This window comes from Pseudomonas sp. MWU12-3103b, from assembly GCF_023100615.1.
GTDB lineage: Bacteria > Pseudomonadota > Gammaproteobacteria > Pseudomonadales > Pseudomonadaceae > Aquipseudomonas > Aquipseudomonas putida_A.
Window position 1 is genome coordinate 226,512 of the sequence record NZ_JALMEY010000001.1, and the last position, 57,671, is coordinate 284,182.

Below are 57,671 nucleotides of genomic sequence, written 5' to 3' on the forward strand. Positions count from 1 at the left end.
TGACGGCGTCCGGCAACTCGGTATTGTAGAAGCGCAGGTAGGCCTGCCACAGCGGCAACCAGGCGGCGTGATCACCGGCGGTCACCGGGCGGATCTGGATCTGACTCATGCTGATTTCCTTAACGCATCAGGTGGGCGAGGGTTCGGTCGGCGATGTCGGGGCTGGCAGCCAGGCCTTCGCGCACGCCGGCAATGTCTTCGGCGCTGCGGTTCTGGCTGAGCTTGCGCTTGCCTTCGAGGCGGTCGATGGGAATGGCGAAACCGACGATGGCCTTGAGCATGCCGTCGATGTATTCGGCCGGCGCATCGTCGACCTTCCACGGTTGCGCGCGACCGGCTTCATGGCGATCGGTCAGGGTGCTGACGATGTCGAGCAGGCGCCCGCCGTCGCTGAAGGTTTCGGCGTGGCCGTAGGCGTGCACGGCGACGTAGTTCCAGGTCGGCACGACTTTGCCGTGCTCGGCCTTGCTCGGGTAAAACCCCGGGCTGACGTAGGCGTCGGGGCCGGCAAATATCAGCATCGCTTCAGCGCCGTCGCGCAGGTCTTTCCACTGCGGATTGGCTTTGGCCAGGTGCCCGTACAGCGTGCCGTTCGGGCCTTGTTCGCGGTGCAGCAGCACCGGTACATGGCTGGCTTGCAGGCCGTTTTCACCGTGGCTCACCAGAATCGCGAGACGGCTGGCGAGGATCAGTTCGTGCAGTTGCGACAGTTCGTCGATGGCAAAGGCGCGGGGCGTATACATGGAGAGATTTTCCTTGGCGAATGCCTGCATCCTAGGCAGGCTAATGGTCTGTTGTAAGAGCCATTGATGAGCAATTTCATAGGTCCATTGCCATGCCCCAGTCGCCCACGCTGTCCATGCCGTTCAATCCGGCCGGTATCGAGCTCGACCGCCGTCAGGGTTTGAGCCGCCAGCTCTATCAGGCGCTACGTCTGCGCGTGCTGGACGGGCGTCTGGCCAGTGGCACGCGGCTGCCGGCCAGCCGTGATCTGGCGACGGCGTTGGCGATTTCCCGCAACAGCGTGGTGCGCGCCTACGATCAGTTGTACGCCGAAGGCTTCATCGAAGGCCGGGTCGGAGACGGCACGTATGTCGCGCAATTGCTGCAAAGCGCATTGCCCACAAAAAAACTATCCACAAAAGTATCCACAGGGTTTTCAACAAGCTTACCCACAGCCTTATCCACAAATTGGCTGGATTTACCTGTGGTTCCATCCAGTAAAGTTATCCACAGCGACGCAATTCAGCGGGTTGAAAACAATCATCTGGCCCTGCCACCCAGTGGTCCGCCGCGTGCTTTTCGGGTCGGCGTTCCAGCCTTCGATCTGTTCCCGTTTGACGTCTGGGCCAAGCTGAACGCGGCTTTCTGGCGCAAGCCGGATTTGCAGCAGTTGTGTTATGGCGACCCGGCGGGCGATGCGCGGTTGCGCGGGATGATCGCGGCCTATTTGCGCAGCTCACGGGGCATGCAGTGCACGGCTGAGCAAATTGTGATCACCAGTGGCGCACAGCAGGGCATAAGCCTTTGTGCACAGTTGCTGGTAGCGCCGGGCGACGGCATAGCGATTGAAAATCCCGGGTATCGAGCGGCCGGTCATGCCTTCGCCGTGGCCGGTGCCCGGCTGCATGGGGTGGCGGTGGACAGCGAGGGAATCGACTGCCAGCAACTGGCAGGACTGACCGATTGTCGCCTGACCTATGTCACGCCATCCCACCAGTACCCCACGGGGGTGGTAATGAGTCTGGCCCGTCGCCTCGAATTGCTGGCGTGGGCCGAGCGCACGCAGGGCTGGATCGTCGAGGATGATTACGATGGCGAGTATCGTTACAGCGGCGCGCCGCTGGCGCCATTGGCCGCCCTCGATCGACAGGGGCGAGTGCTGTATGTCGGCACGTTCGGCAAGGTCGCGTTCCCGGCGTTGCGCCTGGGGTATCTGGTGTTGCCGCCGGGGTTGGTGGAGGCATTTGCGCAAAGGCGTGCGGTGGATGTGCGTCACTCCGAAGTCAGTACCCAGGCGGTGATGGCCGAGTTCATGGCCGCCGGGCATTTCCAGCGGCACATCCGACGCATGCGCCGCGCGGCGCTGAGCCGACGCAATGTCCTGCTCGGTGGCTGGCCGCAGAATATTCCGGGCGTCGGCCAGTTGCCCGGCGTTGCCGCCGGGTTGCACCTGAGCGTACCGGTCGCCAGTGTGGCGCGTGAAAGCCAACTGATCGAACTGGCGCGTAGCGTTGAAGTCGAGATCAATGCTCTGAGCAGTTATTGGCTGCCTGATTCCACGACCCCGGTCGACCAGCGCGCCGGACTGGTGCTGGGCTTTGCGGCGGTGCCTGAGCGCGCAATCGAAGCGGCGCTCGAGCGTTTGCGAACCGTGTGGCACACCCTCTGAAGCGGACGCAGATCAATGCGCCCGGCGGCGGTATCACGGTTGTGCTTCGAGTTGCAGGAACAGGCTCGGATCGCCAATCCGGCGCAGCACGTAGTCGATTGGTGTCAGAGCAGTCAGGGCCTGTCGACGTTCTGCGCTGAGGGTCTTCAAATGCGCATCGGCGATTTTCAGGTGCGCCGCGGTGAATTGTTCCGGCGCGGCTTCGGGCGAGTCGTAGTGAAAATGCGCGAGCCATAACGGCTGATCATGCTGGGTGCTGTCGAGTATCTGATACTCCTGAAAATAATCCTGGCGCTTTTTGGTCTTGATCCGGCCCTGGACGTTCCTGACGATCCGTACCTGTTGATTGTCCAGCAACCATTGCAAATAGGCTTGTCGAGGCTGGCGATCCTTGAGCAGACTGGCGCGCACGGCGATGCCTTGAGCACGTAACCGGATTGCGGCGCTGTTGAGTTCCGCACTCAAGTTGCCCACCGGCAACCGCGTGCCACCGGCGGCGACAATGCGGGCCTGCGCCTGTTCGACGCTGACAGCAATCTGTTCCAGTCGCCGCGCCTGCTGATCGAACAGATCCTGCATGTCTGCCGGTATACGGTTGGGCTTCAGAGCGTCACGACGGGTCCGGTCAATGAACGCCTGCACTCGCTCATTCTGGGTCAGGGCATCGGCAATGAACTCGATGTCGCCCACGTGCGTCGTCGGGGAGGCGGTAGGTCTGACGGGAAGCATTTCTTCCAGAGGCGATTCGCTGGCGGCTGCGGGTCTGGCGGGCGCAGGGTCACGAGGCCGGCTCTTGGTGACCTTGCCAACCGGTCGGGACGGTCCTGCGACAGAGGGGCCCTGTGTGGCCGGCGTGCTGCGGGCTCCGGTTTCCGGCAGCAGTTCGCTCAGTTGCTCCTGCGCCAGTTGTCTGAATTCGCCGAGCAAGCTCCTCATCCGTGTCAGTTCCGCCGCAACCACCATGCCCGGGTATTCGCCTGGCAAGTCCCCCAGACGCTGATCGGCATCGACATAGACATCGATCAGTCGGCTCAGACGATCAATGCGCAGCGTCGCGTTGTCGCCGTTGTCGGTTTTCCTGATCAGGGCGGCGTGGCGATGTGTAGCGGTGGCGGCTTCGATTATCAGCCAACCGGTGGCTTCCCGCGCCGCTTCGGTGGCTGTTTCCTGCATGCACAACTCGTGAGACATGCCGATGGCATTGGATTTCAGGTCCCACTGGTTAAACGCCGGGAGCAGTTGGCGCAAGCGTTGCGCGGTGGTCATGCCTGCACTGCCGATGGTGTCGAGAGTTTCCAAGGAGGTACGGGACAGCTGCAGGCGGGCGATCATGTCCTGGCTCAACGCCAGGGCCTGGCGCAGTTCCTCGTTGTAACTTTGCAGCGCTTGCGGTGTATCGATGACCGTGTGTTGAGCCAATTTACGGGTCAATACCGCGTATGCGTTGCGTTTGAGAACGAACCAGAGGCTGAGGTTTTTTTGCAGCAAAGTGGTCATGCGCTGCAATTCGACGAAATAGCCGTCGCTCCCCCCTTTGAGGCGCCATTGGCCGAGCATTTTCAAGGCCTCGTCGTAATCCCCGATCAGCTTTTCGACCTGGTCAAGGTAACGCCGGGTCGCCTCTTCGTGGGCTTGTCCGGAGGCGCCAAGCATGGCTGACTGGGCTTGCTCCAGAGCAGCGTTGCCGACGGCTTCCTGATTTCTGAATGCTTGCAGAGCCGTACCGAGCTGGTTCCTCTGGATTTCCTTTTCCTTGCGCTGGGCCTTGAGCTGACTTTGCAGGCTGGTGCCCCCGGCGCCACCGCGCAGACGCAGTCGGGTATCCACGAACCATTGGCCTTGCTGGTTGTGAATCAGCAGCGGACCGGTTTTTGACGGTGTTTGCGGATCAACGATTTGCACCTGCTGGTCATCGTTTTCAATCACGCGGAACCAGCGGTCGCCCGCCTGCGCATAGGTGCTGTTAGCGAGGCGATATAAGGTCGCCTTGCCGCGCAGCAGGGTTTCCACCGCGGCTGCCGTGAGGTCGGGAGCCGGCACGGCCAGAGTATTCAGAAACGTTGCCAAGGCACCGGGCGAACGCCGGGGCACCGAGCCGTAGGCTTCAAGCGAGGAGTAATGGCTGGCCGGGAGTTGGTCCTTCAGCAGCGTGGTGACGTGTGTAACCGTGGGCGGGACAGGCGCTTGTGCAGGGGCGGTCTGGATCCGGGGCAGTCCTTCGCTTTCGATATCGCTTGCGCCTTCGCTGCGTAACGCTGTGCGGGGGCCGGTTGTGCGTTGGGTGGCCGCATGATGGGCCAGGATCATGCCTAGGTTCAGCAACATATCGGCAACGGCGCTCCACTGGGCGTGGGTATCGCCACGATTGTGGGCGTCCACGACCTGATCGATTTCGCTGATGCTTTGCCAGACCCAGATCGCCGCGCCTGCCGGGCCGCAGAGAAAGTTCGCGGCAACGTTGAACAACGCCCACCCACTGTCTCGCAGCAAGGCCCAGCGGCGTTGCGCATTGGACAACGACTGTCGGTCGGCGAGTTCGGCCATCGCCAGTGCATGGGTCTTGAACAGCACCGGGAACACGTCGCCAGTCAGCGCCGTGGAGGCAAGCCCGACCGGCCCGGCCCACTTGACGCTGGTCCAGGGCTCGGCGAGCAATTGCGCGCCCAGCCACGGACTGGGCAGACCGATGGGGAAGGTGTATTGGGCATATTTGAAGCTGGTTTGCGAATCCGCCAGCCACGCCAGCACCGAATCTCTCAGTTCGCCTGGCTGATGGACGGCGTACAGCAGGTTTTGCGTTGAGGGGAATTGCAGCAATGGCTGCTCAAGCAACGGACGATACAGCAGGCATGGCCCGGCTCCAGGCAGACGCGGAGCAATGATGAACATGTTGGTGACAACATCGCCAACAGTCTCCCCGGCATGGATAAACGTCAGCGGGCGAATGACCACAGTGTGTGGATGACCGGGTATCGGTTTGAGCCACTCCTGGACACAGCGATAACCCTGCTCATCCACGCCGCCGAGGCGACGCAGCTTGGATTCCAGTGCAATCAGCGGCAGCAGTGCGTGCAACTGGCGGAGGTAAAAACGCTGCTGCAGGGGGGCCTGCAGCGGATCGTTGATCAGCCTGTCCCTGATCAAGCCGGGATAGACCTCACCCATGTCGATCTTGTTTGCCATCTTCGTCAGGTAGGCGACAGTCAGCCACTGCGGCAGCGCTTGTGGCGGGTCGAATTGCAGAGTCGCCAGATACGGCGTGCGGTTTTGCAAGGCGTACTCGCCCAGGGTTTCGATATGGGTGTCATGCGGATCGGGCAGTGTCACGCCTCCCGATTCGAAGCTGTTGGTGATGCGGATTTGCAATTTGTCCAAAGGCAGCCCGGCCGCCGATGGCTGATCGGCAATGATCGCCTCACGCATGCAATTGCGTGCATAGGTATCGATCGGCGGGATTGGCAACAGCGCCTTGTCTGCCTGCCGGTACAACTGGCCCAGCGCATTGATCGATTGGCTGTATTGATCGAGCTCGGAAGCCGAAGCGTCGAGCAACCAGTCGGGTATCGAATCATCGAGGTCGATGAGGGTGTTTTTCTGCGGTTCGCTGGCTTGCTCGATCAGGGGCAGAAGGGAGGAGCCGTCCTCGCTTTCCTCGTCGAGACTTTGTCGGGTGATTGCCCGGATGGCATCGAGCTGGTTGGCAATCAGGACCCACGCCATGTGGTCGAAAAAATTGCCCTCGGGTTCGAACAACTGCCACTGCAGATTCTGTCCGGCCGGCAACAGTTCGATACGCTGCGGCAGTGATTCACCCAGTTGCTGCAGAGAGTCGAATGTCTCGTAACCATCTTCCACGGTGTACATCATGACCAGATCGCGCAGGCCATAGCGTCCGAAAATCACCACGGCGCCGCCCAGAATCAGGTGCCGGGCAGCGCCTTGAGCATCGACCGAGTCGATGTCGATCAGGCACACGCGGATGTCCGACAGTGTTATGTCGTGACGCTGGCGCTCCTGTTTGTCCGGGCGCCGCGAAATCGCCCGGGCGACCCGGCACTGTTCATCGTCCCAGCCCTCGGCGTTATGGACGTTCAGGGCTTCGCGCAGGGCATCGGAGAGTTCTTGCCAGCGCGGCAATTGGCGTCGGGTGCTGTTCCAGTAATCCAGCTGTCGCTCGGCGAAGGCAACAAACAACAGGGGCGCATAATCGTTGAGCAGATCGGCAATGGCCTCGATATCGACATCCATATGCACCACTGGCGTGGCCTGGTGGTTCAAGGTCAGAAAGTGTTCACCCTCGAGATAGTTGGCGCTGGAGCCGTTGAAAAATTGCCGGACGAGTGCCTCTGTCAGTGATTCAAATCGGGTTGGCAGGGCCACCCGCTCAGCGTCGAGCCATTGCCATTGTGGCGTGCCGATCATGGCCTGCTCGGGATCGATCTTGCGTTGTGGATACAGCGCTTCGAGCGCCTGACGCAGCACTGCGCTGGCGACTTCATCGACTGTGGGTCCGCGACTGGTCTGATGGACGATCTGGCTCTTTTGCAGCAATGCATGGGTTTCGGTGTTCGCTGAATGCTCAGTCATTGTCATTGTCCTTTTTGACGTTTGGGGCTTATGAGAAAAACAGCGAACGCGCCAGCTGCGGGCCGATCGCGCTGCGATAGATAGCGATGATTTGCGGGCTGCTGGTGGTTGAGTCCAGGTCGAAGGCGCCGGCCATCCGCCGTTGCTCCTGCAGTTTCAAATGGGCGGCGGTGAAGGCGTCGGCCGGTGCATCGGGGCTGTTGTAATGGAAGTGCGCGTACCACAACGTCTTGCCGGTGCGCCGCTCGCGAATTTCGTACTCCTGCAGATAATCCCTGCGCGGGCCTTTGAGGCGACGCCGGGCACCGCCAGACACAATGTCGATCTCATCCTTGTGCAATAACCATTCGACTCGGGCGGCGGTTGGCGGTTGTTGCTTGGTCATCTCGACCCGTATCCGGTAGCCCTCGGCGTACAGGCGTTCACACGCCTGGTTCAATTGGGCGATCAGGGCTGGCGGCTCCTCGGTGCTGTTCGCCCGCAGCCGGGCCTGTTCAAGGCTTTTCGCGCTTTCGTCGAGCTGTTCGGCCTTGCGCTGGAACTGCTCTTCGATCTCGACCGGAATCCGACCGGGTTTTTTGGCATGGGCTTCGGTTTGCCGAATGAAGCTTTCCACGCCATCGAGCAGCGCCTGGCCCTGGCTGATCTGGGTGGCGAGGTCCGGCGCCGGAGCTGGCGGGCGGCGCCGCCCGGGCTGAATGCGTTCGACCCAGACACCGGGCGTTTTCTCGTGAAAGGTGGCGATGACGTTCCCGGTCATGGGCGCTTTCACGTCCAGCAGGACCGGCTGTCCTGGCGCCGAAGGACGCAATTCGCCGACCACTGTGCCCTTGAAGCGGGTTTTGATAATCCGTTTACGTGAGGCTGGCGCGGGCCTTGAAGGACCGGGCCGAGGTTCCACCGGCCGGTGTTCGAGGAGCAATTGCGCCAGGTGCTCTTCGGTCTGGCGCTGAAACTCGTTGATTCGTTTACGCGTATGGCTGAAGGGCTCGTCGAGCAGCACATCCTTGTGGTTGAGGGCGAAATCCTCGAACGACTGATCGATGGCGGCAAACTGTTCGAGCATGCCGTTGAGGCCTTCGATCCGCTCGTTGGCCCCCAGGCTGGTCTGGTCGAGCAGCAGTTCCTGGGAGGTCTGAATCACCAGGTTGGTTGTGTCGAGCAGGCGTACCAGATCGCCTTGTGCCTGAATCAGCGCTGGCGAAGCCAGATCTTTCAGACAGATGTCGCGAGCCAGCGACACCTGAAGTGCCTTGAGATCATTGAGACTGAACACAGGCAGCTTTGCGCGATAGGTATTGGCGACTTCAGCGGCACGTTTGCCCAGTCGGCTCAACTCCTGAAAACGTGACTGGGCAAACTCGATCTTGCTGATCATGTCCTCGGTCAAATCGTACATTCTGCGGTAGGTGACGGGGTCACCGGTGCCTGCAGCCGTTTCCTCGGCCTCGAGCAGCACCAGGGTTTCCTTGAGGGTTCTGGCGAAGAGGGGGTCACGTTGAGTGAGCCATGTCTGGTTGAAGAACAACTGGGTACCGAGCATCTCGGTCATGGCGGTGCGGAAATGGGGTACGGTCTCAAGCAGGTTCAGCGATTTCAGCTGGTCGATGGGAGCCGCGTATTCCCTGGTGCGGCGTTCAAGTGCTGCAAGAAACGTGGTCTGCTGCGCCACCAGAGTGTCATCGCTGGCCGCGGTCATGGCGGTGTGAGCGGCTGTCAGCTCTGCGCGGGCCTGCTCGCGCGTGTTATCGAACTCGGTCAGTTGTTTCTTGAGTTCGGCGATGCGTTCATTGTTTTCCCGTCGTTTGGCCTTGCGCCGACTCGACAGACCACCACCGCGCAGACGCAGGCGAGTGTCGACGAACCACTCGCCCCGTCGATTGCGGATCAACCCCGGACCCGCACGTCCGGGCTGTCGCTGCGAATTGATGATCGATACCTCACCGGTGTCGGTGACCGCTACTTCGAACCAGCGCTCACCCACGGGTGCGTAGTACCCGCTGGCATGTCGATAAAGGTGACGATAAAGGCCGGCGTCGCTGGCGGGCGGGGTGAGCGCTTCGGGGCGCGTAACGGCAAAGCGATCCAGGGTTTGGGTCAGGCTCAGCGCGGTGTCGGTCATCAGCGAAGTCTGATGTTGCGCCGGATATTCCCCGATCACATCAGGGCGTTGCACGATGCTTACCGGCGTTGGTGGCACCGGCTCCATGGGCTCGGTTTCGACGGTCACCGGCTTCTTTTCAGTGATGTCCCGAGGCGTCGCGTTACGGGTGCTGGCGTGATGGGCGAGCACCATGGCCAGGGTCAGCAACAGATCGGTCATCGCGGTTTTCTGCTGCCCGGTGTCGCCTGTGGCGGCGGCGTCGAAGGTTTGTTGCAGATCGTCCAGCACCTGCCAGATCCAGGCGGCGGTACCGACGGTTCGACCGAAAAACGGCAGCGCGGCGCTGAGGATCATCCAGCTCGCATGCTTGAAGCTCTCCCAGCGACTTTCGCTATTGGACACCGATTGCCGATTCGCCAGTTCGACCATTGCACTGACGTTGGCCTTGAACAGAACAGCCAGGTAATCGGTAGCGATGACTGCTGTTCCCAAGGTCAGCGTGCCGCTCATCTGCAAGGAAGTCAGTGGATCGGCGAGCAGTTGTGAGAGCGACCATACCGAGGGTCGATCATCGCTGAATACGTAATTGGCATAGTTGGCGCGCGCACTGTCCGGCAACCAGGCGAGGACCGCCTGACGCAATGTCGGTGAATGCTTGATGGCGTACACCAGGTTGGCCGGCGACGGGTACTGGAGCAAGGCATGATCGGACAGCGGCCGGTACAGCAGGCAGGGTCCCTTGTCCATCTGTCGCGGGCCGATCACGAACATGTTGGCCACTTCATCGGTGGTCGTCCCCGGGCGCCACGCGGGATTGAAGGCCAGCGGTCGAATGACGATCTCCTGACCGTCCACCCGGCGATTGGCGTCCAGCACCTGAACCACGGCCGCGACATAGCGATAGCCCGCCTCGTCGACCCCGCCCTGCGCGCGAATCTTCTGCTGCAACGCCAGTAACGGCAATTCGACACGCAGCCGGCTGGTGAACAGGTTCTGCCGTCGCAGGCTTTCCAGCGGGTCATCGCGCAGTTTTTGCCTGATCAGCGCAGGATAGGTCTGGCCGATATCGACACTGACGATCAACCTCTCCAGATAATCAGCCGTCATCCATGCCGGCACCGCAGTGCTGCCGATACTGCTCACGGTCTTGTTGCCGAGCGGCAAGGCAATCAGGTTCTGCAACGCCAGATCGACCAGGCTGAAGGTGCTGCGTTCGGGCTCCAGCAACGGTGTGAAACTGCCCCACACCACCACGCTGTCGACCACGATGCGAATCTCGGCCAGATTCAGTTCAGTGGCTTCGGGATGCTCCTTGAGCAGGGCCGCCTGCAGTTGCTCCAGCGCGAACTCGCGAATCGGTTTGATGCCGTCGTCAAAGGACTGCTCGGCGTTCTGACTTTGCACCTGCGCCAGATCCATCAGATGACGGCTGTAGGCAGTCAGGTCGCTGGGCGAGGCGTCGACCATCCACTCTGGCAACGCTTGCTCGACCAGGTTGAAGCGTGAAGACGACTGCTTGTCCGTGGGATCGAGTTCATTGGTCGTGCGGCTGACGTGGGGCGTCAGGTTGGTTGTCGCCGGTTCGTTTGCCAGCTCGCCAATCGCGTCGGCCTGCAGGGCGATCAGATTGCACGCCAGATGATCGAAGTAGTTGCCGTCAGGTTCGATCAGCCGCCATTGCAAGGTTGCAGGCGGCGGTCCCTCCGTCTGGGTCTGCAGTGAGGCACCCAGTTCCTGCAGGGTATCGAAGGCCTGGAAACCACGAGTGATGGTGTGGGTGAGAATCAGCGTGCGGCTGCCGAGCGTGCCGATCAGTACGGCCATATCGAGGACGTGCAGGTGAGTGGAAGTACCATCGCGCGTGGTGTCCAGATCGATCAGGCAGGCGCGGGACTGATAGCGATCATCGGTACTGCGGGCAGTTTTTTGCGGATGGTCGAAAAGACTCTGAGCCATGGCGCGCTGGTCGTCGTCCCACGCCGGGTTCGTCCCGACGTTCCACAGTTCGCGCAGGGATCTGGACAATCCCTGCCAGCGCGGGGCGGAGGCGCGGGTGAACTGGTTCCAGTAATCGACCTGTTGTTCCTCGAAGGCAACAAACAGCAGCGGCGCCAGTTCATTGAGCAGCCTGGCGATAGCCTCGATGTTGACGGGCAGTTGTACCGGCGTCTCGTGCGCAGGATGCAAGGTGAGGTAGTGCTCGCCATCCAGGTAGGTCACCGGTTTATTGGCGACGCCATGACGCACCAGCGCATCGGTCAGCGATTCGAAGTGTCGCGGCCCGGGGACGACACGCTGGTCACGCAAGGTCCAGCCAGGTGTCACCACCATCGCCAGTCGCGGGTCGATCTGTAACTTGGGGTATAGCGTCTTCAGTGCCGGTTGCAGGGCGCGGGTGGCGACTTCCCTGATTGAGGGGCCGGCGATCAGTTGGGTGAGCAGGGCGTCTTGATCATCCGGAAGCTTGTGGTCGGCGGGAGAGTTGAGGGTTTCTGGCATGGTCACATCCTTGGTCAGAACAGCAGGCACCGCGAAAGTGGCGGCGGGCGATGCGTTGCAAGGTAGTGACGGGCCGAGCACCGAAGGTGGTAGATAAATATCGCAGGCAAAAAAAGACCCGCACGGCGGCGGGTCTTGTCGTCAGCGTCGGCTCAGGTACCGGACTTGATCTTGGTCCAGGCCCGGGTGCGTGCACGCTCGGCATCCCGCGGCAGCGGTTGCAGGGTGTAAAGCGTGCCCATCGCCGCATCGGTCGGGTACAGGTTGGGGTTGTTGCGGATCGCCGGATCGACCAGTTGGGTGGCGTCCTTGTTCGGGTTCGGATACCCGACGAAGTCGCTGACCGGCGCGATCACCGTCGGTTGCAGCAGGTAGTTGATGAAGGTGTAGGCGTCCTCCGGGTTCTTCGCGCCCTTGGGAATGGCGAGCATGTCGAACCAGATCGGTGCGCCTTCCTTGGGCAGGCGCATGTCGACCACCACACCGTTCTTCGCTTCCTTGGCGCGGTTGGCCGCTTGCGAGAAGCTGCCGGAATAACCGACCGCGACGCAGATGTCACCGTTGGCGATGTCGGCCATGTACTTGGACGAATGGAAGTAGGTCACGTACGGCCGGATCTTCATCAGCAGCGCTTCGGCCTTGGCGTAATCCGTCGGGTTCTTGCTGTTGGGATCCAGACCCAGGTGTTGCAGCGCCAGCGGCAGGATCTCCGACGGCGAGTCGAGCAGGGCGACGCCGCACTGCTTGAGCTTGCTGAGATTCTCTTCCTTGAAGATCAGGTCCCAGCTGTCCACCGGCGCGTTATCGCCCAGCGCGGCTTTGACCTTGGCCGGGTTGAAGCCGATCAGGATGGTGCCGTACATGTACGGCACGGCGAATTTGTTGCCCGGGTCGTTGGCTTCGATCAGCTTCATCAGTTTCGGATCGAGGTGATTCCAGTTCGGCAGCTTGCTGCGATCCAGCGGCTGGAACACCCCGGCCTCAATCTGCTTGGCGAGGAACACGTTGGACGGCACCACCACGTCATAGCCGGAGTTACCGGTCAGCAGCTTGGCTTCCAGTGCTTCGTTGGTGTCGAAGATGTCGTAGACCAGTCTGGTCTGGGTGTTCTGTGCCTTGAAGTCTTCCAGCGCCTTGGGCGTGATGTAGTCGAACCAGTTATAGACGCGCAGGGTGCGTTCTTCGGCGTGGGCGCCGACGCTGAGTAGCGCGGCGCACACGGCTGGCGCAATGCAGTGCTTGAGTCGGTTCATTGTTCGAACCCTTCGAGCACGTTCACTGCGTTGATGCCGATTTCCTCCACCGCGTAGCCACCTTCCATGACGAACAGCGTCGGTTTGCCGAGGGCGGCGATGCGTTTGCCCATGGCCAGGTAATCCGGGCTGTCGAGCTTGAACTGCGAGATCGGATCGTCCTTGAAGGTGTCGACGCCCAGCGACACGACGATGATGTCGGCACCGTAGCTGTCGATCTTGTTGCAGGCCTGTTCCAGCGCCGCACTCCACACATCCCAGCCGGAACCGGCCGGCAGCGGATAGTTGAAGTTGAAACCTTCACCGGCGCCTTCACCGCGTTCATCTTCGTAGCCGAGGAAGAACGGAAACTCGGCTTCCGGATGGCCGTGGATCGAGGTGAACAGCACGTCGCTGCGCTCGTAGAATATCGACTGGGTGCCGTTGCCGTGGTGGTAGTCGACGTCGAGGATCGCGACCTTCTTGTGGCCGGCATCGAGGAATGCCTGAGCGGCGATGGCGGCGTTGTTCAGGTAGCAATAACCGCCCATCAAGTCGCTGGCAGCGTGGTGTCCCGGTGGTCGGCACAGGGCGAAGGCGCTGTGTGCGCCGCGCTGGATTTCGGCCTGGGCGGTGAGGGCGACCTGCGCTGCGCTGTACGCCGCTTGCCAGGTGCCGGCGGTGATCGGCGCGCCGCCGTCGAAGCTGTAGTAGCCGAGCTGGCCGTGCAGGCTGGTCGGTTTGATCTGCCGCAGAGTGCGTGCGGGCCAGGTGTAGGGCAGCAAGTCGCCGTCGGTGTTGAATTCGGTCCAGCGTGCCCACGCACCTTTGAAGAAGTCGAGGTAATCGCGGCTGTGGATGCGCGCGATCGGTTCGAGGCCAAAATCCTTTGGCGCTTCTACCGGGCCGAGGTTCTGGTGCTGTACCCGTTGCAGCACGTGGTCGGCGCGCGACGGCATTTCGAAACACGGCTTGAGCTGGCCGTCGATGAGTTCGCAGCGGCCGTGGTGCAGGTGGTGATCGTCCGAGTAGATCGTCAGCATTTGTTGTTCTCCGCAGGGGGGCTGATTCGGTTGCCCCCAGTGTTGCGGCGCGCGACGAAACGGAGAACGGCAGGAAAGGCCAAAAGGGGATCGATATGGCCAAAAACTCTGACCGCAATTCGCCCCTCTTTTCAGTACAGCCTTGCTTCGATTCAGGCATGAAATGCGTCCGGGTGGGAGCGGGCTTGCTCGCGAATACGGTAGGTCAGATAAATTGATCGCGACTGACACTGCGCATTCGCGAGCAAGCCCGCTCCCACACTTAACGCTCAGGAAATTATGCGCGGCTAATCATGATTGATAAGTTGGAGATGATCTTGAAATTTAAGTTTAAACAGTGGTTAAGAAAATTTTTAAGTTGATCTGCTTTTGGTTTTTATTGTTGTTTTTAATTGGCTCAAGGCATGGTGCATGCCAATTTTAAAGTTGGAAACAGGCGCGGTCTACTGTCAGAAATTACAGGTTTTTCTCGAATTTAATACCGTTTGTCGCATGTTTTTATTTATATATTTGTTTTTTGACAGCCCGATAAGTTGGGTCTAGGTTGCCAAATGCTTGCCTCTGGCTGTTTGAAGGAGGAGGTTGGCCATCCCTATGAGCGTTGACTTGATAATTTGCAAAAGGAGATTTGTATGAGCACTTCAAAGATTGAAAAATATTCACCGGAGTTCTTTCGGGGCATCAAAAAGGCGACCGAAGGTCAATTCAACGTTAAAGTTGACGGTAAAAACTATACCTTTCCGGTCAGTCGCGCCGAAGTCCGTGAAAAGGACATTGTTCTGGAATTCGATATGAGTGGAGGGAATCCTGGCGTTAACCACTTTATTGCAATAATTATTGAGAAAAAGTATTTGAATGAAAAAGTGGAGTTTACCGGGAGGGGTGAGCCCGTTTATTTCCTGTTTCAGAATGCCAAGCAAGAGTGGTTGGCGGAAAAAGGCTGGATTCATGTGTACTGGCAAGAGAACAGCAAGAAAATCAGCGGGTTGGTGGGCAATGTGGAAAGCGACCAGCCTGGTGACTCCAAACTGGAGGGCGGTAAATTTGAAGTCACCTTAGCTTGATTGTTAAACCTTCCTGCGTCAGTTCTGCAGGAAGGTTTATTTATGCTCCGAATCGCATTGTCCAGTTTTTATCAGTTCAGTTCGCCACACAGGCCAAGTTTGGTCAGTCGGCGCACGTCAGCCGACTTAAGGCTGGGAGCTGCCCAAGGGTGCGATCTTTTGATCTTCAGGGTCTGAACTGGCTCGGCGCGACACCGCTCCAGCGCACGAACGCATGGCGGAAACTCGCGGTCTCGCTGAAACCCAGGGTCTCGGCGATGCGGTAGATCGGCAGTTGATCCTCACACAGCATCTGCTTGGCCCGTTCGAAGCGCAGTTCGTCGAGCAGTTCCTGATAACTGCTGCCCATGTCCTTCAAATGGCGGCGCAAGGTGCGCGGCGAGCACTTCATTTGCTGGGCCAGCCCCTCCAGCCCCGGTGCTGCATTGAGCTGGGCACTGAGCAACTGGCGAATCCGCCCCAGCCACGCCTGCCGCCCGGTGAACTCGATGTTCTGTTTGCGGCAGCGGTCGGCCATGGCCTGGTGGGTGATGCTGTCGGCCAATGGCAACGGCTGATCGAGCCAACGCTGGTCGAAGGCGAAGGCGTTGTCCTTGGCGGCGAAGTGCAGCGGGCTGGCGAAGTGTTCGGCGTAGCTGTCGCGGTAATCCGGCGCGGCATGTTCAAAGCGTGTCGCCAGCAACGGCAGCGGATGCCCGAGCAGGTCGTCGCAGATGACCTTCAACGACACCAGGCAGAATTCCGCGTTGAACACCGCCATCGACGGACTCTCGCGGTAATCGGCGGCGACGAACCAGACCCGCTCGCCATCGTCTTCCAGGCTCAGTTCGAAAAGTGTTCCCAGCAGCGCCGGATAGCGAATCGCCAGGCGCAAAGCGTCACCTAAGGTGGCACTGGTGAGCAGGGCGTAACCGAGGATGCCGTAGCAGGAAACGTGCATCCGCCGGCCCAGTTCCAGGCCAATGTCATGCTTGAGCGCGACTGCGTTGGCGCAAACCTGCATTTCCTGATTGGTGGTGATGCGTGTGTCGGCACGGGCCAGATCCGCCGTACTGATGCCGCTGCCGGCCAGCAGCGCTTCGCTCGACAGGCCTTCGGTCTTGAAGGTGTTGAGCACCAGTGAGACGGCGTTGAGTGTGGTGAGGTGGGAGTGGAGCATAAGATCTTCCAGCCTTGGGGGTGCTGGAAACGGCAGCAAGTTATATGCCGGGTGAAGATCAAACGGTATGAGGGCTGTTGTGGCGAGGGAGCTTGCTCCCGCTGGGGCGCGCAGCGGCCCCAAAACACTGCGACTGCTGCGCAGTCGAGTGGGAGCAAGCTCCCTCGCCACAGGGGCTCACTCCTGCAGGGTATTGCGTTGCGTCAGATCAGTTCGCCACACAGGTCGAGTTCGATCAGGCGCCGCACTTCGGCCGATTCCAGGCCTGCACCCAGCAGTGCCTGCAATTTGCCGAACGCCGCTTCGCGGGTCATGCCGCCACCGGACAACACGCCAACGCCGCGCAAACGGCTGCCGGCTTCATACACATCCAGCTCGACCCCGCCTTCATGGCACTGCGTGACCGCAACCACCACCACACCGTTGTCCCGTGCGCGGCCGAGGCTGGCAAGGAACTCGGGATTGTCGCTCGGTCCGGTGCCGCTGCCGTAGCACTCCAACACCAGACCTTTGATACCGCTGACCAGCAGGCCATCAACCACCTCGGCGTCGATGCCGGGGAACAGTGGCAGCACAGCAACCTTGGCCAGTTGTTTCGGCTGGTTGTAGTTCAGTGCGGCCGGAATCGACGGCGCTTTCACCCCGCCGCCCTGACGCTCCAGGCGCTTGAACGGATGCTGGCCGAAGCTGCGCACTTTCGCGCAACGGGTCGGCGCCAGCAGCTCGCCGTGGAAGTACAGATGCACGCCCGGCGCCAGACCCTGGCCCAAAGCAACCAGCGCGCCACCGAGGTTTTCCCAGGCATCGCTGTCGGCCACGCCGGCCGGCAGCATCGAGCCGGTGAAACACACCCGGGCATGCAGGCCGAGCAACTGGAAACTCATCGCCGCAGCGCTGTAGGCCAGGGTGTCGGTGCCATGCAGGATCAGTACGCTGTCGCAGCCTTGCACGTCCACCGCATCGACCACCGCTTCGCGCAGTTGCTGCCAGTAGGCCGGGGTCATGTTGGCGCTGTCGATCAGCGGCGACATTTCCCGGAAGCGCCATTGCGGCACCACCAGTTCGGGCTGGCTGTGCAGGTACTCGCGCATCCGCGCTTCGAAACCGGACGCCGGGGCCAGACCGTTGGCACTGGCCTGCATGCCGATGGTGCCACCGGTGTAGAGCACCATGACGTGTTGGGCGGCGGGGAAGGTGTTGGCAATCATCTGAGGGTCTCCACAAGAGATGACATTGTAGGAGTGAGCCTGCTCGCGATAGCGGTTCATCATTCAACATTAATGTTGGCTGAAAGACAGCTATCGCGAGCAGGCTCACTCCTACAGGTATTGCATCACAATAACTGACGGGCGCAGGGGATGCGCCCGTCATTCACCTGTCAGCGTTGCGCTGCAGGAACGCCTTGCGGCTCGACTGCGGTCTTGTCGGCGGCTGGCGCCTCGGTCGGCCAGGCCTTCAGGTCCAGATCCAGATCGGCAAATTTGCTGGAGTCGAACACCGGCTGCTTGATGCCGGCGCGGCGCTGCTCGTCGTAGTCGCGCATCACGCGCATGCCGACCTTGAACAGCATGGCCAGGGCCATCAGGTTGACGAAGGCCAGGCACGTCATGGTGATGTCGGCGAAGGCGAACACGGTCGACAGATCCTGCATCGAACCCCATACCACCAGCGCCAGGACCAGACCGCGGAACACCATCAGCAAGGCGCGGTTGCGGCTGAGGAACTGCAGGCTGTTTTCGCCCAGATAGTAGTTGTAGAGGATGCAGGTGAAGACGAACAGCGACAGCGCAACGCTGACGAAGATGCGACCCCAGTCACCGACCACGGCGGCCAGCGAGTTCTGGGTCAGAACGATGCCGTCACCTTCGAAGCCCGGGGTGTAGAAGCCCGACAACAGGATCAGCAGCGCGGTGCAGGTGCAGATCACGAAGGTGTCGAGGAACACGCTGAAGGCCTGAACCACGCCCTGAGCGCCCGGGTGTTTCACCGAGGCCACAGCGGCGACGTTCGGCGCACTGCCCAGGCCCGCTTCGTTGGCGAACACGCCACGCTTCACGCCCATGACGATGGCGCTGCCGAGCAGGCCACCGAAGGCCGGGTCGAGACCGAAGGCGCTCTTGAAGATGGTTTCCAGCATCGCTGGCACGTGTTCGATCTGGGTGCCGATCACGTACAGGGTCACGCCGATATAGGCCAGGGTCTTGACCGGTACCAGCAGGTCGGACACTGCAGCGATGCGCTTGATGCCGCCGATGAAGGTGATGGCCAGCAGCACCGCCAGGACGATCCCGGTGTGGCTTGGGTCGAAGGCAAAGGCGTTTTGCAGCGAGTGGGTCACGGTGTAGGACTGCAGGCCGATGAAGGCGAAGCCGTAGGTGACCAGCAGCAGGACCGAGAACACCACTGCCATGCCTTTCAACTTCAGGCCGTGCTGGATGTAGTAGGCCGGGCCGCCACGGTACAGGCCGTCGCCTTCGGCGCGCTTGTAGACCTGCGCCAGGGTGCACTCGAAGAAGCTGCTGGACATGCCAACCAGTGCGGTTACCCACATCCAGAACACCGCACCCGGACCACCGAGGGTCACGGCGATGCCGACACCGGCGATGTTGCCTGCACCGACGCGGCCGGCAAGGCTGAGCATCAGGGCCTGGAACGAGCTGAGTTGGCCGCCGCTGCTTTTCAGACTGTCGCGGAACACCGCGAACATGTGGAAGAAGTGGCGCAATTGAACGAAACGCGAGCGAATCGTGAAGTAGCTACCGAGCCCGACAATGAGCACGATCAGTACTTTCCCTGAGAGGAAGTCGTTGATGACTTCGAGCATGGATTTTTCCTCGCTGTTTTTTGTGTAAGCAAATGCTGGATGTTCAGAAACATCGCGTTACACCGGTTTGCGCGCGGCACGACAGGTGAGGCGAAGGTTTCGTCCCGGATCCATTTCGCGGGTTTGTTATTAGTTCGGGTTTCGCATGGGTTATGGCCTCGTTACCGACGACCGCTCACGCGAAGAGGGGCGGCACTATACCGATCAGTGCGGCGCCCGTCTGCACGCTCGTGGTGCAAGCGACGAAACGAAGCGTTGAAACACCCGGCGTTACCGGCGCCGGGCTTGTGCGGGAACTGCGTTTCTGTAGATGCAAACCCTGTGGTGAGGGGATTCATCCCCGATCGACTGCGGAGCAGTCGCAAATCATTGCATGCGGTGTACTTGTTACATCGCGATTGCAGGTTTTGGGGCCGCTTCGCGACCCATCGGGGATGAATCCCCTCACCACAAGGGCTCACCTCTACATTGTTCAGTCCCCAGACATACGGGTCTCAGGGTCGGAAAGTTAAAAAAAAGGGCTTGGGGACTGATCCCCAAGCCCTCAAAAGGTGAGAGGTGTCTAGTCCCTCGACCTGGTGAGCGGTGCTACAAATAACGCGTCGGCTCAGGCTTTGAGCGGAACCAGACGCGGGGCAATCATGTTTTCCGGGCGCAGGATGTCGGCGAGCATGGCTTCGTCGAGCAGACCTTCTTCGCGCACCAGTTCCAGCACGCCGCGGCCGCTTTCAAGGGCGATACGGGCAATGCGGGTGGCGTTTTTGTAGCCGATGTACGGGTTCAGCGCGGTGACCAGACCGATCGAGTGCTCGACCAGTTCGCGGCAGCGGGCTTCGTTGGCGGTAATGCCGACGATGCAGTGCTCGCGCAGCATGTCCATGGCGCGTTGCAGCAGACGGATCGAGTCGAGGATCTTGAACGCGATCAGCGGCTCCATCACGTTCAGCTGCAGTTGGCCGCCTTCGGCTGCCATGGTCAGCGCCAGGTCGTTACCGATGACCTGGAAGGCCACCTGGTTAACGGCTTCCGGGATTACCGGGTTGACCTTGCCGGGCATGATCGAGCTGCCTGGCTGACGCGCCGGCAGGTTGATCTCGTTGATGCCGGTGCGTGGGCCGCTGGACAGCAGGCGCAGGTCGTTGCAGATCTTCGACAGCTTGACCGCGGTGCGCTTGAGCATGCCGGAGAACAGCACGAAGGCGCCCATGTCGGAGGTGGCTTCGATCAGGTCGGCGGCGGGCACCAGCGGCTGACCGCTGATCAGTGCCAGGCGTTGTACGGCCAGCGCTTGATAGCGCGGGTCGGCGTTGATGCCGGTGCCGATCGCGGTGCCGCCCAGGTTCACTTCGGTCAGCAGTTCCGGGGCCAGCGTCTTCAGACGGGCCAGGTCTTCGCCCATGGTGGTGGCGAAAGCACGGAATTCTTGACCCAAAGTCATCGGTACGGCGTCTTGCAGCTGGGTACGGCCCATTTTCAGGACGTGATCGAATTCTTTGCCCTTGGCCGCGAAGGCCTGAATCAGGCTGTCGAGGCTGGCCAGCAGCGCGTCGTGACCCAGCAGCAGACCCAGGCGGATCGCGGTCGGGTAGGCGTCGTTGGTCGACTGCGCCATGTTGACGTCGTCGTTCGGGTGCAGGTACTGGTACTCGCCTTTCTGGTGACCCATTGCTTCGAGCGCAATGTTGGCGATCACTTCGTTGGCGTTCATGTTGGTGGACGTACCGGCGCCACCTTGAATCATGTCGACCACGAATTCTTCGTGGAAATCACCGCGGATCAATCGGGCACAGGCTTCGCTGATGGCAGCGTGCTTGGCTTCGCTCAGATGACCCAACTCACGGTTGGCGTCAGCGGCGGCCTGTTTGACCATCGCCAGACCGACAACCAGCTTCGGGTAATGCGAAATCGGAACGCCGGAGAGACGGAAGTTGTTCACCGCTCGCAGGGTCTGGATGCCGTAATACGCTTGAGCCGGTACTTCGAGGGCGCCAAGCAGGTCGTTTTCTGTGCGGAAAGATGCAGCGGAGGACATGATAGAAATCATCTCGATATGGACCCGGTCTGTGCCGGAACGCTGCGAATGCTAGGCTTGTGGGATTTTTTGGGCCAATGCTGTTAAACACTGGCCTATGCACATTCGGCATAATGCCCGTGTGACGCCGCGTGCGCGGCAGACGTGTGACCTGTTTTGGTGCGTTCCCGGGAGGGCGTGATGAATCTGGAAAGCAAATGGCTTGAGGACTTCAGTGCTCTGGCCGCCACCCGCAGCTTCTCGCAGGCAGCCGAACGGCGCTTCGTGACCCAGCCGGCGTTCAGTCGGCGGATCCGCAGCCTCGAAGCTGCGCTTGGGCTGACGCTGGTCAATCGCTCGCGCACGCCGATCGAGCTGACGGCGGCCGGGCAACTGTTTCTGGTGACCGCGCGTACCGTGGTCGAACAGCTCGGTGAAGTGCTGCGTCATCTGCATCACCTCGAAGGCGGGCAGGGCGAAGTGATCCAGGTCGCGGCGGCGCACTCGCTGGCACTGGGCTTCTTTCCGCGCTGGATTGCGCAACTGCGCAACGAAGGGCTGAACATAGCGACGCGATTGGTGGCGACCAACGTCGGCGACGCGGTGCACGCGCTGCGCGAGGGTGGCTGCGACCTGATGCTGGCGTTCTACGACCCGGACGCGGCGATGCAGATGGACCCGGAAATTTTCCCGTCGTTGCACTTGGGCCAGACTGAAATGCTCCCGGTGTGCGCAGCCGATGCCGATGGCAAACCGCTGTTCGATCTGGAAGGCGAGGCCAGTGTGCCGCTGTTGGCGTACAGCGCCGGGGCGTTTCTCGGGCGTTCGGTGAATGGATTATTGCGCCAGCGTCAGCTGCGTTTCACCACCATCTATGAAACCGCCATGGCCGACAGCCTCAAGAGCATGGCCCTGGAGGGGCTCGGCATCGCCTGGGTGCCGCAGTTGAGTGTGCGGGCAGAGCTGGCCCGTGGCGAACTTGTTGTCTGCGGCGGCCCGCAATGGCACGTGCCGCTGGAGATTCGCCTGTATCGCTGCGCACTGGTGCGCAAGGCCAACGTGCGGTTGCTGTGGCGCAAGCTTGAAGGCGGCGCTGCACAGGCTTCCTGAACCATCGCAGATCCAATTGTGGGAGCGGGCTTGCTCGCGAATACGGTGTGTCAGTCGAGATTCATGTATCTGACCTGACGCCTTCGCGAGCAAGCCCGCTCCCACAGGGCGGATTTGCGGTGTTCTGTCGCTGACCTTCAAGTCAATAAAACCGGGCCTTTGGCTGATTTGACAGATGGTCGTTTCGGGGGCTGTTTATTGCTTTCTTTGCGGTATACTGCGCGGCCTTCGGCCGGTACGTCCGGCCATTTTTCGTACAATCAAGCCACGCAATCCTGCGTGGCTTGTTGTTTTTGACGCGCCTGCGGGCGCCCAGAGAGAAGAGGCGCGACGATGAGTGCACTGGTTGGCGTGATCATGGGCTCCAAGTCCGATTGGTCCACCCTTAGCCACACCGCCGATATGCTGGAAAAGCTCGGCATCCCGTACGAGGTCAAGGTGGTTTCCGCCCACCGCACCCCGGATCTGCTGTTCCAGTACGCCGAAGAGGCTGAGGGCCGCGGCATCGAGGTGATCATCGCCGGTGCCGGTGGCGCAGCCCACCTGCCAGGGATGTGTGCGGCCAAGACCCACCTGCCGGTACTGGGCGTTCCGGTGCAGTCGTCGATGCTCTCGGGTGTCGATTCGCTGCTGTCGATCGTGCAGATGCCGGCGGGCATTCCGGTTGCCACCCTGGCCATCGGCAAGGCCGGCGCTATCAACGCCGCGCTGCTCTCGGCGAGCATCCTTGGTGCCAAGCATCCACAGTTCCACGCGGTACTGAAAACCTTCCGTGCCGAGCAGACAGACAGCGTCCTGGACAATCCAGACCCACGTATTGCCTGAGGTTGTTGAGATGAAGATCGGTGTAATCGGTGGCGGCCAGTTGGGCCGCATGTTGGCGCTGGCGGGCACTCCGCTGGGCATGAACTTCGCTTTCCTCGACCCGGCGCCGGACGCTTGCGCCGCAGCACTGGGCGAACACCTGCGGGCCGATTACGGCGATCAGGATCACCTGCGCCAACTGGCGGATGAAGTCGATCTGGTGACGTTCGAGTTTGAAAGCGTCCCGGCCGAAACCGTGGCGTTCCTCTCGCAATTCGTCCCGGTCTATCCGAGCGCCGAAGCCCTGCGCATCGCTCGCGACCGCTGGTTCGAGAAGAGCATGTTCAAGGAGCTGGGCATCCCGACCCCGGCCTTCGCCGACATTCAATCGCAAGCCGACCTGGACGCCGCCGTGGCTGCCATCGGTCTGCCGGCCGTGCTGAAAACCCGCACCCTGGGTTACGACGGCAAGGGTCAGAAAGTCCTGCGCAAGCCGCAAGACGTGGTGGGTACGTTCGCCGAGCTGGGCAGCGTTGCCTGCCTGCTGGAAGGCTTCGTGCCGTTCACCGGCGAAGTTTCGCTGATCGCCGTGCGTGCCCGTGATGGTGAAACCAAGTTCTATCCGCTGGTACACAACACCCACGACAGCGGCATCCTCAAGCTGTCGGTGGCCAGCACCGATCACCCGCTGCAGGCGTTGGCCGAAGACTACTCCAGCCGTGTGCTCAAGCAGCTGGATTACGTCGGCGTGATGGCGTTCGAGTTCTTTGAAGTCGACGGTGGCCTCAAGGCCAACGAGATCGCCCCGCGTGTGCACAACTCCGGACACTGGACCACCGAAGGCGCCGAGTGCAGCCAGTTCGAAAACCACCTGCGCGCCGTTGCCGGCCTGCCGCTGGGTTCGACCGCCAAGGTCGGCGAGAGCGCGATGCTCAACTTCATCGGCGTGGTTCCGCCGGTAGAGAAAGTGATCGCCATCGAAGATTGCCATCTGCACCACTACGGCAAAGCCTTCAAGGCCGGGCGCAAGGTCGGTCACGCCAACCTGCGCTGCGCCGACATGGCCACGCTGCAAGCACAGATCGTCAAGGTCGAAGCGCTTATCGCCGAGTAAACAGTTTCATGTGGCAACGGCGGAACCTTCGGGAGCCGCCGTTCTCTCATGGCAGGATGCCAAAGTCTGACTAGGCTTTGGCATATCTACCAAATCAGAGGGAAATGCCATGGGAATTATCGGAACCATCTTTATCGGCTTGATCGTCGGCCTGCTGGCACGCTTCCTCAAACCGGGCGATGACAGCATGGGCTGGATCATGACCATCCTGCTCGGTATCGGCGGTTCGCTGGCGGCCACTTACGGCGGCCAGGCCCTGGGTATCTATCAGGCAGGTCAGGGCGCAGGCTTCATCGGTGCACTGGTCGGCGCGATCGTGCTGCTGGTGATCTACGGCCTGATCAAAAAGAACTGATCCAAGCGACCAAGTCCTCTCTGCCAACGCGGCAGGGAGGGCTAGAATGCTCGGCGATTCAACGTCCTTCCTCTATCCGAGCATTTTTAACCGAGCACCTCCATGCGCCGTCTTCTGTTGACTCTTCTTTTGCTGGGCAGCGGTCTGGCCCACGCCGGCGAACTGCCGGAAACCGACTGGCTGGAACTGATGCCCAAGTCGGACCAGAAAGCCCTCGAGGCCATGCCCGAAATCGACCACAACTCCCCGGAAGCTACTGGCACCTTCACCGAGAAGGGCGGGATGAAACAGGCTAAAGGCCTGCCGGCGGTGATGTATTCGACCAAGACCGTGGCGTCGATGAACGACAAGCACATCCGCATCGGCGGCTACCCGGTGCCGCTGGAATCCGACGCCAAGGGCCGCAGCACGCTGTTCTTCCTGGTGCCGTACCCTGGCGCCTGCATCCACGTGCCACCGCCACCACCGAATCAACTGGTGCTGGTGCGTTATCCCAAAGGTTTGAAGCTGGACGATATCTACACGCCGCTGTGGGTAACCGGCACGCTGAAGATCGAGAAAGTCAGCAATGACCTGGCCGATGCGGCGTATGCGCTGGAAGCTGACAAAGTGCGGGTGGTGCAGGAGTCCGATCTCTAACATCTGAACAATTGTAGCGAGGGGATTTATCCCCGATGGGTTGCGAAGCGACCCCCGCTTTGAATCAGGGGCAGGGGCCTGCTCCGCAGGCCATCGGGGATAAATCCCCTCACCACAAAGGCTTTCACCCACATTGATATTGCGGTGTTGGTCAGAGCGGTTTACTGCCGATGCTGACACCCATCGTATGGCTCGCACCCGAGACCAGATTCACCACATCATCCATCACATTCGCCGTCTCGATGCACAGCATGCGCTGCCAGCCATCGTTGTCCATGTCGGTCAGCGCTGCCGCGCGGTCGATCCACGGGTTCCAGATCACGGCGGTGCGTGAGCCGCTGGCGGTCAGTACGATGCGTCGTTCCCAGGTCGGGTCGACAATGCTCAGTTGCGGCGGAGCGTCGAGGTAGATGCGATCGGTTTCGCCAGCGAAATGCAGGTCACCTTGCTGGCTGTGGGTTTTCCACTCATCCAGCGTCTCGATGTAATCCAGACCGGCCACACCCTCGACGTGCACGTTGCGCACATCACTGACCGCGAAATAAGTGTGCAGCGCCTGGCTGATGCTGACGGTTTCGCCACCCCGATTGTGGCTGGTCAGGCTGATGTGCAACTGATCTCTCAGATGCAGGGTCAGGGTCAGATCGACCTGATGCGGCCAGCCCGGCAGGCCACCTTCGGGGTAGGGCAGCCTGAACTCAACCTTGACGCCGTCAGCCTCTGATTCGATGCCGCCCAGCTCCCAATCCATCGCCCGCACCAGACCGTGCGCGGGTGCCGGTTGCTCACCGGTGTACATGGCTTGCACGCTCTGCGGGTTGCGTTCGAACTTGCCGAACCACGGCCAGCACACCGGCACACCGGCACGGATGCTCTTGCCGGTCTTGAACACAGCCTTGTCGTTGAGCCAGATGATCGGCGGCTGGCCGTCGATTTGATAACTGAGGATGTGCGCGCCTTGCTGGGCCACCAGCACTTCGGCCTGACCGTGGCGGATGCGCCAGCAGTTCAGTTCATCCAGTTTCACCGCTTCAACGTTGGGCGTGTTCATGGGGCAACTCTCGATCAGACACTTGGGACGACTATCGACCGCAAAACCGCGGCGATGTTTAACGCGCGCGTGGTGGCACCGAGCGGGTGCGACCGCTGCCGTCGATGGCGACGAAGACGAATACCGCCTCGGTCACTTTACGCCACTCGCTGGACAGCGGATCGTCGCTCCACACTTCGACCATCATCTGGATCGAGCTGCGGCCGATTTCCAGGGTCTGGGTATAAAAGGACAATTGCGCGCCCACCGCGACCGGCACCAGAAAGGCCATGCGGTCGATGGCGACAGTGGCTACGCGACCACCGGCCACGCGGCTGGCCATTGCGGTACCCGCCAGATCCATCTGCGCCACCAGCCAGCCGCCGAAAATATCGCCAAAGCCGTTGGTTTCGCGCGGGAGTGCGGTAATTTGCAAGGCCAGGTCGCCTTGCGGGATCGGATCTTCTTGTTCGAGCTCTATCATGCCGGGGGTGCCTCTGACCCGTGACTCTTCGTTGGTATTGCTGGTGGTAGCCGTCTTCAGGAAAAACGATTCAGCACCGAACATACTGCGTTCGTCACGTTTTCCATAGGCGCCTAAAGGGGAAACTCTGCGAAACCGGCTGATCCCGTTCAAAGGCCGGGCCAACGACGTTTTCGCACAGCAACCCCCTACAAACCGGAGCAAGGTTGCGAGTATATCGGTCGGTAGACTCCGCGACGACCATCGGGTTCTGATTTTGACCGGCAAATACGCGCCTCTATGTGCTTTTTCGAACAATTTGCTATGGTGCCGAACCTGCCCAAGCCACAGCCAGCGTTGTTGTGGCGGTAGATCCGCCTATAAGAGAAGCCCTTGCCATGACCACAGCGCCTTCGAGCCTCGCGCAGCCCGAGCAACCTGCACGCCCCCTGACCCGCAATGATTACAAGACTCTGTCGCTATCGGCCCTGGGCGGTGCGCTGGAGTTTTACGACTTCATCATCTTCGTGTTCTTCGCCACCGTGGTCGGCAAGTTGTTCTTCCCGGCCGACATGCCCGAGTGGCTGCGCCTGATGCAGACCTTCGGCATTTTCGCCGCCGGTTACCTTGCGCGGCCACTGGGCGGCATCGTTATGGCGCACTTCGGCGACCTGCTGGGGCGCAAGAAGATGTTCACCCTGAGCATTTTCATGATGGCCGTGCCGACCCTGATCATGGGCCTGCTGCCGACCTACGCGCAGATCGGTATGTGGGCGCCGATCCTGCTGTTGTTGATGCGAGTTATCCAGGGCGCGGCGATTGGCGGGGAAGTGCCGGGGGCGTGGGTCTTCGTTTCCGAACACGTGCCGCAAAAGCACATCGGCTACGCCTGCGGCACCCTGACCAGCGGCCTGACGGCGGGTATCCTGCTCGGCTCGCTGGTCGCTACGGCAATCAACAGCATCTATACGCCGGTGGAAGTCGCGGATTACGCCTGGCGCATCCCGTTCCTGCTCGGTGGTATGTTCGGTCTGTTCTCGGTGTATCTGCGTCGCTGGCTGCACGAGACCCCGGTGTTCGCCGAGCTGCAACTGCGCAAGGCCTTGGCCGAAGAAGTGCCGCTGCGTGCGGTGCTGCGTGACCATCGCGGGGCGATTGCGGTCTCGATGCTGCTGACCTGGCTGCTGTCCGCCGGGATTGTCGTGGTGATCCTGATGACCCCGACCGTGCTGCAGACGGTCTATCACTTCTCGCCAACGGTGGCGCTGCAATCGAACAGCCTGGCGATCGTGTTCCTCAGCGTCGGTTGCATCGTCTCCGGTGCCCTGGCGGATCGGTTTGGCGCCGGCCGGGTGTTTGTCTTCGGTTCGCTGGGCTTACTGATCAGCTCCTGGACCTTCTATCACAGCCTCGCCGATCACCCGAACTGGCTGTTCCCGCTGTACGCGTTGACCGGCTTGCTGGTCGGCACCATCGGCGCGGTGCCATACGTGATGGTCAAGGCGTTCCCGCCGGTGGTGCGCTTCAGCGGATTGTCGTTCTCGTACAACGTGGCGTACGCGATCTTCGGTGGCCTGACGCCGATGGTGGTCAGCCTGCTGCTTAAAGAGAGTGCGATGGGCCCGGCTTACTATGTGGCGGTGCTGTGCGCGATGGGGATTCTGGTGGGGGCGTGGCTCTGGAAAAAGGGGCGCTGAAAATCTTCACCTGTGGGAGCGGGCTTGCTCGCGAATGCGTTGTGTCAGTCTGCATATGAATAGGCTGACACGGCCTCTTCGCGAGCAAGCCCGCTCCCACATTAGTTCTGTGTTGTTCTCTGAGATCTTCGAATCATCCTGCAAAACCCCGATACTGGCCTTTCATCCAATTGTCATATTTCAGCCATAGAGTGTTCACACGGCCTGCTGATACTTGGCCCCGACTTAACACACCCTATCTGCTAGGAGTAAGGCATGAAACTGAAGCGTTTGATGGCGGCAATGACTTTTGTCGCTGCTGGCGTTGCGACTGCCCACGCGGTAGCCGCTGGCGTTGACCCGGCAATTCCGGCTTACACCAAGGTCACCGGTGTATCGGGCAACTTGTCCAGCGTTGGTTCCGACACTCTGGCCAACCTCATGACCCTGTGGGCTGAGAACTACAAGAAAGAATACCCGAACGTAAACATCCAGATTCAGGCCGCTGGCTCCGCCACCGCGCCACCTGCGCTGACTGAAGGCACCTCCAACCTCGGCCCGATGAGCCGCAAGATGAAGGACACCGAACTGGCGGCCTTCGAACAGAAATACGGCTACAAGCCAACCGCTATCCCGGTGGCCGTGGACGCCCTGGCGGTGTTCGTGCACAAGGACAACCCGATCCAGCACCTGACCATGGAACAGGTTGACGCGATCTTCTCGTCCACCCGTCTGTGCGGCGCCAAAGCCGACGTGAAAACCTGGGGCGACCTGGGTGTGACCGGCGACCTGGCCAACAAGCCAGTGCAACTGTTCGGTCGTAACTCGGTATCCGGCACCTACGGCTACTTCAAAGAAGAAGCCTTGTGCAAAGGCGACTACAAACCTAACGTCAACGAACAACCAGGCTCGGCGTCGGTCGTGCAGTCGATCAGCTCCTCGCTGAACGGCATCGGTTACTCGGGCATCGGCTACAAGACTGCCAGCGTGAAGACCGTTGCTCTGTCGAAGAAAGGCAGTACTGACTTCATCGAAGACACCGAAGAAAACGCCTTGAACGGCAAGTACCCGCTGTCGCGCTTCCTCTACGTTTACGTGAACAAGGCCCCGAACAAGCCTCTGGCCCCGCTGGAAGCCGAGTTCGTGAAACTGGTTCTGTCCAAACAGGGCCAGGAAGTTGTGGTGAAAGACGGCTACATCCCACTGCCGGCCAAGGTTGCTGCAAAAGCACTGGCTGACCTGGGTCTGCAGGAAGGCGGCGCTGAAGTCGCAAAAAAGTAACAAACTGAGTCCGTAGTAAATACCCTTCGGACTCCACTGTGGGAGCGGGCTTGCTCGCGAAGAGGCCTTCAGATTCGGCATCTTCGTTGACTGAATAAGCGCTTTCGCGAGCAAGCCCGCTCCCACAGATTCTTCGAATTCTCTGATCCTCCTCCAGTACCCGCTGGCGGTGGATTTGCTGCGTCACTGCACTGTCATCTTTCTGTCATACAGGATCGCTAGGGTGAGCGCATGAATGATCTGGCCAATTCCCCAATGACTACGACTTCCCCTCCCAAGCGCATTGATTTCAATACGCCTGAGCTGCAACGCAAGCGCCGCATTCGCGCGCTCAAGGATCGCTTCACCCGTTGGTACGTCCTCGTTGGCGGTCTGGCGGTGCTGGCAGCCATCACCCTGATCTTCTTCTTCCTCGCCTACGTCGTTGCACCGTTGTTCCAGGGTGCCAGTCTGACCGCGAAAGATGCCATTACCCCAGCCTGGATGCAGGACGCCGGCAAGCCGCTGATGATTTCGCTCGAAGAGCAGAATCAGGTGGCGATGCGCGTTTCCGACAAGGGCCAGGCGCTGTTCTTCGACATCGACAGTGGCGCTGAATTGAAGCGCGTCGATCTGCCGGTGCCAGCCGGCGCCAGCGTAACTTCCATTGGCGAAGACCAGCCAGGTCATCCGCTGGTGGCGGTGGGCCTGTCCAACGGCCAGGCGCTGGTGTTCCGTCACACCTATAAAGTCAGCTACCCCGATGGCAAGAAAACCATCACCCCGGCCATCGAATACCCGTACGGCGAAGCGCCGATCGCGGTGAATGAGGGCGGCGGGGCGCTGGAGCACGTCAGCCTCAACGCGACCGATTCGACCCTGATGCTGGTGGGTTCGACCGGTTCGCAGCTCAATGTGCTGGCGCTGACCAGCGAAGAAAACATGATGACCGGCGAAGTCACCAACGAGCAGAAGCGTATCGAGCTGCCGCAGATGACTGAACCGGTGAAAAACATCTTCGTCGACCCGCGCCAGCAATGGCTGTACGTGGTCAACGGGCGTGCCCAGGCCGACGTGTTCAGCCTGCGCGACAAGAGCCTCAACGGTCGCTACAAACTGCTGGAAAACGCTGACGCCGAAGTCACCGCGAGCACGCAACTGGTGGGCGGCATCTCGCTGATCATCGGTGATTCCAAGGGTGGTCTGGCCCAGTGGTTCATGGCTCGCGATACCGATGGCGAGCTGCGCCTGAAGCAGATCCGTACCTTCCAGATGGGCTCCGCGCCAATCGTTGAAATTACCGCCGAAGAGCGTCGCAAGGGCTTCGTGGCCCTCGATGCCAGCGGCAAGCTCGGCGTGTTCCACAGCACCGCGCACCGCACCCTGCTGGTCGAGCCGGTTGCCGAAGGCCAGGGCCTGTTCGGCCTGTCGCCGCGTGCCAACCGGGTGATCGTCGAGGCCGGCGGCAAGCTGCAACCGCTGCTGCTCGACAACCCGCACCCCGAAGTATCGTGGAGCGCGTTGTGGAGCAAGGTCTGGTACGAAAACTACGACGAGCCTAAATACGTCTGGCAATCGACGGCGGCCAACACCGATTTCGAACCGAAACTGAGCCTCTCGCCACTGACCTTCGGCACCCTGAAAGCGGCGTTCTACGCAATGTTGCTGGCCGCACCGCTGGCGGTTGCGGCAGCGATCTACACCGCGTACTTCATGGCCCCGGGCATGCGCCGCAAGGTCAAACCGGTGATCGAACTGATGGAAGCGATGCCGACGGTGATCCTCGGGTTCTTCGCCGGTCTGTTCCTCGCGCCGTATGTAGAAGGGCATCTGCCGGGCATCTTCAGCCTGCTGATGCTGTTGCCGATCGGCATTCTGGTCGCCGGCTTCACCTTCAGTCGTCTGCCTGAGTCGATCCGCCTGAAAGTCCCGGACGGCTGGGAAAGTGCGCTGCTGATTCCGGTGATCCTGTTTGTCGGTTGGCTGTCGCTGTACATGAGTCCGTACATGGAGAACTGGTTCTTCGGCGGTGACATGCGCATGTGGATCTCCCACGACCTGGGCATCACCTACGACCAGCGCAACGCTCTGGTAGTCGGTCTGGCGATGGGTTTTGCGGTGATCCCGAACATCTACTCGATTGCCGAAGATGCCGTTTTCAGTGTGCCGCGTGGCCTGACCCTCGGTTCCCTGGCGCTCGGTGCCACGCCGTGGCAGACCATGACCCGCGTGGTGATCCTCACCGCCAGCCCGGGCATCTTCTCCGCACTGATGATCGGCATGGGCCGTGCGGTCGGCGAAACCATGATCGTGCTGATGGCCACGGGTAACACCCCGGTCATGGAAATGAACCTGTTCGAAGGCCTGCGCACCCTGGCCGCCAACGTCGCGGTGGAAATGCCCGAGTCGGAAGTCGGCGGCAGCCACTACCGCGTGCTGTTCCTCTCGGCGCTGGTGCTGCTGTTGTTCACCTTCGTCATGAACACCCTGGCAGAACTGATTCGTCAGCGTCTGCGCAAGAAATACTCGTCGCTTTAAGAAAGGTAGAAGTCTGTGAAACAGAACTCCCTGAATGGATGGTTCAAGAGCGGCGCCCCGGGCGTCTGGATCAGCGGTGGCGCGGTGTCCATCGCGGTCATCATGACCATTGGCCTGCTGGCGGTGATTGCCGTGCGCGGTCTGGGTCACTTCTGGCCGGCGGACCTGATCCACGCCAGCTACGACGTACCGGGCCAGGCCAATCACCTGGTCATCGGCGAAGTGGTACAGAAAGAAGAAGTGCCGCGCGCCCGCCTGAAAAGCGCCGGCCTGCCGGTGCCTGATCAGGGCCCGGAATTCATGACCCGCGAGCTGATCAAGGTCGGCAACCGTGACCTGAACGGCAACGACTTCACCTGGGTGGTCGGCGAGTGGCTGACCAAGCAGACCACGCCGCCGGAACTGATGGCGATCGAGCGTCGCGAGTGGGGCAACTTCTACGGCTACCTGGTCAACGTCAAACAGGACGGCAAGGTGATCGCCGAAGGCGAAGCGGCCTGGCCTGAGCTGCAAGCGCGGATCAACCGTGTGAACGGCCTGGCTGCACAACTCAAATCGCTGGAAAAGACCGACATCGGTGCGATCAACGCAGGGCTCGAGCGCATCCGTCTGCACGGGCGCAAACTGGAACTCGACGGCAAGCTCGACGCCACCGCGCAAGCGGACATGGACGCCGAGCGTGCCGAGCTGAACGCGCGTTATCAGGACATCGAAGCGCGTCTGAGCGATCTGCATGCGCAGTTCAACCGCGACGCGCTGACTGCCCGCGATGCCAACGGCAAAGAGATCGAAATCAGCCTGGGTAAAGTGGTTCACGCCTATCAGCCGAATGCCATGGGCACGATGACCAAGATCGGTTTCTACTTCAGCAAGGTCTGGGAATTCCTTTCCGACGACCCGCGTGAAGCGAACACCGAAGGCGGGATCTTCCCGGCGATTTTCGGCACGGTGATGATGACTTTGATCATGGCGATGATCGTCACCCCGTTCGGCGTGCTGGCGGCGGTCTACCTGCGTGAATACGCCAGGCAGAACGCCCTGACCCGGATCATCCGCATCGCCGTGAACAACCTCGCCGGCGTTCCGGCGATCGTCTACGGCGTGTTCGGTCTGGGCTTCTTCGTCTACGTGCTGGGTGGTTCGGTCGACCGTCTGTTCTTCCCCGAAGCACTGCCGGCGCCGACGTTCGGTACCCCGGGTCTGCTCTGGGCCTCTTTGACCCTGGCGCTGCTGGCGGTGCCGGTGGTGATCGTGGCGACCGAGGAAGGTCTGGCGCGTATCCCGCGCACCGTCCGTGAAGGCTCGCTGGCACTGGGCGCGACCAAGGCGGAAACGCTGTGGAAGATCGTCCTGCCAATGGCCAGCCCGGCCATGATGACCGGGATGATCCTCGCCGTGGCCCGCGCCGCCGGTGAAGTGGCGCCGCTGATGCTGGTGGGTGTGGTGAAACTGGCGCCGTCGCTGCCGGTGGACGGCAACTACCCGTACCTGCACCTGGACCAGAAGATCATGCACTTGGGCTTCCACATCTACGACGTCGGCTTCCAGAGCCCGAACGTCGAAGCGGCACGACCACTGGTGTACGCCACGGCGCTGCTGCTGGTGCTGGTGATCGCCACGTTGAACCTGTCGGCGGTGTGGATCCGTAACCACCTGCGCGAAAAATACAAAGCTTTGGACAGCTAAGGACGACGCGAACCCTGTGGGAGCGAGCTTGCTCGCGAAGCTTTTGGCGGTCTTAAGGGCCCCTTCGCGAGCAAGCTCGCTCCCACATTGATCCGCGGCCACCACAACATTGATGGAAGCTGCAACAAGCAGTGTTCCGAACCGAATTTGTTAGCACAGGGAGCCTCCCATGCAGCACGAAACACATACCCACGGCATCAACATGTCGGCCCTGGGTCGCGACAAGCAGAGCCTGAGCCTCGAGCAGGAAACCGTGGCCATCGAAGTCCCGGGCCTGAGCCTGTTCTACGGCGAGAAGCAGGCGCTGTTCGACGTCAGCATGAACATCCCGAAACAGCGCGTGACCGCGTTTATCGGCCCGTCCGGCTGCGGCAAGTCCACGCTGCTGCGTACCTTCAATCGTATGAACGACCTGGTTGACGGTTGCCGCGTCGAAGGTGCGATCAACCTGTACGGCAACAACATCTACCGCAAAGGTGAAGACGTTGCCGAGCTGCGTCGCCGCGTCGGCATGGTGTTCCAGAAGCCCAACCCGTTCCCCAAGACCATCTACGAAAACGTGGTCTACGGTCTGCGCATTCAGGGCATCAACAAGAAGCGCATTCTCGACGAAGCGGTCGAGTGGGCGTTGAAAGGCGCGGCACTGTGGGACGAAGTCAAAGACCGTCTGCACGACTCGGCACTCGGCCTGTCCGGTGGTCAGCAGCAGCGTCTGGTGATCGCGCGCACCATCGCCGTTGAACCGGAAGTGTTGCTGCTCGACGAACCGTGCTCGGCCCTCGATCCGATCTCGACCCTGAAAGTCGAAGAGCTGATCTACGAGCTGAAGTCCAAGTTCACCATCGTCATCGTGACCCACAACATGCAGCAGGCCGCGCGGGTTTCCGACTACACGGCGTTCATGTACATGGGCAAACTGGTGGAATTCGGCGACACCGACACCCTGTTCACCAATCCGGCGAAGAAACAGACCGAAGACTACATCACCGGTCGTTATGGCTGACAGTTGCGGTTATTCACAGAATTGACGCTGCGGCCCACCGCACCTTACCGGACGCTCCAAGGACGCCACCATGATTAGTAAAGAAGGCCTTACCCACCACATCTCCGCGCAGTTCAACGCCGAGCTTGAGGAAGTGCGCAGCCACCTCCTGGCCATGGGCGGGCTGGTCGAGAAGCAGGTCAACGACGCGGTTACCGCGCTGATCGAGGCCGATTCCGGTCTGGCCCAGCAGGTGCGCGAGATCGATGACCAGATCAATCAGATGGAACGCAACATCGACGAAGAATGCCTGCGCATTCTCGCCCGTCGTCAGCCGGCGGCGTCCGACCTGCGGCTGATCATCAGCATCTCCAAGTCGGTGATCGACCTGGAGCGCATCGGCGACGAAGCGACCAAGATCGCCCGCCGTGCCATTCAGCTGTGCGAAGAAGGCGAAGCGCCGCGCGGTTACGTTGAAGTGCGGCATATTGGCGACCAGGTGCGCAACATGGTTCGCGATGCGCTGGACGCGTTTGCCCGCTTCGATGCCGATCTGGCGCTGTCGGTGGCGCAATACGACAAGGTCATCGACCGAGAATACAAGACCGCCCTGCGCGAGCTGGCGACCTACATGATGGAAGACCCGCGCTCTATCTCGCGGGTTCTGAGCATCATCTGGGTGCTGCGTTCGCTGGAACGCATCGGCGATCATGCGCGCAACATCTCGGAACTGGTGATCTACCTGGTGCGCGGCACCGATGTGCGCCACCTGGGCCTCAAACGCATGAAAGAAGAAGTTGAAGGTACAAGCGGCGAAACCGCTAATGTTCCGGGCAATGCTGACGATAAGTAAGATTGCCTGAGAAAAGCGCCCGGCCCTTTGGCCGGGCGTTTTTGTTTAGGGCGCCTGAATCAGGAAATCGAATTAAAAAGCAGCACCCGCGAACGAAAAGTCCCGGCGTGACTGAAGATTGTTGGCAATGTGCCATCAGTAAAAGCGGTATGCTTGCCGGGATTTTTATAGGGGTGTTGGATGAGCAAGATCAGTGTGTTGGTCGTGGACGATGCTTCGTTCATTCGTGACCTGGTGAAAAAGTGCCTGCGTAATTACTTCCCGGGGATCCGCACCGAGGACGCCGTCAACGGCAAAAAGGCCCAGGCCATGCTGGCCAGGGAAGCGTTTGACCTGGTGCTGTGCGACTGGGAAATGCCGGAAATGTCCGGCCTCGAGCTGCTGACCTGGTGCCGCGAGCAGGACAATCTCAAGACCATGCCGTTCGTCATGGTCACCAGCCGTGGCGATAAAGAGAACGTGGTGCAGGCGATCCAGGCCGGGGTTTCCGGCTACGTCAGCAAGCCGTTCACCAACGAACAACTGCTGACCAAGGTCAAGCAGGCGCTGAACAAGGTTGGCAAGCTCGACACCCTGATGAACAGCGCGCCGACCAAGATGAACTCGGCGTTCGGCAACGATTCCCTGAGCGCATTGACCGGCGGCAAGCCTGCCGTGGTCGGTGCTGCGCCGGCGGCCGCTGCTGCGGTCAATCCGTTTGCCAAACCGGCTGTTGTCGCGCCAACGCCAGCTGCTGCGCCGTCGCGCGGTTTGCTTAACAGCCCGCCGGTGCAGGCACCGGCTGCCTCGAAAGCGCCAGTCGGTGGTCGTGGCCAGGGCCAGTTGCGCCTGCCAAGTGGCACCCAGCAATGCGTGATCAAGGCCCTGAGCATCAAGGAAGCGCTGCTGGTAGTGAAACGCACTGACACCCTGCCGCAGATCCTCGACAGCGCCGTACTCGACCTGGAGCAGGGCGACAACGCCGAAATCGCCCGCCTCAACGGCTACCTGCACGCCATCGTTGCCCACGAGCAGAAAGCCGACAGCGACTGGCTGCAACTGACTTTCCGTTTCGTCGACCAGGATGCGCAGAAGCTCGATTACATCTCCCGCCTGATCGCCCGCGGCACGGCGCAGAAGCACTTCGTTCCGGGCGCTTGATCCTCGTCGCCTGACACACCGCCTTCGCGAGCAAGCCCGCTCCCACCTTTGAAATGCATTCCAAGGTGGGAGCGGGCTTGCTCGCGAAGGGGTCATCACTGACGACGTCCATTTTCCAGACTGCCCAATTTGAAACATCTGTCGACTAGCCTGGTCTGTCTCAGCTGCTAGGCTCATTTCCAGGCCTTACTCGACAGAACCTTTGCCCATGCTCGCGCGCCTGCTGTTTTTCTGTGGTCTTTTCCTGGCCTCCACCTCGACTGTGGCCATGACCATCTACAAATCCACCGATGCCAACGGAGTGGTCTCGTACAGCGACCGGCCGAGCAAAGGCTCGCAGGTGTTCGTGTTTCAGGACCGCATGGTCGAGCACCTCGAACGTCAGGTGTACCTCGACATCAAGAAACAGAAGGGCAGCGACGTGGTGTTCGTGCGCAACGATCTGTATGCGCCGGTCGAAATTGCACTGGCGTTTACCGGCCTGAGCAATGTGCGTGGCGCTCCGGCGCAGACGATTCGCCGGGTGCTGCCGGCGCGCAGCAATACCCGGTTGGCGTTGCTGACGGCGATCAGCCGGGGTCAGCCGCTGGTGTATTCGCCGCAATTCCAGTACTCGCTGGGTGACCCCACAGGAGCCGCGCAGAGCTATCGCTATCCGTTGCCGTGGCGGGGCGGGCCGTTCCGTCTCAGTCAGGGTGCCAACGGTCAGTACAGCCACTATGGGCCGAAGAACCGGTATGCGATGGACATCGCCATGCCGGTGGGGACGCCGATCATTGCCGCACGGGCCGGGGTGGTGGTGAAAACCGAAAATTCACAGAGCGGACGCGGTAACGATGCCTCCGGCAATTTCGTCCGGGTGCTGCACGACGACGGCACCATGGGCGTGTACCTGCATCTCAAGCAAGGTTCGGTGAGCGTACGTGAGGGGCAGCGAGTGACGGTCGGCAGCCCGCTGGCGCTGTCGGGCAATACCGGCAACAGCAGCGGCCCGCACCTGCACTTTGTGGTGCAGCGCAATACGGGACAGGGGCTGGTGTCGATTCCGTATCAGTTCAACCAGCCACTGGGAGCGTTGCCCAACTTTGCGTTGGGCAAACAGTAGAAGCGTTAGGGGGCCGCTGTGGAGGGGCTTTTGTGGTGAGGGGATTTATCCCCGATGGACGGCGCAGCCGTCCCAAAATCATTGAAGGCATTGAGTCAGGAGTTACGCGATTGCAGATTACAGGGCCGCTCCGCGACCCATTGGGGATAAATCCCCTCACCACAGAAGCGTCTCCCAAAACACCCATTAATCCAGCATCAACACCTTCGCCAGCACAATCTTCGGCCCTTTCATCTTCTTGATGATGATCCGCAGGCCTTCGACTTCCAGCACTTCTTCCTCTTCCGGCACTCGTTTCAGGGTCTCGTAGACCAGACCGGCGAGGGTTTCGGCTTCGATGTGATCCAGGTCGATTCCGAGCAGGCGTTCAACCTTGAACAGCGGCGTATCACCACGCACCAGCAGCTTGCCCGGCTGATACGCGAGGATCCCGCGCTCGGCCTTGCGGTGTTCGTCCTGGATGTCGCCGACCAGCACTTCCAGCACGTCTTCCATGGTCAGGTAGCCGATGATGTTGCCGTCGGCCTCTTCGACCACGGCGAAATGCGAGCCGCCCTTGCGGAACTGCTCCAGCAGCTGCGACAGCGGCATGTGCCGCGACACGCGCTCCAGTGGACGGGTCAGTTCAGCCAGGTTGAACGACTCCGGAATGTGGTCCAGCGCCGCCAGCTCCAGCAGCAGGTCCTTGATGTGCAGCAGGCCGACGAACTCCTGACGTTCGCTGTCGTACACCGGATACCGGCTGAACTTGTGGCGACGGAACATCGCGAGGATTTCTTTCAGCGGCGCGTTGAATTCCAGGGTGATCAGGTCTTCGCGGGAGTTGGCCCAGTCGACCACTTCCAGTTCGCCCATCTCCACCGCCGAGGCCAGCACGCGCATGCCTTGGTCGCTCGGGTCCTGACCACGGCTGGAGTGCAGGATCAATTTCAGTTCTTCGCGGCTGTAATGGTGTTCGTGGTGCGGGCCGGGTTCGCCCTGGCCGGCGATCCGCAGAATCGCGTTGGCGCTGGCATTGAGCAGGTAGATCGCCGGGTACATCGCCCAGTAGAACAGGTACAGCGGCACCGCCGTCCACAGCGACAGCAGCTCCGGTTTGCGGATCGCCCACGACTTGGGCGCCAGCTCACCGACCACGATGTGCAGGTAGGAAATGATGAAGAACGCGGTAAAGAACGAAATGCCTTTGACCACTTCCGGCGACTGCACGCCGACCGCGCTCAGCAGCGGTTCGAGAATGTGCGCGAATGCCGGCTCACCGACCCAGCCCAGGCCGAGGGAGGCGAGGGTGATACCGAGCTGACACGCCGAGAGGTACGCATCGAGCTGACTGTGTACGGTGCGCAGGATGTGCCCGCGCCAGCCGTTCTTGTCGGCGATGGCCTCGACCCGGGTCGAGCGCAGTTTGACCATGGCGAATTCCGCCGCAACGAAGAAGCCGTTGAGCAAAACCAGGATCAGAGCGAAAAGAATCATGCCGAAATCGGCGAAAATCGTAGCGAGGGACAAGCCAGGGGAAGGGTCCATGATGGAGTTTTGCAGGTTCCGTGTGATTCGTAAGAGAGAAGAAATCGCGCCTGAAAGGCAGACGCAAGTCAGCCAATGTAGCGGCTGACATGGCGATTGCCTAGTGGCGCGTGCTGGCCGGTATCACTCGGCGGCGCTGATGGCCCGTGCCTGGGCCACCTGGGCCGGGGCGAAATGGCAGGTGAACGTGCTGCCATGACCGGGCACGCTGCTGATCTCCATCCGCGCGCGGTGGCGCAGCAACACGTGTTTGACGATCGCCAGACCGAGCCCGGTGCCGCCAGTGTTGGAGTTGCGGCTGGAGTCGACGCGGTAGAAACGTTCGGTCAGGCGCGGCAGGTGCTTGCTGTCGATGCCGATCCCGGAATCCTGCACGCTCAGGTGCGCGCCTTGCTCGTCACCCCACCAGCGAATGCGGATGTTGCCTTCGGCCGGGGTGTATTTCACCGCGTTGAACACCAGGTTGGAGAAGGCACTGCGCAGCTCCGCCTCGCTGCCCTTGAGCAGGATGCGCGCATCGGCTTCGAGAGTGATTTTCTGGTTCTTCTGCCCGGACAACTGCTGGGCGTCGCTCTTGATCGACTGCAGCAGGGTATCGATCTGCACTGGCTGGTTGTCCGACGGGTAATCGGTGGCTTCCAGTTTCGCTAACAGCAGCAGGTCGTTGAGCAGCGTCTGCATGCGCCCGCCCTGTTGTTGCATCTGCTGCAGCGCGCGGCTCCAGCGCGGATTCACTTCCTCGACGTTGTCGAGCAGGGTTTCCAGATAGCCACAGATCACCGTCAGCGGCGTGCGCAGTTCGTGGGAGACGTTGGCAATGAAGTCTTTGCGCATCTGTTCCAACTGATGGATGCGCGTGACGTCTCGCACCAGCATCAGGTGTTCGTTGTTGCCGTAGCGCGTCAGGTACAGCTGAATGCGCACCCGATCATTGGTCGGCGAAGGGATTTCCAACGGTTCGGCGTAGCTTTCCTGCTCGAAGTATTCCTTGAAGCGCGGATGGCGTACCAGGTTGGTCACCGGTTGGCCGCTGTCCTGCGGGGTCTTGAGGCCGAGCAGGGTTTCGGCAGCGCGGTTCCACCATTCCAGGTTGCCGTCGCTGTCGAGCATGATCACCGCGTCTTTGAGCGCGGCGGTGGACTCCTGCACCCGGTCGATCACCGCTTGCAGGCGCCCGCGCACCCGTTGGTCGCGGCGTTGCAGGTGGTAGATGCTGTCGAACACCTCGCCCCACAGGCCATAGCCGTCGGGCGGTGCTTCATCGGGTTGGTGCAGGCGCAGCCATTCGTGCAGACGCAACAGTTGCTTGAGCGTCCAGGCCAGGTAAATGCCCAGGCCGGCAGCGAGGCTCCAGCCGTAATAGCCGGTGATCAGGCCGATCACCAGACACGCTGTGACCAGCAACAGCATGTGGCGAATCAGGGTGCCATGCCAGTTTTGATTCACGGAAAATACGGTCCTTGTCAGCGAGTCTGGCGGTCGGATCAGGCCTTGGTGGAAAACCGGTAGCCGGTGCCGCGCACGGTTTGTACCAGATTTTCGTAGGCGTCGCCGAGGGCCTTGCGCAGGCGGCGGATGTGCACGTCGACGGTGCGCTCTTCAACATAGACGTTGCCGCCCCAGACCTGATCCAGCAACTGCCCGCGCGTGTAGGCGCGTTCCTGGTGGGTCATGAAGAATTGCAGCAGACGGTATTCGGTCGGGCCCATCTCGGCCGGACGGCCGTCGATGGTTACGCGGTGGCTGATCGGGTCGAGCAGCAGGCCGCCGACTTCGATTGGCGCTTCGCCATCGGTCGGGCCGGCGCGGCGCAGCACAGCCTTGAGGCGTGCGACCAGTTCGCGTGGAGAAAACGGTTTGGTGATGTAGTCGTCGGCGCCGACTTCAAGACCCTGGATCTTGTTGTCCTCTTCGCCCTTGGCGGTGAGCATGATGATCGGGATGTCCCCGGTCAGCTCGTCGCGCTTGAGACGGCGGGCCAGTTCGATGCCGGAGGTGCCAGGCAGCATCCAGTCGAGCAGGATCAGGTCCGGTTTACGGTCAACAATGATGGCGTGTGCCTGCTGCGAGTTCTCCGCCTCGAGGCAGTCATAGCCGGCCATTTCCAACGCAACGGCGATCATTTCGCGAATGGGCGCTTCGTCGTCGACGATCAGAATGCTCCTGCCAACCATGCCTTAATCCTCTTGTCATTTAACTGTCTTGCGCCGCATTAGATAACGGAATTATTGCAGTCGTGTGACAGTATTTTAGTCGCCCAGCGGTTGGCGTGATCCTGGACTAAGCTCTAAGTCCGAATCCTGACAACCACAAAAGAAGGTTTCCATGACTCAAATGACTGCTTCTTTCAAAGCCCTGCTGATGGCTGCTGCCGTTGCATTACCTTCGATGGCGTTCGCCGCTGACCCAGCGATGGAGAAGGACGGCATGTTTACCGATCATAAGGGCATGACCCTGTACACGTTCGCCAAAGACTCGGCGGGCAAGTCCATGTGCAACGACAAATGCGCGGCGAACTGGCCACCACTAATGGCTACGGCCGGCGACAAGTCCATGGGCGACTGGACCGTGATCAAGCGTGACGATGGCAAGATGCAATGGGCCTACGAGGGCAAACCGCTGTACACCTTCGTCATGGACAAGAAGGCTGGTGACATGACCGGTGAAGGCAAGATGGACGGCGCCTGGCACGTCGCCAAGGCCAAGTAAACGCAACCCCCCTGTGGGAGCGGGCTTGCTCGCGAAGGCGTCGTGTCAGTTGACGAAGAGGCCAACAGGCAAGACGCCTTCGCGAGCAAGCCCGCTCCCACAGGTTTTGTGGATCAACGCAGCGCGTAATCCAGCACAATCCCGACGAAAATCGCCAACCCGGCCCAGTGGTTGTGCAAAAACGCCTTGAAGCAACGCATCCGGTCGCGATCACGGGTGTACCAGAACTCCCACGCATAGCATCCAGCGGCCACCAACAGGCCGAGATGGAACCAGATGCCCAGCTCGAACTTCGACCCGGCCAGCAACAGGCAGCCCAGCGACAGCGCCTGCAACGTCAGGATGATCACCCGATCCGCCTCGCCAAACAGAATCGCCGTGGATTTCACGCCGATCTTCAGGTCGTCGTCACGATCGGTCATCGCGTAATAGGTGTCGTAACCCACCGTCCACAGCAGATTGGCGATCCACAGCAGCCATGCCGCCGCCGGCAACTCACCGGTTTCAGCGGTGAACGCCATTGGCATGCCCCATGAGAACGCCGCGCCCAGTACCACTTGCGGGTAATAGGTGTAGCGCTTCATGAACGGGTAGGTGAACGCCAGTGCCAGACCGCCCAGCGACAGCCAGATGGTCGGCGCATTGGTGCACAGCACCAGCAGGAAACTCACACCCATCAGCAGTGCGAAGAACACCAGCGCCTCTTTCGAACTGATCTTGCCGCTGGCCAGCGGTCGTTGCGCGGTACGTTTGACGTGGCCGTCGACCTTGCGATCGGCCCAGTCGTTGATCACACAGCCACCGGCGCGGGTCAGCACCACGCCGAGGACAAAAATCACGATATTGGCCAGCGAAGGCGAACCCTTACCGGCAATCCATAGCGCCCACAGGGTCGGCCACAGCAGCAGGTAGATGCCGATCGGCTTGTCCATGCGCGTCAGCTGAATGAAATCCCAGGCGCGCGGGTTCAAGCGGTTCAGGGACTTGAGCAGGCTCTGGTACATCAGCAGTTCTCCGGATGGGCGCGGGCGGCGCTCCACAACGTCGGCAGGAAAATCTCCGCCACCAGCACGCTCAAGGCGCCACGGTCGAAGCGCGAGCGGCGGCCCCACAGCTCGGGGGCGCGGCAGGCTGGCGGCAGCCAGTCTTGCGGGTAATGACAGACCTCGATGGCGCGGCGCTGGAAGGCGTTGTCGCAAAACAGCAGTTCGCCCAGCGAGCGGCTGCCCAGTTCGTCCATGTGCAGGCCGTCGCCTTGCAGGGCGGCGCGTGACGCCACGCTACGGGCGAACACCCAGGCCTCGCCGTGACCGCGCAGATACACCTCGCGCACCCAGCCTTCGCTGCCTTCGGCCAGATCCAGCGCCGCGCATTCGTCGCTGCGCAAAGTGTCCCAGCCTTCGAACAACGGTGTGACGCTGAAGCCGTCATTCGACAGCCGCGTCAGGCGGCGGGTCAGCGAGCCTTCGTCGAACAACCAGTTCAGGATCAACGAATCGGGAAGGGGCGTCAGTCGGCTTTGAGTCAGCCAGAGCGGGGCCGGGGAGGCATTTGAATGTTGCACAATGAGTCATTATTGGCCGCAAATGAGGCGGCGAGCTTAACATGGCGTGCTGCGAATTTGATGGATCCGGGGCGCCGTTGCGCCGAACAGGCTTGCATCTGCCCGGCACCCTCAGTACAAAACGCCCTGAGCCGGATGGCAGCGCAACCACCATCGACCGTCCGCGCCGACAAAAGCCTGAATCCTGAGGAAGTACCTGAATGAAAAAGTGGCAATGCATCGTCTGCGGCCTGATCTACAACGAAGCTGACGGTTGGCCGGATGACGGCATCGCGCCGGGCACCCTGTGGCAGGACGTGCCGGAAGACTGGCTGTGCCCGGACTGCGGCGTCGGCAAGATGGACTTCGAAATGATCGAAATCAACTGAGAAAAACCAAGGAGTAAGGCATGAACGCACCTGTCGTAATCGTCGGCACCGGGCTTGCGGGCTACAACCTGGCCCGCGAGTTTCGCAAACTCGATGGCGAAACCCCGCTGCTGCTGATTACCGCCGATGACGGGCGCTCTTACTCCAAACCGATGCTCTCCACCGGTTTCGGCAAGAACAAGGATGCCGATGGCCTGAGCATGGCCGAACCCGGCGCCATGGCCGAGCAGTTGAAGGCCGAAGTGCGCACCCACACGCGCATCAGCGGCATCGACGCCGGCCACAAGCGCCTGTGGATCGGCGAAGAAGCGGTGTACTACCGCGACCTGATCCTCGCCTGGGGTGCGGAAACCGTGCGTGTGCCGATCGAAGGCGATGGCGCCGAACTGGTATTCCCGATCAACGATCTCGAAGATTACGCGCGCTTTCGTGCAGCCGCTGCGGGCAAGCGCCGCGTATTGCTGCTAGGCGCCGGGCTGATCGGCTGTGAATTCGCCAACGACCTGATCCTCGGCGGCTACGAGGTGCAACTGGTGGCGCCGTGCGAGCAGGTGATGCCGATGCTGCTGCACCCGGCCGCTGCAGCAGCCGTGCAGGCCGGGCTGGAAAGCCTGGGCGCGCGTTTCCACCTCGGCCCGGTGCTGACTCGCCTGCAGAAGGTCGCTGACGGTCTGGAAGCGCATCTGTCCAACGGTCAGGTGATTGCCTGCGATGTGGTGGTGTCGGCCATCGGCCTGCGTCCGCGCATCGATCTGGCCGCGGCGGCCGGGGTGCAGGTCAATCGCGGTGTCGTAGTCGACCGGTATCTGAAGACGTCCCACGCCAATATTTACGCCCTGGGCGACTGTGCCGAGGTCGATGGGCTGAATTTGTTGTACGTGATGCCCCTCATGAGCTGTGCGCGTGCGCTGGCACAAACCCTGGCGGGCAATCCGACGGCCGTGAGTTACGGCCCGATGCCGATCACGGTGAAAACTCCGGTGTGCCCGTTGGTCGTTTCGCCACCGCCACGGGGCAGCGAAGGCGTCTGGACCGTCGAAGGGCAGGGCGCCGACATCAAGGCCCTGTGCCACAGTGCCGATGGTCAGTTGCTCGGCTATGCACTGACCGGTGCGGCGGTGATGGAAAAACTTGCTCTGAACAAACAGCTTCCGCCCCTGCTGGCGTAAATACCGGTCGTTCTGTCGGAATCACCCCGCTTTTGCCCCTACAAAGGTCGCGGGGAGACTGGCGCCGCCGGTATCCGCGTGCCATTCTCACTCCCGTCTGCCGCAGAGTAGAGCCTGCGGCGCCTTGGGCGCTGTTCCAACGAGAACAGCACGGACATAACAACAAAAAACCGTCAAAGGGGCTTCACTAATGCGTAAACCAGAACTCGCCGCTGCAATCGCTGAAAAAGCGGATCTGACCAAAGAACAGGCCAACCGCGTTCTCAACGCCGTCCTCGAAGAAATCACCGGCGCTCTGCACCGCAAGGACAGCGTCACGCTGGTGGGCTTCGGCACCTTCCTGCAACGCCACCGCGGCGCCCGCACCGGCAAGAACCCGCAAACCGGTGAACCGGTGAAAATCAAGGCCAGCAACACCGTGGCGTTCAAGCCAGGCAAGTCGTTGAAAGATAGCGTCAATCCTTAAATTGCGGCGAACTCCCTGAATAACGGGGAGCAGCGCAATAAAAAATGGGCACACCGATTGCGGTCGGGTGCCCATTTTTTGTGCCTGCCAATCGGCTTATTGACGCCGGAAGCAGGCCTTGCCGTTGCCGAAATCCACGGCCAGACAGTTCGGTTCGATCGCCAGTTGCAGATCCTGAAACAGGCCGGACAAATCGCTGTTCGACGCCGGTTGGGTATCGCTCTTCAGCGTCACGGTGTGGTTTTCCACCTGCCAGGTGCCCTTGGCAATGCCATCTGCGCTGCCGTACGACACGCCCGCGTCAAACGTGCCGTCCTTGCGCAGCAGCAACTCGGCGCCCATCTCCATTGCACCGGTCAGATAGTAATGACCGTCCAGTGGCGGGGTGTCCGCTGACGCTTGAGTTGTTGGCAACCAAATAAGTGCTGCGAAAAATATGGCTTTCAATTCCATGAGGTAAAGCTCCTTGGCGGCTCCGGGCTCGGGAGCCGAATGAGATGCAGGCTTCGGACCGTGGCTCTACAGTCAGCCGGTCTGGTTGACATTGCCGGTCGAAAGAATTTACCAAGGCAAGCTGGCAACGTGGGAAATAAAACGATGTAAGAATTATCCCTGACATTTGTCAGAGTATTTTCGGCGTGGAAGTGTTGCGTAAGTGGTGGAAATGACTGTTGGATCGCACTTCGATAATTATTGAGTTGGCACTGAAGTACAGCATTCACGAGATGAATAAAGTTTCAGAAAAATGAATTGCCATCAAATTGATGGCACTTTTTTTGTTGTGCGTTGTCGCCGCTGAATTGTTTGTAATTCCAGCGGGTTCTCGGAAAAATCCTACTTCTATTTTTTTCGAGAGTTGTCATGCTGGCCCCCGTGTAATAGGACGGATGTTCGACGCGATTCGCGCAGGCTGGATCGGGCCGCTCTGGATCAAGGGTTCTGAGGGCGCAGGGCAAATGTTCACAATATAAATCGCCATCAGGGATTCCCCTGCCACATATAGGGCGATCTCCTACACGGCCCAATGAACACTTCGTCTTGTTGTTTAACCAGATGCTTGCTAGTGGCCATCATAGTGATTACGATGCGCCCACTTGAAAGAGCACATCTCAATTGGATGAGTCGCTTCACTGCTCTTCGATACTGTCCCGCGCCGCGGCAACTCCAATAGGCGCATGACTGTAATCCTAATTAAAGGCCATGGATGTCCTACTCAAGCAAACTTTCCGCCCATTACCTCGAACTCGCAAAAGTCTCTGTTTCCAAAGAGAATTTCGCGGGCGAAGACGTTCGTTTTTCGAGCGAATTCGAGGCGCTGGAAAGCGAGCTGGCCAAAGCCTCGTCGATGCACGAAAGCGGGCAGATCGACTGGCTGAAAATCCGTGAAAACAGCGAAAATCTGCTGCGTACCCAATCCAAGGATTTACGCGTCGGCGCCTGGCTGACCTGGTCGTTGTACCAGCGTGAATCCTTCCCCGGGCTGCTGGCCGGCCTCGGTCTGCTGCACCATCTGTCGGAAAACCACTGGGCCGACGTTCACCCGCTCAAACCGCGCACCCGTGCCGCCGCCATCGGCTGGCTGGTGCCGCGTCTGGAGCAGGTACTCACTGAAAACATCGCGATCAAGGAACAGCTGCCGATGTTTCGGCAGTTGTCCGAGCATCTGGCCGGGCTCGATGCCGCGTGCACCGAGCACCTGGGCGACGACGCTCCGCTGTTGCTGCCGCTCTCGCGTCGCCTGAAAACCATGATCCAGCGTGCCGCCGACAATCAGCCGGCCCCCGGTGTGGTGGGCGCAGCGGTGGCGCAGGTCAAGCAGGCCGCGAGCCAGTTAATGGCCCCCGGCGCGCCGATCGATAACGAAAAAGACGCTTACAAGGCCCTGCGCGCCCAGCAGGAAAGCGCGCGTCCGTTGTGTGCCTGGTGGCTCAAGCAGAAGGCCACTGACCTGCGCGCCTTGCGTCTGAACCGCACTTTGCTGTGGCTGCCGATCGACGCGGTGCCCGAGCGCAACGCCGAGCAGATCACCGTGCTGCGCGGCCTGCCGGTGGACAAACTCAAGCAGTATCAGGATCGCTTCGATCAGGGCAAATACGCCGACCTGCTGGTGGAACTGGAGGCGAGCCTGGCGAAGGCGCCGTTCTGGTTCGATGGCCAGAGGATGGTCTGGGAATGTCTCCAGAACCTCAACGCCGAGATGGCAATGCGCGAAGTGGAAATCCACTTCGCGCTTTTGGTTCAACGCCTGCCCGGCATCATCGAATGTCGTTTCCATGACGGCGCGCCGTTTGCCGATCCGTCCACCCGGGCGTGGATCGCCGGCAATGTCATGCCGCACCTGCAGAGCGCCAGTGCGCCGCGCAAGGTCGAAACCGACGACGTCGAAACCCAGCCCGCCTGGGAAAAAGCCCTTCAGGACGTGCTGCCGCTGCTGCGCAAAGAAGGCCTCAAGCCTGCCGTGCAAATCCTCAAGCAGGGGCTGCAGTCGGCCCACGGTGGCCGCGAGCGGTTCTTCTGGCAGTTCGCCCTCGCCCGGCTGTGCTTCATGGCCAAGAAGTACGAACTGGCCAAGAACCAGCTCGAAACCCTCGATCAGACATTACAGGACTCAGGCCTGCACGCCTGGGAGCCCGATCTTGCATTGGAAGTGCTGCACCTGCTGCACAGTTGCTGCGAGTTGTTGCCGCAGAACCATGCAGTGCGTGAACGCAAGGAAGAGATTTATCGCAGGCTGTGCCACCTCGATCTCGAAGTGGTACTCGAATAGGCCCCAGGGCCACAACCGCAAGGAGAAAAGCCATGGCCAAAGAAGGCTCGGTAGCCCCCAAGGAACGCATCAACGTCACCTTCAAACCCGCCACCGGCGGTGCTCAGGAAGAGATTGAACTGCCGCTGAAGCTGCTGGCAATCGGTGACTACACCCACCGCAAGGACGATCGCAAAATCGAAGATCGCAAGCCGATCAGCATCGACAAGATGACCTTCGACGAAGTATTGGCCAAGCAAGAGCTGGGTCTGACGCTGAGCGTGCCGAACCGTCTGCAGGAAGATGGCGAGGCCGACGAGCTGGCTGTGCAATTGCGCGTCAATTCGATGAAGGACTTCAACCCGGCCAGCCTGGTCGAGCAAGTGCCTGAGCTGAAAAAACTGATGGAACTGCGCGATGCGCTGGTGGCCCTCAAAGGCCCGCTGGGTAACGCACCTGCGTTCCGTAAAGCGATCGAAGGCGTGCTCGCCGACGACGAATCCCGCGGTCGCGTACTCGGTGAGCTAGGCCTGAACGCCGCAGCCCCGGACGCCTGAGACTCCAGCCAAGGAAGCCAACACAATGAGCACTAGCGCAGCACAAGAGAAGAGCGCCGAAAGCGGCGAATACAGCATTCTCGACAGCATCATCGCCGAAACCCGTCTGACCCCGGACGACGAAGCCTACGACATCGCCAAGCGTGGCGTGTCGGCGTTCATCGAAGAACTGCTCAAGCCGCAGAACAACGGTGAGCCGGTCAAGAAGGCCATGGTTGACCGCATGATCGCCGAGATCGATGCCAAGCTCAGCCGTCAGATGGACGAGATCCTGCACCACCCGGATTTCCAGGCACTGGAATCGTCGTGGCGTGGCCTGCAGTTGCTGGTGGACCGCACCAACTTCCGCGAAAACATCAAGATCGAAATCCTCAACGTCTCCAAAGAAGACCTGCTGGACGATTTCGAAGACTCGCCGGAAGTCATGCAGTCGGGCCTGTACAAGCACATCTACACCGCTGAATACGGCCAGTTCGGTGGTCAGCCAGTGGGCGCGATCATCGCCAACTACTTCATGTCTCCAAGTTCGCCGGACGTGAAACTGATGCAGTACGTGGCCAGCGTTTCGTGCATGTCTCACGCGCCGTTCATCGCTGCGGCCGGCCCGAAATTCTTCGGTCTGGAAAGCTTCACCGGCCTGCCGGATCTGAAAGATCTGAAAGACCACTTCGAAGGCCCGCAATTCGCCAAATGGCAGAGCTTCCGTACTTCGGAAGACTCCCGCTACGTTGGCCTGACCGTGCCGCGTTTCCTGCTGCGTAACCCGTACGACCCGGAAGAAAACCCGGTGAAATCGTTCGTGTACAAGGAAACCGTTGCCAACAGCCACGAGCACTACCTGTGGGGCAACACCGCTTTCGCGTTCGGCACCAAGCTGACCGACAGCTTCGCCAAATTCCGCTGGTGCCCGAACATCATCGGCCCACAGAGCGGTGGCGCGGTTGAAGACCTGCCGCTGCACCACTTCGAAAGCATGGGCGAAATCGAAACCAAGATCCCGACCGAGGTTCTGGTCTCCGACCGTCGTGAATACGAACTGGCCGAAGAAGGCTTCATCTCCCTGACCATGCGCAAAGGTTCCGACAACGCGGCGTTCTTCTCCGCGAGTTCGGTGCAGAAGCCGAAGTTCTTCGGCATCAGCGCAGAAGGCAAGGCTGCAGAGCTGAACTACAAACTCGGCACCCAACTGCCGTACATGATGATCGTCAACCGCCTGGCTCACTACTTGAAAGTGCTGCAGCGCGAGCAACTCGGTTCGTGGAAAGAGCGTACCGACCTCGAGCTGGAACTGAACAAGTGGATCCGCCAGTACGTCGCCGACCAGGAAAACCCGAGCGCCGAAGTGCGTGGCCGTCGTCCGCTGCGCGCTGCGCAAGTGATCGTCAGCGACGTTGAAGGCGAGCCGGGCTGGTACCGCGTGAGCTTGAACGTGCGTCCGCACTTCAAGTACATGGGTGCCGATTTCACCCTGTCGCTGGTTGGCAAGCTGGACAAAGAGTAAGAGCGACTCATGGACGGATACGGCAGCCTGTTCGAGCGCCTCAACGGCGACGCGCAACTACGCAAGGGCAACAGCCTCGAGGCTTGTGCCATGGCGTCAGTGGCTGCCCATCTGGCCAAAATGCTCAGCACCCGGGCCGGCAGCGTGCAAACGCTGGCCGACTACGGGTTGCCCGATCTCAATGACATGCGTCTGAGCCTGCACGACTCCCTGAGTCAGGCCCGTCTGGCCATCGAAAACTTCATCGAAGCCTACGAGCCGCGCCTGAGCAACGTGCGTGTCATTTCCCTGCCGCGTGACCACGACCAGCTACGGCTGGCCTTCAGCATCGAAGGCCTGCTGGAAGTCGAGGGTTTCAAGCGTCAGGTCAGTTTTTCCGCGCGCCTGGATGGCAGCGGTCAAGTGAAGGTCACCTAAGGAGATCCCCGATGTCTGGCAAACCCGCAGCACGCGTATCCGACCCCACCGCTTGCCCACTCCCAGGCCACGGCACCAACCCGATCGCCGCCGGTTCCGGCGACGTGTTCTTCGACGGCCTCGCGGCCGCCCGCCAAGGCGATGCCTCGGCGTGTGGTGGTGCGTTGGTTGGCGATCTGGCGACCACGGTTTTGATCAACGGTAAACCGGCTGCGACCGTGGGTTCGGTTGGTGCTCACGGCAACAAGGTCACCGCCGGTTCCGGGACGGTGATTATCGGTAATTCGCACTCGCCGGCGCCGTTTGTGCCGCCAGTTCCAATGCCTGGCTACTTCAATGATTTTTTTGTTTTGCGGGATGAAGAGGGTAATCCAGTAGCAAATTATGGCTACCGATTGGAGACCGAGTCAGGTGAAGTTTATGAGGGTGTGACAGACGCGAACGGGCATACCAAAGCCGTTAGTACTGGCAAAGCTTCCCAAGTACTGAAAGTTTCTCTGCTTACTCCTGCAGGAGTCGCAAATGTCTAACGCGACGCCTTTGGCGCAGGCTCCTTCCACGCCTTCTACCAATCTTGAAGGGCAGGTAGCGACCGTAAAGCTAGCAAAGTTATCAACTTATGAGTTCAATATAAGATCGTTTCATCCGGGTAAAACATTTGGGTGGAGCGGCTTTAACTTTGAAGGCGATGCGCGTGGTTTTTCGTTAAAGCCGAGCGGCCTCTCTGGTGTTCAAGGTACGCTAATAACTTCACGGGTATGGCATAAGTTCTTTGTTAAGCTTCTATCAAATGAAGTCACAGATACCCAGACGGAGTCGAACGATTCCGGGAAGGCTGGCGCGGAGCACACCCACTACGATGCAGAACTAAAGCCGAAAGGTGGAAGTTGGCCATCAATCAAAACGGAAAAAGGCGCAGTCACTACTGTTTGGGTAGAGGGCGGATATGCTGGTGAGAATCACGCGTTTCCAATGTCTGCGATGACAAAAAAACTCACGGGCCTTACGTTTGTACCAAGTCTGGATGTCAGTTACAAAATAATAATGACACTAGATCGAGTTGCAAAACATCTGGATGTTGTTACTTATATTTCCGGTGATGGCTTTCCAAACTGCGAGGCATTTATTTCTGATCCGACTGGGAAGTCGATTTTTCTTGGAGTGCACGTACGAAAAGGGGCCGCTGCCGTTTCTTTATTTGGTGATAAAAAATATCCAATGATCTCTTCGGCTATTCGTATTGAAGTGGATGATGAAGGGAATTTTAAGGATCAGCTGGGAAACGAGATGAGAAGAAGGAAACTCAAAAAGGAGCAGCTTGAAATGCGCCCGATTACAGAGTGGAACGATTTCTTTATCAATCTTAGCCCCAATGATGGCCGCTGGATGGGCATTTGGGAGGAACCTATGCCGGATTCTAATACAGAGTCGACGTTGAAATGACATATGCAAGTTATTTCAAAGTGGCTGTTTGGATGCCCGCAATTTTGTTGCCGATTCTGTTGGCAGTGGACGCATTCTATTTTTCCAGACCACTAAGCGGTGGAGTAGAGCAATTTGTTCTCGTTTACGTTCTTGGTTTCGGATTGGCGGCGTACATTTTATTTGCGGCATTTTCGTCTCATGTGATTTCTACAAAAACTGAGACTGAAATAATAAGGCTTGCTTGGTGGGCGCCGTTAATTTTTATCCCGTTTTATGGTGCGCCTTGGGTTTTGTATGGTGTCGGGTGTTTGTTAGCTGGCAGGTCTGCTGGTTTTGGAATGATATTTATGTGGCTGGCCTATATACCCTATTTTTTGTTTTTTGGTGTGCTGGCGTCCATTGTTGCCATTTTTCTTTTCAAGTTAATGAGTAAGTTTTCTCTGTTCTCTGGCAGGGGAAGATGATTGTGGAGGGTTTCTCTATGAAAAAAGGGGCTGTCCCTGATATTAATAAGCACAGGAAGGCAGCTTCCTGTGTGGCTGTATTATTTGTGGTGTTTTCTGTTTCATTGTTTTTTGTTGTATCTGCCATGCGGAATTATCCTGCTAGTTCGACGGTAATCAGCCCATCCGGCCGATACGTTATGGAAAACGTGCGGGTTGGGAAAATTCTTACCCTCGGTGGAATGGCCTATCTGAGAGTTATTGACAGGCAAAATCCGCAAGAAGTTTATCGTACCCCATTGTATGACACTCAGTCGTTGGACATGAGGACGTCAGAGAATGAGTCAACTGTCGGTATTGCATGGATATATTTTAATAAGAGTAAGAGAACGTTCGAGATAGCGATGCCTCAATGGGAAAGCCATTGGTTGAATATGTTCATCAGTAATACACCCTACGAGATTCTGGAAAATTGATAGCAGTATGAACAGCTACGTTCGTCTCACCCTATGCTTATTAATCCACGCCGTCGGATGCGTGGCTTATGCATTTTTGAATGACGCGGTTGTGCATGCTTACAGGCTTTTTAACGGCGGATTTACCTCCCATGGTGTCGCCATCGGCATTGCGAGTTACGCACTGTTTTACATTTTTCTGGGCGTCAACCTGATCGTTGCGCTGATTCCAGGTCTGGTCGCCAAGCTGGCCATCCTTTTTCTGATGGTGGGCTTCATCCTGCTCTGGATGCTACCCGACAACCCGTTAAGAGCCCTGTTTTACGGCGTAGCTCAAGGCTGCGTCACGTTGCTGGCGATCCTCACCACTCAAGTCATCGAGTTGCGTTGGGCTTTGCGAAACATCGCAGGTCGCATTCAGCCAAGTCAGCCTGCAGGTGCAATCCAATGACCAGATCGGACATCGAGCGTAATCCGCAGGACAGTTATTCCATGAGTTCCACTACCAGGCAGGTAACCCGTGTCCTTTAACCACTACTACCAAAGCGAACTCACCGCACTGCGCCAGTTGGGTCGCCGTTTCGCCGAGCGTAGTCCGGCGTTGGCGCCGTTCCTGGGTCAGGCCGGGCGGGATCCGGATGTGGAGCGGTTGCTGGAAGGTTTTGCGTTCCTCACCGGGCGTCTGCGGCAGAAGCTCGACGACGAGCTGCCGGAGCTCAGCCATTCGCTGATGCAGCTGCTGTGGCCGAACTACATGCGCCCGCTTCCGGCGTTCAGCATTCTGCAGTTCGATCCGTTGAAACGTTCTGGCCCGGCGCTGGTGGTCGAGCGCGATACGCCGATCGAAAGCAAACCGATCGAAGACGTGCGTTGCCGCTTCCGCACCTGCTACCCGACCGAAGTCCTGCCGCTGGATCTGGCCGCGCTGAACTACTCGGTGAAGGGCGACGGTTCGCTGCTCAGCCTGCGTCTGGAGATGAGCGCCGACGGTCACCTCGGTGAGCTGGAGTTGAGCAAGCTGCGCCTGCACTTTGCCGGCGAACGCTACATCAGCCAGATGCTGTATCTGAGCCTGCTGCGCAACCTGGAAGGCATTGAGCTGATCCCGCTCGACGGCGCCGGCAAGCCAATCGATGGCGTGGCGGGCAAGCCGATGGCGTTCAAGATTCCCGGTGACCGGGTCAAGCCGGTGGGCTTTGCCGAAGAAGAAGCGTTGATCCCATATCCGCTGAACACCTTCCGTGGCTACCGCTACCTGCAGGAGTACTTCGCCTTCCAGGACAAGTTCCTGTTCGTCGACGTCAACGGTCTGGACATCCTCAAGGCGCTGCCGGAAGACACGCTCAAGCAGATGCGCGGCCTGGAGCTGCGTTTCGATATCCGCAAGAGCGGGATCATGCGCATGCGGCCGACCCTGGATAACGTGAAGCTGTTCTGCACGCCGATTGCCAACCTGTTCGCCCACGACGCGCTGCCGATCCGCCTCGATGGCAAACAGGATGAATACCTGCTGCTGCCGGCGGAATACGATCTGGAAAACTGCGGCGTGTTCTCGGTGGAAACCGTGACTGGCTGGAAGCCCGGCGGCCTCGGTTATCAGGAGTACGTGCCGTTCGAATCCTTCGAGCATGACCCGAGTTTCGACGTGCCCAACAGCCGTCCGCATTACAGCATCCGCCAGCGTTCGTCGTTGCTGCATGACGGCCTCGACACCTACCTGAGCTTCGGCATCCGCCACACCGAAGCCCACGAAACCCTGTCGATCGAGCTGATCTGCACCAACCAGAACCTGCCGCGCAAGCTCAAGCTCGGCGACATCTGCATGGCCTGTGAAGAGACCCCGGAGTTCCTGAGTTTCCGCAACATCACCCCGGCCACGTCGAGCTTTGCGCCGCCGCTGAACCGTGACTTCCTGTGGAAGCTGATCAGCAACATGTCGCTCAACTATCTGTCGCTGGCCGACGTCAACGCGTTGAAGGTGATTCTCGAAACCTACGACCTGCCGCGCTACTACGACCAGCACGCGGAGAAGGTCAGCAAACGCCTGCTCGGCGGCCTCAAGCACATCAAGCACCACCACGTCGACCGGCTGCACCGTGGCTTGCCGGTACGCGGTCTGCGCACCGAACTGACCATCGACCCCGAAGGGTATATCGGCGAAGGCGACCTGTTCGTTTTCGCTTCGGTTCTTAACGAGTTTTTCGCGCTTTACGCCAGTCTCAATTCGTACCACGAGCTGCGGGTAAAAAGCACACAGGGAGAGGTGTACCAATGGACACCACGTATGGGCCTGCAGCCCCTGCTTTAAGCGGGCTGACCAAGGTAATACGCGAGTACTCGCTGTTTCAGGCCGTGCTGCTGGTGATCGACCGGCTGCGCGAGGCGCACCCGTACCTGAGCGAAGACGATCTGTACGATCAGGTGGAGTTCCAGGCGAACCCGAGCCTGGGCTTTCCGCGCAGCGACGTCGATCGCGTGGAGTTTTTCGAAGAACACGGGCAGATGCGCGCGCGCATGCGTTTCAACCTGATCGGGCTGGTCGGCTCCGGCTCGCCGCTGCCGGCGTTTTACGGGGAGCAGGCACTGGGCGACAGCGAGGACGGCAACCCGACGCGCAATTTCCTCGACCTGTTCCATCATCGCCTGCAACGGCTGATGCTGCCGATCTGGCGCAAGTACCGCTATCGCGCCAGCTTCCAGAGTGGCGCGATCGACCCGTTTTCCTCGCAGCTGTTCGCGCTGATCGGTCTGGGTGGCGACGAGATCCGCAAGGCCAAGGAACTGAACTGGAAGCGCCTGCTGCCATACCTCGGTCTGCTCAGCTTGCGCGCGCACTCGGCGGCGCTGATCGAAGCCGTACTGCGTTACTACTTCAAGCACGAAGACCTGGTCATCGAGCAGTGCATCGAGCGCCGCGTGGAGATCCTCGACGAGCAGCGCAACCGCCTCGGTCGCGCCAACAGCCTGCTCGGTGAAGACCTGGTGCTGGGCGAGCGGGTGCGCGACCGCAGCGGCAAATTCCGCATTCACATCACCGAACTCGACTGGGAGCGATTCCACGAATTCCTGCCGATCGGTTTCGGTTACCAGCCGCTGTGCGCGCTGGTGCGGTTCACCTTGCGTGACCCGCTCGATTACGACATTCGCCTGGTGCTGCGCCCGGAAGAAATCCGCGAACTGCGCATTGGTGAGAAGAACGACTGTCGCCTGGGGTGGACCAGTTGGCTGGGCTGCGAAAAAGCAGACGGCGTGGTCACCCTGGGCAGCAAAATTCATTAAGGACGTGAGCCATGATCAACGTAGACCTGCAACAACTCATCCAGGCGCTGGACGCCGAAACCCGTCGCGATCTGGAGCGTTCGGCCGAACGTTGCGTGGCCCGTGGCGGCAGCAAGATCCTCGTCGAAGACCTGCTGCTGGGGCTGCTGGAGCGTCCGAACGGCTTGCTGTCCCGCGCTTTGCAGGATGCGGATGTCGATGCCGGTGAACTGAGCGCCGCACTGCAATCTCGCGTTGAACACAGCGCCTCGCGCAACCCGGTGTTTGCCCCGGAACTGGTGCAGTGGCTGCAAGACGCGCTGCTGGTGGCGAACCTTGAACTGGGCCAGACCCAGGTGGAAGATGCCGCGCTGATCCTCGCGCTGCTGCGCAACCCGATGCGCTACGCCGGCAGCCGTTACCAGCCGTTGCTCGCCAAGTTGAACATCGATCGCCTGAAGGAATTTGCCCTGTCGCAACAGGAGCAACCGGCGGCCAACGGCAAGCCGGCGGCGCAGGGCGAATCGCTGCTGCAGCGCTTCACCCATAACCTGACCCAACAGGCCCGCGACGGCAAACTCGACCCGGTGCTGTGCCGCGATGGCGCGATCCGGCAGATGGTCGACATCCTCGCCCGTCGCCGCAAGAACAACCCGATCGTCGTCGGTGAGGCCGGTGTCGGCAAGACCGCCATCGTCGAAGGCCTGGCCTCGCGCATCGCTGCCGGTGAAGTGCCGCAAGTGCTCAAGGGCGTCGAGCTGCTGTCGCTGGACATGGGCCTGCTGCAGGCTGGCGCCAGCGTCAAAGGTGAGTTCGAGCGTCGCCTCAAAGGCGTGATCGACGAAGTCAAAGCCTCGCCGAAACCGATCATCCTGTTCATCGACGAAGCCCACACCCTGATTGGCGCGGGTGGCAATGCAGGCGGTTCCGACGCGGCCAACCTGCTGAAACCGGCGCTGGCCCGTGGTGAACTGCGCACCATCGCCGCCACCACCTGGGCCGAGTACAAGAAATACTTCGAGAAGGACCCGGCGCTGGCCCGTCGTTTCCAGCCGGTGCAGTTGCATGAGCCGACTGTCAGCGAAGCGGTGACCATTCTCCGTGGTCTGGCGCAGGTCTACGAGAAGAGCCACGGCATCTATCTGCGCGATGACGCGGTGGTCTCGGCGGCGGAATTGTCGGCGCGCTATCTGGCCGGTCGCCAGCTGCCGGACAAAGCCGTCGACGTCCTCGACACCGCGTGTGCCCGTGTGCGCATCAGCCTCGCCGCCGCCCCGGAAAGCCTCGAACGCCTGCGTGGCGAACTGGCTGAGGGTGGCCGTCAGCGTCAGGCCCTGCGTCGCGATGCCGAGGCTGGTCTGCTGATCGACCACGAAGCGCTGGATGCACTGGAAGC

Annotated in this window: 49 protein-coding genes (2 of these 49 cut by a window edge); 31 read left to right on the forward strand and 18 right to left on the reverse strand. The window is 60.2% G+C overall.

The features are described 5' to 3' along the window. A protein-coding gene (locus M0808_RS01060; RefSeq protein WP_064589872.1) for a GNAT family N-acetyltransferase crosses the window boundary here: on the reverse strand, positions 1-109 show its beginning. It extends 338 nt beyond the left edge of the window; only the first 109 of its 447 coding nucleotides appear in the window; it begins with the start codon at positions 107-109; its stop codon lies off the left edge, out of view. Positions 110-119: 10 nt separating this feature from the next. After that, positions 120-743 (reverse strand): FMN-binding negative transcriptional regulator, encoded by a 624-nt coding sequence (locus tag M0808_RS01065; protein WP_247839565.1) that lies wholly within the window; start codon positions 741-743, stop codon positions 120-122. Between the two features lie 92 nt (positions 744-835). Here M0808_RS01065 and M0808_RS01070 point away from each other — a divergent pair, with 92 nt between their 5' ends. Next, a complete protein-coding gene (locus M0808_RS01070) occupies positions 836-2,392 on the forward strand; it encodes a PLP-dependent aminotransferase family protein (protein WP_247839567.1) in 1,557 nt (518 codons plus the stop codon). Positions 2,393-2,425: 33 nt separating this feature from the next. On the opposite strand, the gene M0808_RS01075 is transcribed toward M0808_RS01070, so the two are convergent. From M0808_RS01075 to M0808_RS01090, 4 genes are all read right to left on the reverse strand, one after another. Next, positions 2,426-6,979 carry a hypothetical protein gene (locus tag M0808_RS01075; RefSeq protein WP_247839569.1) on the reverse strand — a complete coding sequence of 1,518 codons (4,554 nt, stop codon included), beginning with the start codon at positions 6,977-6,979 and terminating at the stop codon, positions 2,426-2,428. Positions 6,980-7,007: 28 nt separating this feature from the next. Continuing rightward, a complete protein-coding gene (locus M0808_RS01080; RefSeq protein WP_247839571.1) occupies positions 7,008-11,582 on the reverse strand; it encodes a hypothetical protein in 4,575 nt (1,524 codons plus the stop codon). Positions 11,583-11,734: 152 nt separating this feature from the next. Then, positions 11,735-12,835 (reverse strand): polyamine ABC transporter substrate-binding protein, encoded by a 1,101-nt coding sequence (locus M0808_RS01085; protein ID WP_247839573.1) that lies wholly within the window; start codon positions 12,833-12,835, stop codon positions 11,735-11,737. Further along, positions 12,832-13,857 carry a histone deacetylase family protein gene (locus M0808_RS01090; protein WP_247839575.1) on the reverse strand — a complete coding sequence of 342 codons (1,026 nt, stop codon included), beginning with the start codon at positions 13,855-13,857 and terminating at the stop codon, positions 12,832-12,834. Before M0808_RS01090 ends, M0808_RS01085 begins: the two co-directional genes overlap by 4 nt. Positions 13,858-14,489: 632 nt before the next feature. Here M0808_RS01090 and M0808_RS01095 point away from each other — a divergent pair. Next, the gene (locus M0808_RS01095; RefSeq protein WP_247839577.1) at positions 14,490-14,921 is read left to right on the forward strand and encodes a hypothetical protein; all 432 of its coding nucleotides are present in this window, start codon (positions 14,490-14,492) and stop codon (positions 14,919-14,921) included. Between the two features lie 166 nt (positions 14,922-15,087). On the opposite strand, the gene M0808_RS01100 is transcribed toward M0808_RS01095, so the two are convergent. From M0808_RS01100 to aspA, 4 genes are all read right to left on the reverse strand, one after another. Beyond that, on the reverse strand, positions 15,088-16,080 hold the full coding sequence (locus M0808_RS01100; protein WP_247839579.1) for an AraC family transcriptional regulator: 993 nt from the start codon (positions 16,078-16,080) through the stop codon (positions 15,088-15,090). A 203-nt stretch (positions 16,081-16,283) separates the two neighbouring features. Beyond that, positions 16,284-17,288 (reverse strand): asparaginase, encoded by a 1,005-nt coding sequence (locus tag M0808_RS01105; protein ID WP_247839581.1) that lies wholly within the window; start codon positions 17,286-17,288, stop codon positions 16,284-16,286. Positions 17,289-17,458: 170 nt separating this feature from the next. Further along, a complete protein-coding gene (locus M0808_RS01110) occupies positions 17,459-18,904 on the reverse strand; it encodes an alanine/glycine:cation symporter family protein (RefSeq protein WP_247839583.1) in 1,446 nt (481 codons plus the stop codon). Positions 18,905-19,511: 607 nt separating this feature from the next. Beyond that, complete coding sequence (aspA, locus tag M0808_RS01115; protein ID WP_027610364.1) at positions 19,512-20,936, reverse strand: aspartate ammonia-lyase; 1,425 nt, start codon at positions 20,934-20,936, stop codon at positions 19,512-19,514. Positions 20,937-21,116: 180 nt separating this feature from the next. On the opposite strand from aspA, the gene M0808_RS01120 reads away from it, so the two are divergent. The 5 genes from M0808_RS01120 (at position 21,117) to M0808_RS01140 (ending at position 24,937) form a co-directional block, all read left to right on the forward strand. After that, complete coding sequence (locus M0808_RS01120) at positions 21,117-22,025, forward strand: LysR substrate-binding domain-containing protein (RefSeq protein WP_096795416.1); 909 nt, start codon at positions 21,117-21,119, stop codon at positions 22,023-22,025. A gap of 333 nt (positions 22,026-22,358) precedes the next feature. Continuing rightward, complete coding sequence (gene purE, locus M0808_RS01125) at positions 22,359-22,850, forward strand: 5-(carboxyamino)imidazole ribonucleotide mutase (RefSeq protein WP_003229641.1); 492 nt, start codon at positions 22,359-22,361, stop codon at positions 22,848-22,850. Between the two features lie 10 nt (positions 22,851-22,860). Next, positions 22,861-23,943 carry a 5-(carboxyamino)imidazole ribonucleotide synthase gene (locus M0808_RS01130; protein ID WP_247839585.1) on the forward strand — a complete coding sequence of 361 codons (1,083 nt, stop codon included), beginning with the start codon at positions 22,861-22,863 and terminating at the stop codon, positions 23,941-23,943. Between the two features lie 109 nt (positions 23,944-24,052). Next, positions 24,053-24,298, forward strand: a complete 246-nt coding sequence (locus tag M0808_RS01135) for a GlsB/YeaQ/YmgE family stress response membrane protein (protein ID WP_003229635.1) — start codon at positions 24,053-24,055, stop codon at positions 24,296-24,298. Positions 24,299-24,400: 102 nt separating this feature from the next. Further along, positions 24,401-24,937 carry a DUF3299 domain-containing protein gene (locus M0808_RS01140; RefSeq protein WP_027610367.1) on the forward strand — a complete coding sequence of 179 codons (537 nt, stop codon included), beginning with the start codon at positions 24,401-24,403 and terminating at the stop codon, positions 24,935-24,937. 151 nt (positions 24,938-25,088) lie between these two features. Here the strand turns inward: M0808_RS01140 and M0808_RS01145 are convergent, their stop codons facing one another. Together M0808_RS01145 and M0808_RS01150 are read right to left on the reverse strand one after the other, a co-directional pair. Continuing rightward, on the reverse strand, positions 25,089-25,988 hold the full coding sequence (locus M0808_RS01145) for a D-hexose-6-phosphate mutarotase (RefSeq protein ID WP_247839587.1): 900 nt from the start codon (positions 25,986-25,988) through the stop codon (positions 25,089-25,091). A 58-nt stretch (positions 25,989-26,046) separates the two neighbouring features. Then, a complete protein-coding gene (locus M0808_RS01150; RefSeq protein WP_003229628.1) occupies positions 26,047-26,451 on the reverse strand; it encodes an acyl-CoA thioesterase in 405 nt (134 codons plus the stop codon). Positions 26,452-26,828: 377 nt separating this feature from the next. Here M0808_RS01150 and M0808_RS01155 point away from each other — a divergent pair, with 377 nt between their 5' ends. The 8 genes from M0808_RS01155 (at position 26,829) to M0808_RS01190 (ending at position 37,670) form a co-directional block, all read left to right on the forward strand. Next, positions 26,829-28,127 (forward strand): MFS transporter, encoded by a 1,299-nt coding sequence (locus M0808_RS01155; RefSeq protein WP_247839589.1) that lies wholly within the window; start codon positions 26,829-26,831, stop codon positions 28,125-28,127. Positions 28,128-28,382: 255 nt separating this feature from the next. Further along, entirely contained in the window at positions 28,383-29,387 is a 1,005-nt protein-coding gene (locus tag M0808_RS01160) for a phosphate ABC transporter substrate-binding protein PstS (protein ID WP_086792482.1), read from the forward strand. A 483-nt stretch (positions 29,388-29,870) separates the two neighbouring features. Continuing rightward, positions 29,871-31,904 carry an ABC transporter permease subunit gene (locus M0808_RS01165; RefSeq protein ID WP_210556585.1) on the forward strand — a complete coding sequence of 678 codons (2,034 nt, stop codon included), beginning with the start codon at positions 29,871-29,873 and terminating at the stop codon, positions 31,902-31,904. A gap of 15 nt (positions 31,905-31,919) precedes the next feature. Further along, positions 31,920-33,590 carry a phosphate ABC transporter permease PstA gene (gene pstA, locus M0808_RS01170; RefSeq protein WP_247839591.1) on the forward strand — a complete coding sequence of 557 codons (1,671 nt, stop codon included), beginning with the start codon at positions 31,920-31,922 and terminating at the stop codon, positions 33,588-33,590. A gap of 169 nt (positions 33,591-33,759) precedes the next feature. Continuing rightward, positions 33,760-34,593, forward strand: coding sequence for a phosphate ABC transporter ATP-binding protein PstB (gene pstB, locus M0808_RS01175; protein WP_007962289.1), 834 nt, complete (start codon positions 33,760-33,762; stop codon positions 34,591-34,593). Positions 34,594-34,663: 70 nt separating this feature from the next. After that, positions 34,664-35,425 (forward strand): phosphate signaling complex protein PhoU, encoded by a 762-nt coding sequence (phoU, locus tag M0808_RS01180; protein ID WP_003229617.1) that lies wholly within the window; start codon positions 34,664-34,666, stop codon positions 35,423-35,425. Between the two features lie 180 nt (positions 35,426-35,605). Then, positions 35,606-36,565 (forward strand): response regulator, encoded by a 960-nt coding sequence (locus M0808_RS01185; protein ID WP_027610371.1) that lies wholly within the window; start codon positions 35,606-35,608, stop codon positions 36,563-36,565. A gap of 208 nt (positions 36,566-36,773) precedes the next feature. Beyond that, a complete protein-coding gene (locus tag M0808_RS01190; RefSeq protein WP_096795413.1) occupies positions 36,774-37,670 on the forward strand; it encodes a M23 family metallopeptidase in 897 nt (298 codons plus the stop codon). A 186-nt stretch (positions 37,671-37,856) separates the two neighbouring features. Here the strand turns inward: M0808_RS01190 and M0808_RS01195 are convergent, their stop codons facing one another. The 3 genes from M0808_RS01195 to phoB form a co-directional block, all read right to left on the reverse strand. Then, positions 37,857-39,197 (reverse strand): hemolysin family protein, encoded by a 1,341-nt coding sequence (locus M0808_RS01195; protein WP_003229612.1) that lies wholly within the window; start codon positions 39,195-39,197, stop codon positions 37,857-37,859. 123 nt (positions 39,198-39,320) lie between these two features. Next, complete coding sequence (gene phoR, locus M0808_RS01200) at positions 39,321-40,607, reverse strand: phosphate regulon sensor histidine kinase PhoR (RefSeq protein ID WP_247839951.1); 1,287 nt, start codon at positions 40,605-40,607, stop codon at positions 39,321-39,323. 74 nt (positions 40,608-40,681) lie between these two features. Then, positions 40,682-41,371 (reverse strand): phosphate regulon transcriptional regulator PhoB, encoded by a 690-nt coding sequence (phoB, locus tag M0808_RS01205; protein ID WP_003229608.1) that lies wholly within the window; start codon positions 41,369-41,371, stop codon positions 40,682-40,684. 151 nt (positions 41,372-41,522) lie between these two features. Between phoB and M0808_RS01210 the strand changes: the two genes are divergently transcribed. Next, positions 41,523-41,906 carry a hypothetical protein gene (locus M0808_RS01210; protein ID WP_247839593.1) on the forward strand — a complete coding sequence of 128 codons (384 nt, stop codon included), beginning with the start codon at positions 41,523-41,525 and terminating at the stop codon, positions 41,904-41,906. A 113-nt stretch (positions 41,907-42,019) separates the two neighbouring features. Here the strand turns inward: M0808_RS01210 and ubiA are convergent, their stop codons facing one another. Both ubiA and M0808_RS01220 read right to left on the reverse strand, forming a co-directional pair. Then, positions 42,020-42,910 carry a 4-hydroxybenzoate octaprenyltransferase gene (gene ubiA / locus M0808_RS01215; protein ID WP_247839595.1) on the reverse strand — a complete coding sequence of 297 codons (891 nt, stop codon included), beginning with the start codon at positions 42,908-42,910 and terminating at the stop codon, positions 42,020-42,022. Then, on the reverse strand, positions 42,910-43,470 hold the full coding sequence (locus M0808_RS01220; RefSeq protein ID WP_247839597.1) for a chorismate lyase: 561 nt from the start codon (positions 43,468-43,470) through the stop codon (positions 42,910-42,912). The genes ubiA and M0808_RS01220 overlap by 1 nt, the downstream gene beginning before the upstream one ends. Before the next feature lie 200 nt (positions 43,471-43,670). Between M0808_RS01220 and M0808_RS01225 the strand changes: the two genes are divergently transcribed. The 3 genes from M0808_RS01225 (at position 43,671) to M0808_RS01235 (ending at position 45,473) form a co-directional block, all read left to right on the forward strand. Next, on the forward strand, positions 43,671-43,838 hold the full coding sequence (locus tag M0808_RS01225; protein WP_003437744.1) for a rubredoxin: 168 nt from the start codon (positions 43,671-43,673) through the stop codon (positions 43,836-43,838). Between the two features lie 20 nt (positions 43,839-43,858). Next, a complete protein-coding gene (locus M0808_RS01230) occupies positions 43,859-45,007 on the forward strand; it encodes an FAD-dependent oxidoreductase (RefSeq protein WP_247839599.1) in 1,149 nt (382 codons plus the stop codon). Between the two features lie 190 nt (positions 45,008-45,197). Beyond that, positions 45,198-45,473 carry an HU family DNA-binding protein gene (locus tag M0808_RS01235; RefSeq protein ID WP_003213368.1) on the forward strand — a complete coding sequence of 92 codons (276 nt, stop codon included), beginning with the start codon at positions 45,198-45,200 and terminating at the stop codon, positions 45,471-45,473. Between the two features lie 96 nt (positions 45,474-45,569). Here the strand turns inward: M0808_RS01235 and M0808_RS01240 are convergent, their stop codons facing one another. After that, the gene (locus M0808_RS01240) at positions 45,570-45,926 is read right to left on the reverse strand and encodes a hypothetical protein (protein ID WP_210556293.1); all 357 of its coding nucleotides are present in this window, start codon (positions 45,924-45,926) and stop codon (positions 45,570-45,572) included. 751 nt (positions 45,927-46,677) lie between these two features. Here M0808_RS01240 and tssA point away from each other — a divergent pair. The 12 genes from tssA to tssH all read left to right on the forward strand — a co-directional run. Beyond that, positions 46,678-48,240 carry a type VI secretion system protein TssA gene (gene tssA, locus M0808_RS01245; protein ID WP_135296854.1) on the forward strand — a complete coding sequence of 521 codons (1,563 nt, stop codon included), beginning with the start codon at positions 46,678-46,680 and terminating at the stop codon, positions 48,238-48,240. 32 nt (positions 48,241-48,272) lie between these two features. Continuing rightward, positions 48,273-48,776 carry a type VI secretion system contractile sheath small subunit gene (gene tssB, locus M0808_RS01250; protein WP_003229587.1) on the forward strand — a complete coding sequence of 168 codons (504 nt, stop codon included), beginning with the start codon at positions 48,273-48,275 and terminating at the stop codon, positions 48,774-48,776. Between the two features lie 25 nt (positions 48,777-48,801). Further along, on the forward strand, positions 48,802-50,277 hold the full coding sequence (gene tssC / locus M0808_RS01255; RefSeq protein ID WP_003229584.1) for a type VI secretion system contractile sheath large subunit: 1,476 nt from the start codon (positions 48,802-48,804) through the stop codon (positions 50,275-50,277). Between the two features lie 9 nt (positions 50,278-50,286). Continuing rightward, the gene (gene tssE / locus M0808_RS01260; protein ID WP_007920274.1) at positions 50,287-50,694 is read left to right on the forward strand and encodes a type VI secretion system baseplate subunit TssE; all 408 of its coding nucleotides are present in this window, start codon (positions 50,287-50,289) and stop codon (positions 50,692-50,694) included. Positions 50,695-50,705: 11 nt separating this feature from the next. Continuing rightward, on the forward strand, positions 50,706-51,224 hold the full coding sequence (locus M0808_RS01265) for a PAAR domain-containing protein (protein ID WP_247839601.1): 519 nt from the start codon (positions 50,706-50,708) through the stop codon (positions 51,222-51,224). Continuing rightward, entirely contained in the window at positions 51,217-52,137 is a 921-nt protein-coding gene (locus M0808_RS01270) for a hypothetical protein (RefSeq protein ID WP_247839603.1), read from the forward strand. The genes M0808_RS01265 and M0808_RS01270 overlap by 8 nt, the downstream gene beginning before the upstream one ends. Continuing rightward, complete coding sequence (locus M0808_RS01275; RefSeq protein WP_247839605.1) at positions 52,134-52,583, forward strand: hypothetical protein; 450 nt, start codon at positions 52,134-52,136, stop codon at positions 52,581-52,583. Before M0808_RS01270 ends, M0808_RS01275 begins: the two co-directional genes overlap by 4 nt. 17 nt (positions 52,584-52,600) lie before the next feature. Beyond that, a complete protein-coding gene (locus M0808_RS01280; protein ID WP_247839607.1) occupies positions 52,601-53,038 on the forward strand; it encodes a hypothetical protein in 438 nt (145 codons plus the stop codon). A 7-nt stretch (positions 53,039-53,045) separates the two neighbouring features. Beyond that, positions 53,046-53,468 carry a hypothetical protein gene (locus tag M0808_RS01285; RefSeq protein ID WP_247839609.1) on the forward strand — a complete coding sequence of 141 codons (423 nt, stop codon included), beginning with the start codon at positions 53,046-53,048 and terminating at the stop codon, positions 53,466-53,468. Positions 53,469-53,537: 69 nt separating this feature from the next. After that, the gene (tssF, locus tag M0808_RS01290) at positions 53,538-55,325 is read left to right on the forward strand and encodes a type VI secretion system baseplate subunit TssF (protein ID WP_007962320.1); all 1,788 of its coding nucleotides are present in this window, start codon (positions 53,538-53,540) and stop codon (positions 55,323-55,325) included. Further along, the gene (tssG, locus tag M0808_RS01295; protein WP_041071592.1) at positions 55,289-56,296 is read left to right on the forward strand and encodes a type VI secretion system baseplate subunit TssG; all 1,008 of its coding nucleotides are present in this window, start codon (positions 55,289-55,291) and stop codon (positions 56,294-56,296) included. Before tssF ends, tssG begins: the two co-directional genes overlap by 37 nt. An 11-nt stretch (positions 56,297-56,307) precedes the next feature. Then, positions 56,308-57,671 carry the 5' portion of a type VI secretion system ATPase TssH gene (gene tssH, locus M0808_RS01300; RefSeq protein ID WP_247839611.1) on the forward strand. It continues 1,294 nt past the right edge of the window, so the window shows 1,364 of its 2,658 coding nt (coding positions 1-1,364); it begins with the start codon at positions 56,308-56,310; its stop codon lies off the right edge, out of view.

Coding starts and splice junctions, on each gene's coding strand:
- M0808_RS01120 (WP_096795416.1), top strand. CDS start 21,117: ATGAATCTGGAAAGCAAATGGCTTGAGGACTTCAGTGCTCTGGCCGCC.
- M0808_RS01230 (WP_247839599.1), top strand. CDS start 43,859: ATGAACGCACCTGTCGTAATCGTCGGCACCGGGCTTGCGGGCTACAAC.
- M0808_RS01270 (WP_247839603.1), top strand. CDS start 51,217: ATGTCTAACGCGACGCCTTTGGCGCAGGCTCCTTCCACGCCTTCTACC.
- M0808_RS01085 (WP_247839573.1), bottom strand. CDS start 12,835: ATGAACCGACTCAAGCACTGCATTGCGCCAGCCGTGTGCGCCGCGCTA.
- tssG (WP_041071592.1), top strand. CDS start 55,289: ATGGACACCACGTATGGGCCTGCAGCCCCTGCTTTAAGCGGGCTGACC.
- M0808_RS01210 (WP_247839593.1), top strand. CDS start 41,523: ATGACTCAAATGACTGCTTCTTTCAAAGCCCTGCTGATGGCTGCTGCC.
- M0808_RS01090 (WP_247839575.1), bottom strand. CDS start 13,857: ATGCTGACGATCTACTCGGACGATCACCACCTGCACCACGGCCGCTGC.
- M0808_RS01160 (WP_086792482.1), top strand. CDS start 28,383: ATGAAACTGAAGCGTTTGATGGCGGCAATGACTTTTGTCGCTGCTGGC.
- M0808_RS01140 (WP_027610367.1), top strand. CDS start 24,401: ATGCGCCGTCTTCTGTTGACTCTTCTTTTGCTGGGCAGCGGTCTGGCC.
- M0808_RS01235 (WP_003213368.1), top strand. CDS start 45,198: ATGCGTAAACCAGAACTCGCCGCTGCAATCGCTGAAAAAGCGGATCTG.
- M0808_RS01285 (WP_247839609.1), top strand. CDS start 53,046: ATGAACAGCTACGTTCGTCTCACCCTATGCTTATTAATCCACGCCGTC.
- ubiA (WP_247839595.1), bottom strand. CDS start 42,910: ATGTACCAGAGCCTGCTCAAGTCCCTGAACCGCTTGAACCCGCGCGCC.
- tssC (WP_003229584.1), top strand. CDS start 48,802: ATGAGCACTAGCGCAGCACAAGAGAAGAGCGCCGAAAGCGGCGAATAC.
- M0808_RS01165 (WP_210556585.1), top strand. CDS start 29,871: ATGCAGGACGCCGGCAAGCCGCTGATGATTTCGCTCGAAGAGCAGAAT.
- M0808_RS01265 (WP_247839601.1), top strand. CDS start 50,706: ATGTCTGGCAAACCCGCAGCACGCGTATCCGACCCCACCGCTTGCCCA.
- M0808_RS01195 (WP_003229612.1), bottom strand. CDS start 39,197: ATGGACCCTTCCCCTGGCTTGTCCCTCGCTACGATTTTCGCCGATTTC.
- phoU (WP_003229617.1), top strand. CDS start 34,664: ATGATTAGTAAAGAAGGCCTTACCCACCACATCTCCGCGCAGTTCAAC.
- M0808_RS01065 (WP_247839565.1), bottom strand. CDS start 743: ATGTATACGCCCCGCGCCTTTGCCATCGACGAACTGTCGCAACTGCAC.
- M0808_RS01150 (WP_003229628.1), bottom strand. CDS start 26,451: ATGATAGAGCTCGAACAAGAAGATCCGATCCCGCAAGGCGACCTGGCC.
- M0808_RS01135 (WP_003229635.1), top strand. CDS start 24,053: ATGGGAATTATCGGAACCATCTTTATCGGCTTGATCGTCGGCCTGCTG.
- M0808_RS01095 (WP_247839577.1), top strand. CDS start 14,490: ATGAGCACTTCAAAGATTGAAAAATATTCACCGGAGTTCTTTCGGGGC.
- M0808_RS01100 (WP_247839579.1), bottom strand. CDS start 16,080: ATGCTCCACTCCCACCTCACCACACTCAACGCCGTCTCACTGGTGCTC.
- M0808_RS01225 (WP_003437744.1), top strand. CDS start 43,671: ATGAAAAAGTGGCAATGCATCGTCTGCGGCCTGATCTACAACGAAGCT.
- purE (WP_003229641.1), top strand. CDS start 22,359: ATGAGTGCACTGGTTGGCGTGATCATGGGCTCCAAGTCCGATTGGTCC.
- M0808_RS01110 (WP_247839583.1), bottom strand. CDS start 18,904: ATGCTCGAAGTCATCAACGACTTCCTCTCAGGGAAAGTACTGATCGTG.
- M0808_RS01155 (WP_247839589.1), top strand. CDS start 26,829: ATGACCACAGCGCCTTCGAGCCTCGCGCAGCCCGAGCAACCTGCACGC.
- M0808_RS01275 (WP_247839605.1), top strand. CDS start 52,134: ATGACATATGCAAGTTATTTCAAAGTGGCTGTTTGGATGCCCGCAATT.
- M0808_RS01070 (WP_247839567.1), top strand. CDS start 836: ATGCCCCAGTCGCCCACGCTGTCCATGCCGTTCAATCCGGCCGGTATC.
- M0808_RS01080 (WP_247839571.1), bottom strand. CDS start 11,582: ATGCCAGAAACCCTCAACTCTCCCGCCGACCACAAGCTTCCGGATGAT.
- phoR (WP_247839951.1), bottom strand. CDS start 40,607: ATGCTGTTGCTGGTCACAGCGTGTCTGGTGATCGGCCTGATCACCGGC.
- M0808_RS01145 (WP_247839587.1), bottom strand. CDS start 25,988: ATGAACACGCCCAACGTTGAAGCGGTGAAACTGGATGAACTGAACTGC.
- tssB (WP_003229587.1), top strand. CDS start 48,273: ATGGCCAAAGAAGGCTCGGTAGCCCCCAAGGAACGCATCAACGTCACC.
- M0808_RS01280 (WP_247839607.1), top strand. CDS start 52,601: ATGAAAAAAGGGGCTGTCCCTGATATTAATAAGCACAGGAAGGCAGCT.
- tssE (WP_007920274.1), top strand. CDS start 50,287: ATGGACGGATACGGCAGCCTGTTCGAGCGCCTCAACGGCGACGCGCAA.
- M0808_RS01130 (WP_247839585.1), top strand. CDS start 22,861: ATGAAGATCGGTGTAATCGGTGGCGGCCAGTTGGGCCGCATGTTGGCG.
- tssA (WP_135296854.1), top strand. CDS start 46,678: ATGTCCTACTCAAGCAAACTTTCCGCCCATTACCTCGAACTCGCAAAA.
- M0808_RS01185 (WP_027610371.1), top strand. CDS start 35,606: ATGAGCAAGATCAGTGTGTTGGTCGTGGACGATGCTTCGTTCATTCGT.
- M0808_RS01240 (WP_210556293.1), bottom strand. CDS start 45,926: ATGGAATTGAAAGCCATATTTTTCGCAGCACTTATTTGGTTGCCAACA.
- M0808_RS01190 (WP_096795413.1), top strand. CDS start 36,774: ATGCTCGCGCGCCTGCTGTTTTTCTGTGGTCTTTTCCTGGCCTCCACC.
- phoB (WP_003229608.1), bottom strand. CDS start 41,371: ATGGTTGGCAGGAGCATTCTGATCGTCGACGACGAAGCGCCCATTCGC.
- M0808_RS01075 (WP_247839569.1), bottom strand. CDS start 6,979: ATGACTGAGCATTCAGCGAACACCGAAACCCATGCATTGCTGCAAAAG.
- pstB (WP_007962289.1), top strand. CDS start 33,760: ATGCAGCACGAAACACATACCCACGGCATCAACATGTCGGCCCTGGGT.
- M0808_RS01105 (WP_247839581.1), bottom strand. CDS start 17,288: ATGATTGCCAACACCTTCCCCGCCGCCCAACACGTCATGGTGCTCTAC.
- aspA (WP_027610364.1), bottom strand. CDS start 20,936: ATGTCCTCCGCTGCATCTTTCCGCACAGAAAACGACCTGCTTGGCGCC.